The following is a 56,025-nucleotide window of genomic DNA, read 5'->3' on the forward strand; positions in this document are numbered from 1 at the left end:
CGCATCAGGCCGAGTTTATGACGGATCAGCGGATGGCGGATCTCGAGGATGGGCATGGGAAAGGCTCCGGCGGCGGGCAAAAAAACCGGCCTAGATTAATCTATCCGAGGGTGATGTCCTATAGGACATTCTGTACGTTAGTCCATAAGAGCTTGATTCGACCTCGCGGGATGCGTACCTTTGCCCGCTTTTCCAATTCCGCCAACCCCTGGAGAGCGCCATGTCCGCTGATCTCGAGCATATCCGTCAAATCATGCGAGAGGCTGACTGCCTGTACACCGAGTCTGAAGTCGAGGCGGCCATCGCCCGCGTCGGTGCACAAATCAACGAGCAACTGGCTGACAGCAACCCGGTGGTGTTCTGCGTGATGAACGGCGGCCTGATCTTCTCCGGCAAACTGCTGACGCATCTGCAATTCCCGCTGGAAGCGTCCTACCTGCACGCGACCCGTTATCGCAACGAAACCAGCGGCGGCGACCTGTTCTGGAAAGCCAAGCCGGAAGTCTCGTTCATCGACCGCGACGTGCTGATCATCGACGACATCCTCGATGAAGGTCATACCCTGGGCGCGATCATCGACTTCTGCAAACACGCCGGCGCACGCAAAGTGCACACCGCCGTGCTGATCGACAAGGACCACGACCGCAAGGCACGTCCTGACCTGAAAGCCGATTTCGTCGGCCTGCCGTGCATCGACCGCTACATCTTCGGTTATGGCATGGACTACAAAGGCTACTGGCGCAATGCCAACGGGATTTACGCCGTTAAAGGCATGTAAGAACCTGCATTGCCCCCTGTGGGAGCGAGCCCGCTCGCGAAGGCGTCGTGTCAGTCAGCATCATTGAAAACTGACACACCGCTTTCGCGAGCAGGCTCGCTCCCACAGTTGTTTTTGTGTGTGCTGATCCTTGCGCGACAGCCATGCTAGAGTGCTCGGCCCCGCCCCCGGAGCCTGTCATGCGCCTCTTGATCCGCAGTCTCGCCGCCCTGTTGCTGTCTCTCAGCCTGCCGCTGTCCGCCGCGCCGATGCACAGCCAGTTCCTGCCGCCGGACGATCTGACCCTGCGCGACGCTGAACCCGAGCAACAGCAACTGCTGCAGGTCAGCGAGTATTCGGTGGTGGTCGGTGCGCAGCGCCAGTCCAATCAGCAGCCGATTCCGGTCACCTCATCCTTGTTGATCCGCCTCAAAGGCAAATCGCTGAACAAGGGCGCGAGCATTTCTCAGGTGCTGGTGAGTTTCGACGGCGAGAGCAAAAGCCTGAAAAAGCCGGCCTACGATGACAAAAGCAAAACCCTGACGCTGTTCTATCCGCTCGCTCAGTACCGCGTGGTGATGGATCTGCTGCGCAACGACACGGTGTATGTACAGTTCCTCAGTTATGCCAATGGCCATATCTGGGCCGATTTGCACACCGGGGCGATTCGTCCGCGTTGAGCCGGGCGGTCGGGCAGGGGTAAACTGCCCGCCCCGTGTCATGTCTGCGAGCTGGAGTCGGCAATGCGTAAAGATAAGAAACAAGTGATTGGTGACGAGATCGGCGATGAGCAGATCAAGCTGTTCCTCGATTTTGAGCCGGTCGACGCCACTTCGCCGTCGCTGCACAAACTGATCAAGGCCTACCGCGGTTTGCGCATCGATGACTTCGAGCGCTTTCTGGGCTTCTTTGTTGCGGCGGGTTATGACGTCGATGGCGAGGATGAGCAGGGCAACACTTTCGTCAAATTGATCAAGGATCATCGCAACGCTGGCGACTACATCGAATTGATCAAGAAGGCTCGCACCTGAGGCCACCTCACTACAAAGGTTTGTAAGCCAGGATTATTGGTTCTTGCCTGGCCATAAAAAACGCCCCGCACTCAAGGAGTACGGGGCGTTTTTTATGCCGCAAGATCAAGCGAAGCTTGGTGTCTCGCTGCTTTCTTCAACCAGTTCCAGGGCGATGTTGTTCTGCGTGTTGATCTTGCGATACAGCGCAGCATCGGTTTCCAGAACCTTTTCACGGGCCGGGAAGATCTCCGCCAGTTTGCTTGCCCACTCGCCGGACGCCTTGGCCGGGAAGCATTTTTCGATCAGTTCGAGCATGATCGAAACGGTCACCGACGCGCCTGGCGAAGCGCCGAGCAGGGCAGCGAGGGAGCCGTCTTTCGCGGCGACCAGTTCGGTACCGAACTGCAGGATGCCGCCCTTTTTCGGATCCTTCTTGATGATCTGCACCCGTTGGCCGGCCACTTCCAGGCGCCAGTCTTCGGCTTTCGCCTGCGGGTAGAAACGGCGCAGGGATTCCAGACGCTGTTCCATCGACTGCATCACTTCGCTGACCAGGTACTTGGTCAGGTCCATGTTGTTTTTCGCCACCGCCAGCATCGGCCCGATGTTGCCAGCGCGCACCGACATCGGCAGGTCCATGAAGGAGCCATGCTTGAGGAACTTGGTGGTGAAACCGGCGTATGGCCCGAACAGCAGGGATTTCTTGCCGTCGACGACGCGAGTGTCGAGGTGCGGCACCGACATCGGTGGCGAACCCACGGCCGCTTGGCTGTAGACCTTGGCCTGGTGGTGCTTGACCACTTCCGGGTTGTCGCAACGCAGCCACTGGCCACTGATCGGGAAGCCGCCGAAGCCTTTGCTTTCTTCGATACCCGAAGCCTGCAGCAACGGCAGGGCCGCGCCACCGGCACCGAGGAAGACAAACTTTGCGTCGACTTCGCGGGTGTTGCCGTTGTTGACGTCCTTGATGCTGACGGTCCAGCCGGCGCCGTTACGCTTGAGGCCGGTCACGCGCTTGCAGTATTTGACCTGGGTGTCCGGAGCACTGCTCAAATGCTTGAGCAACTGATTGGTCAGGGCGCCGAAGTTGACGTCGGTGCCGTTCATCACGCGGGTGGCGGCGAGGACTTCGTCGGGCGAGCGGCCCGGCATCATCAGCGGCATCCACTCGGCCATCTTGCCTTTGTCTTCGGTGTACTCCATGTCGGCAAACGCGTGGTGCTTGCTCAGGACATTGAAGCGCTCCTTGAGGAACGACACACCGCTTTCGCCCTGAACGAAACTCAGGTGCGGAACCGGGCTGATGAAGGATTTGCACGAGCCGAACGTGCCTTTTTTGGTCAGGTACGACCAGAACTGCTTCGACACCTCGAACTGGGTGTTGATGTGCACGGCTTTCTTGATGTCGACGCTGCCATCGGCAGCCTGCGGAGTGTAGTTCAGCTCGCACAGGCCGGCGTGACCGGTACCGGCGTTGTTCCACGGATTGGAACTCTCGGCGGCGCCGGAATCCATCAGCTCGACGACTTCCAGCTTGATCGCGGGGTCGAGCTCTTTGAGCAGTACGGCCAGGGTGGCACTCATGATGCCGGCCCCTACCAGAACTACGTCGACTGCTTCGTTATGCGCCATTTAACGCGTCTCCCAAATCTGCAGCACCAAATTGTCGGCATGGCTGCCAGGCGTTCCAGGGCAGGTCAGTGGGCCCGGGCTATCCGTGGTCAGGTGGGCCATGTCCGAATCTTCGCAATTTTTCGCAACTTCGACGGATGCGTGCGGCCTGGTTTCAAGCGTTCCATGAACGCATTTTGACGCAGGGCTGGCAATTCGACTTATGGTCGAGTCATCCGTTTTCGTGCAACCAAATCCGTAGCGGACAGGCTTCAGGCTCCGATGTTCGAGGTATACCCGGTCCTGTGTCGTTGGGCTGTTTCAGACGCTAATGGTGCATGTTCAGACGCAAAACTATTCATTTGCTCGCCACACTCTTGTGAAGTTGTGAAAACCCGTTTTTTTCACGCTCTTTTGAAGACGTGAACCTCAAAAAAGGGCTGCCTTGGCCTGGCACCTGCCCGCTAGGGCAAAACAACGCGGTGGCCGAGCGAATGACAGCTCTGCAGATTCGCGAAAAGCGGGTTTTTGCCGGAAGAACAGGCAAGCGCGCCAACTTCACTCGATCTGTGTGGGCGGCTCTCTGTGGGCGATTTTGATGTCGATGCATGCGCATTGACGCTGTTGCGGGGCCCGATCAGGAGACGTCCTTATAATCGGGGGGAGATTGTAGCGAAGAAATGCGCGTAGTTGCTCGTGTTTAATGACTTTTATTAGGCATCCGGTCAGATGCTCAACTGCACCTGACCCCGTGCGCGCATTTGTCGCGGTACGACCCGGGCGCTGGCGGGCAGCGGCTGGTTCAACCAGGTCAGGCGGATTTCTTCAATTTCCACCCAGCCGTCGCCCATCGGTTGCAGGCTGCACTGCTTGAAGGCTTGGCAACGGCCGTTGCGGTCAAGAAGGGCAAAGCTGCGATGCAGCGGGCGTGGGGCGAACAGCGAGATCAGATAACGCATGGCAGAGTTCCTTGAAAGAGGACTGCTTTGAAGCTTGTCGGCAAGCCATGACGCCGCGGTGTATGGACGGTGAAGAATGTGTGACAGGAACCGCTTTCGGCGGGGCGTGTCAGACATTGCAGTATTCACTGTGCGGCGCTGGTTACGCGCAGTGGCCCACCGCTATACTGCCGGCCTGTTTGTGCCTGATTCTGGAGAGAAGAGCATGTTGCAACGCCTGTTGTTCGGTTTGATCACTGTCGCCGGTTTGACCCTCGCCGGCTGCGCCCACAGCCCGCAACAACTGAATCCGGAGCCGAAGCTGACCACGCAACTGCCAGCGGTCGGTCGCGGCCAGCCTGTCATCGTGCGTGTGGTCGACGGTCGTCCGTCGCCAACCCTCGGCACCCGTGGCGGTCTGTACCCGGAAACCAGCGCCATCACCGTACAGCGCGAGCAGATCCTGCCCAAGCTGCAGGCCCAGGCCGAAGCCGCCGTGCGTCTGCTCGGCTTCACCCCGACCACTAACGCACCCAACGCGCCGCAGCTGACCGTGACCCTGGCCGAGCTGAAATACCAGTCGCCGAAAGAAGGCATGTACGTGACCGAAGCGACCATCGGCGCGACCTTCCGCTCCGACGTGCAGAACGCCAACCGCCGTTACAGCGGCCGTTACGGTGCGTCGCTGGACCAGCGCTTCGGCATGGCGCCGAATCAGGAAACCAACACCAAACTGGTCAGCGATGTATTGAGCGATGCACTGACGCGTCTGTTCAAGGACCCGACCGTGGGGCAGGTGCTCGCTGAGTAAGTTTGCAGCGAATCTGAAAAAGCCCGGGGCCAGTGATGGTTCCGGGCTTTTTTGTGGATCTGAGATTTGTGTCGTATGGGAAATCGATTCCCCTCACCCCAGCCCTCTCCCGAGGGAGAGGGAGCCGATCGCGTGTGCTTCAAAACCTGAATTCGGCGCGGTATCTCATGTCGGCGTATCTACCGCAAACACCTCGGTCAGTCCCCTCTCCCGAGGAAGAGGGAGCCGATCGCGTGTGCTTCAAAACCTGAATTCGGCGCGGTATCTCAAGTCGGCGTATCTACCGCAAACACCTCGGTCAGTCCCCTCTCCCTCTGGGAGAGGGCTAGGGTGAGGGTGCTTTTGACGTTCAGGCAGCCTGAGAATAAAAATCGAGCACGCTCACGCCAGTCAGCAAATCGGTCTCGGGCAAGTCCGCATGTTGATGCCCGCCCAGCGCGCAATACACCAGCCAGTGCCGATCCTGCACGTTGAAGGCAAGGCTGCCGATCAGGCTTTGCTGGTCGTCGTAAGGAGTGATGAGGTACAGGCGATCCTGGTTTTCCGCGTGCAGCATGTCGCATTCCATTCGGGTTTCGAGGCGCGCAGGGTGAAGCATCCACGTGACGATGCCATGACACAGGACAGCCATCGGTCGATTGTCAGGTTATTTGTCGCAAAGGCTGGGGCAGGGCGTCAGGGTTTGGGTAGAATCCGCGCCGCGGTCGTCGGTCTGGCGTCTGCCACACCGGTTAAGTTCGAGGTCTGTGATGTCGCTGCACTTGATGACGCTGTTTACCGCCCATCCCGCCAAGTTGATCAACCTGCTGGCCTTGCTGCTGGCCTTTCCGGGCAGTTGGCTGCTGCACGCGACCCGCCGACGAGAGCAACGCGCCCAGGCCAGCCTCGCCGCCCAGCGCCAGGCGCAGCCGAATGCCGAGCCGATGCTCGATTGGGCGACGTTGCGCATCAACCGGTTTTTCTATCGTTTTGGTTTTGCTTGCCTGGGGCTTGCTTTGATCGTCTCCTGGATCAGCACCCGCTTCTGAAGCAATAGCAAACCTGTGGCGAGGGGATTTATCCCCGTTGGAGTGCGCAGCGCTCCCAGGTTTTTACCTGAGAAAAACAGGGCCTGCTGCGCAGTCCAGCGGGGATAAATCCCCTCGCCACAGCTGTTGCCTACAGCGGCAATCCAGCCTTGACCCGATACTGGTTGCGCACCGGCGTCGCATATTGCAGCACCAGGTACGGCCGATGCTCAGTGGGGCAGGCGTCCAGACGGCTTTGCCATTCATCCTGCGCCTTGGCCAGTTCGTCAGCCGGGAACACCTCGGCCGCGGTTGGCACATTCAGTTGCGGATCGGCATCCGCCCACTGCGCGTACGCCAGGTAATGCACCGGGAACAACCGGTAGCCGCCGAGAATCTGCTTGTCCATTTCGATCGCCAATTGCTTGGTGTCTTCGAACACCTCGGTGATCGGCGCGGCAAAGTTCACGTGGACCCGGCCCTTGTAGCCGGTGATGCCCTTGGCAATGCTCACGTCATCCTCGCCCGGCGCCTTGGCGTAGGTGCCGGTGGTGGCGCGGATGTAGAGTTCGCGGGCCTTGGCCTGATCGCACGGGTCGTACTCATAGCTGATCGACACCGGCGTCACGTTGAGCGAGCGGATCACTTCGCCGAACGGCTCGTCCTTGCGGCTCATGTGGAACATCTTGAGGATCGCCGACTCGGTGCGGTCGTCGCCGTCCTTCGCCCGACCTTCAGCCTGAGCAATCCAGATCGACGCGCAATCGTTGCGGATCGAGTGATTGATGTACGCCGACAGCAATTGATACGCAGCCATTTTCTCGCGACGGCCGGTGATCGAACGGTGGACGATAAAGCTCTTGTTCAAGCGCATCAGGTCACTGACAAACGGCTTCTGCAGCAGGTTGTCGCCAATCGCGATGCGCGGCGTCGGCAGGCCGGCGTGGTACACGGCGTAGTTGACGAAGGCCGGGTCCATGACGATATCGCGGTGGTTGGCGATGAACAGGTAGGCGCTGCCGGACTTGAATTGCTCGACACCGGTATACGTCACGCCGTCGGTGGCGCGCTCGATGGTGTGGTCGACGTAGAACTCGACTTTGTCCTGTAAGGTAGCCACGGAATTCACGTCGGCAAACTCACGACGCAGCCGATGGGCTATAAGAGGTTTGAGCATCCAGCCGAAGGCACCGGCAAAACGCGGGAAGCGGAAGTGGGTGAGGATATCTAGAAACGCCTTGTCGCCGAGCAGCCTTGCCAGTACCGCAGGTACTTCGCTGTCGTCGTAAGGTCGGATGGCATCGAATTCGCCCATCATGCTCTCTTGTTGGAAACGGCTAGGGTAAGTAAAGGGTTTGATCGAAAACCCGCGGGGCACGGTCTGAAAAGTAGCCAGACAAAAATAGCCCTGCAAATAGACCGGCGATTATACGCACAAGTCACTGGGGAGACCGCGATGCTGGAAAATGCACTGTATGAATGTCCGTATTGCGGTGAGGAAGTCGAGACCACTCTGGATTTGTCCGCTGGGGATCAGACGTATATCGAAGACTGCCAGGTGTGCTGTCGTCCGATCACCTTTGTCCTGCAGGTACATGAAGAAGAGTGGCATCTGGAAGTCTTCAGCGAAAAAGAGTGAGGGCCGCGTATGCAGCGCATCTACGAACCGGCGAACCTGATGGAGGGCGAAATGCTCAAGGGCATGCTTGCCACTGAGGGGATCGAAGCGCATCTGATCGGTCGTGATCTGGTGGGCGGTGCGGGTGAATTGCCGATCTTCGGCCTGCTCTGGCTGTCGGTGGATAACGATCAGGCCGAATACGCCCGCGAGTTGATCACCGCGTACAATGCCGCGCTGCCGTTGCCCGGCGACGAACCGGAAAGCTTTCCCGGCACGCTGGTCTGTTAGGCTGGCCTTCGTTTTATTCAGAGTCGTGTTGCCCCATGTGTGGACGTTATGCCCTGTTTCGCTGGAACCGCGAGTTCGCGGCCCTGCCAGGTTTTCCCGCCGATCAGCAGGCGCAGTGGAACATTTCCCCCAATGATTCGGTGTTGATGCTGCGTGCCGAAGAAGATGGCCAGCGCACGTTGGCCCGTGCGCGCTGGGGCCTGACGCCGCCGTGGCTGACCGATCTGTCGAAAACCCCTGCACACGCCCGCGCTGAAACTGTCGCAGAACAGCCGATGTTTCGTGAGGCCTTGCGCTTGCGTCGCTGCCTGCTGCCGGCCAACGGCTTCTACGAATGGCGTGGCACCCAGCGCAAGCGCCCTTACTGGTTGACGCCGGGGGAGGGCTCGTCGTTGTTTTTCGCCGCGATCTGGGAAGCGTATCCGGTGCAGGAACAGGTCTGGCTGAGCACGGCGGTGATTACTCAGTCGGCGGCGAGTCAGCGCCGGCCGTTGATTCTTGATGAAGCGGGGCAGGCTGCCTGGCTTGATCCCGAAACGCCGCTGCATGTGTTGCAGGGTTTGCTCGCCAGTGAACCGGCGGCGCTGCGCGAGCGGGTGCTGGCGAATCTGGTAAATGATCCGAAGTTGAATGGGCCGGAGTGTTTGACCCCGGCTTGATTTGCGTGGATCAAAGCCCCTCACCCCAGCCCTCTCCCGGAGGGAGAGGGAGCCGAATGGGGGATGCTTCAGAGGTACACCGACCTGAACGATCTGTTGTGAATCCATAATCGACTGTTTTTTTCAGGTCGATGTATAGCGCAAGACATCGCGGTCGGTCCCTCTCCCTCCGGGAGAGGGCTAGGGTGAGGGGCTCTTGATCTTTCAGACCTTGAACTGATTGATCAACCGCCGCTGCTGTTCCGCCAGTTTGGTCAACCCGGCGCTCGCCGAGCTCGATTCATCCGCACCGCCGGCCACTTCATTCGCCACCTGACCGATGTTGATCACATTGCGGTTGATGTCGTCGGCCACTGCACTTTGCTCTTCTGCCGCACTGGCGATCTGGGTGTTCATATCGTTGATCACCGACACGGCCTGAGTAATGGTCTCCAGCGCTTCGGCCGCTTTCGCCGCGTGTTGCACGCTTTCGTCGGTGCGGTTCTGGCTGTCTTCCATGACGCGCACGACATCGCGCGTGCCCTGTTGCAACTGCTGGATCATGCTCTGGATTTCTTCGGTGGCCTTCTGGGTTTTCTGCGCCAGATTGCGCACCTCATCCGCGACCACGGCAAAACCGCGACCCTGCTCGCCGGCCCGGGCGGCCTCGATTGCCGCGTTCAGTGCCAGCAGATTGGTCTGTTCAGCGATGCCGCGAATGGCGGTGAGGATGGCGTTGATGTTTTCGCTGTCCTTGGCCAGCGTCTGCACCACCTCGACAGCCTTGCCGATTTCCACCGCCAGTACGCCAATCGAATTCGAGGTGTCGCGCACGATCTGCATGCCCTGGCTGGCGGCCTGGTCGGCGTGGCTTGCCGCTTGTGCGGCCTGGGTGGCGTTGCGCGCCACGTCCTGGGCGGTGGCGGTCATTTCCTGCACCGCAGTCGCCACCTGATCGATTTCGGCCATTTGTTTCTGCACGCCGATGTTGGTGCGAATGGCGATGTCGGCGGTGTGTTCCGAGGAATCGCTGACGCTCTGCACCGAGGTCACCACTTGCGTAATCATCGCCTGCAACTTGGCGAGGAAGGTGTTGAAGCCTTTGGCAATCGAGCCCAGTTCATCGCTGCGGTCGCTGCTCAAGCGACGGGTCAGATCGCCTTCGCCCTGAGCGATGTCATCAAGCATGGCGACCATTTGCTTGAGTGGCCGCGCAATGCCGTGACCCACCAGCCAGATCACCAGCAGGCCGATGCCGGCGATGATCAGGCCGACCATGGCCATGCCGAAGGTGTCGGATTTGCGCTGGGCATCAAGATCAGCCTGGAGGTTTTGCAGATCGGCCATGACCGCGTTGAGCGGCAATTGCAGCATCAGTGTCCAGCGTGCGTCGGTCTGGCCGATGCCGAACGGCAGGTACAGTTCGATGCGGCCCTTGGCCTGATTCACCGAATAGGTGACCTCGTCGCGCTTGAGATTGGCGAGACTGCTGGCCTGTTCGGCGTCGAGGATGTCGCTGACTTTTTCACCAAATTTGCTCGAGTCCTTGGTGTAGGCAACGATCCGCCCGTTGCCGCCGACCAGAGCCATTTCACCGGCGCCGCTGTAAAGCTTCTGGTTGGCGGCGAGCAGCATGTCCTGAATGAAGTTCACCGAGAGGTCGGCGCCGACGATGCCCTGGAACGCGCCGTTGACCATGATCGGTTCAATGAACGAGGCGAGCATGACAATCTTGTCACCGACCTTGTACGGTGCCGGGTCGATCACGCAGGCTTTCTTCGTCTCTTTCGAGCACAGGTAGTACTCGCTGGCGCGCACCCCGGTGGACAGGGTTTTCTGATCGTCGACATCGGCCAGTTTGTCCACGCCCAGGCTGCCGTCGGTATTGCGGAACCACCACGGCAAAAAGCGCCCGGTGGCGGGGTCGATACCGACCACGGCGCTGCCGATGTAGGCCGCGTCATTGTGGTCCAGTGCGTTTTTTTCCCAGCCGATGTAGGTGCCGAGAACCTTCGGGTTCTTTTCGACGTTTTCCTTGATCAGGCTGATCAGTTGTTCGCGGCTGACGCTCAGGCGCGGCTGGCCATCGGTGCCGGTTGTGCCGAGCAGGGCGTTGACGCGCACCAGGCCGCCGGCAATCAGCAGCGGCGCTTCGAGTTCGCGCTGGATCTGGCTGACCTGGGTCTGCGCCAGCGAGGTCAGGCGCTGTTCGATGACTTGCTCGAACTGCGCCTGGGTGCGCTGTTGCACCATTTCTTGAGTGCGAGCGCCGGAGAACAGCGCGTACAGCACCAGCGCCGCGACCACGCTCAGAACGATGGCGCCGGCCAGGGCGGCGACGGAAAACTGGATCGACTTGAACTTCATGGGAGCTCCGCACGCAAGAGGACAATCTGCGAGGGATTTATCGGCGGGGTGTGGAGGGCCATGAGAGACGTTGGTCGGAATCGGCCCGCGATGTCGCTGATGGATCGGTGCACGGCGGATTCAATGCGCGTTGAGGAATTTCCAGCCAGACTTGCGGCCTTAGGTGGATGTACGCGCAATGTGTCCGTTGTATCTGGCGCCGATACAATTAGCCGCCTAGGATACGCCTCAGGTTTTCAGGGAGCTTTTGAATGAACAAGACATTAGTGGTAAGTGCTTTGAGCGCAGCGCTGTTGCTGGCCGGTTGTCAGTCGGTCAACACCACCAGCGGCGGTGCCGTGGGCGTGGAGCGCAAGCAGTACATGTTCAGCATGCTGTCCTCGCAAGAGGTCGATCAGATGTACGCGCAGTCGTATCAGAAGACTGTCGGCGAGGCGTCGAGCAAAGGTGTGCTGGACAAGACCAGCCCTGAAGCCAAGCGCGTGCAGACCATCGCCAACCGCTTGATCGCCCAGGCGCCGACCTTCCGCCCGGACGCGGCGCAGTGGCAATGGGAAGTCAATCTGATCAAGAGCGATGAGCTCAATGCCAACTGCGGTCCCGGCGGCAAGATCATTTTCTACACCGGGCTGATCGACAGCCTGAAACTCACCGACGATGAAATCGCTGCGGTCATGGGCCATGAAATCGCCCACGCCCTGCGCGAGCACGGTCGTGAAGCGATGTCCAAGGCTTACGGAATGGAGATGGCCAAGCAGGGCGCCGGTGCCTTGTTCGGTCTGGGCCAGGACAGCCTGGCGCTGGCCGACACCGTGGCCAACTACGGCATGACCTTGCCCAACAGTCGCGCCAACGAAAACGAAGCCGACCTGATCGGCCTGGAACTGGCCGCCCGCGCCGGCTACAACCCGAACGCGGCGATCACCCTGTGGGACAAGATGAGCAAGGCTTCCGAAGGCGCGCCACCGGAATTCATGAGCACTCACCCGGCATCGAGCAGCCGCATTGCTGCGTTGCAGGCAGCGATTCCGAAGGTGATGCCGCTGTACGAAAAAGCCCCGAAGTCCTGAGCCAATGATCGTTCCCACGCTCTGCGTGGGAATGCAGCCCGGGACGCTCTGCGTCCCATTGGAACGCGGAGCGTCCCTTGAGGCATTCCCACGCAGAGCGTGGGAACGATCCTTCAAATCCCCTCACCACAGGTTTTGGGTAGTTCAGTAGACGGGGTTAAACCCAGCCGCTGCTCTGCATCGCTTTATAAACCGCAACAATCGCCAGAATCATGAACGCCGAAGCCGCGAGGCGGCGGATCAGGGTCAGCGGCAGTTTCTCTGCAGCAAAGTTACCCGCCAGGACCACCGGCACGTTGGCAATCAGCATGCCCACGGTGGTGCCGATAATCACCAGCCACAGTTCCGGATATTGCGCGGCGAGCATCACCGTGGCGATCTGCGTCTTGTCGCCGATTTCCGCGAGGAAGAACGCGATCAGCGTGGTCAGGAAAGGCCCGAACTTGCGCGCCGTGCTGGCTTCGTCGTCATCCATTTTGTCCGGGACCAGGGTCCACAGCGCCGTGGCGGCGAAGCTGGCGGCGAGGATCCAGTGCAGGACGGCGTCGGAGAAGAAACTGCCGACCCAGGCACCTACCGCACCGGCTGCTGCGTGGTTGGCCAAAGTCGCGGCGACAATCCCGGCAATGATCGGCCAGGGTTTGCGAAAGCGAGCGGCGAGAATCAGCGCGAGCAGTTGCGTCTTGTCGCCGATTTCGGCCAAGGCAACGATTGCGGTGGGAACGAGTAGCGAGTCCAGCATCAGGGATTTCCTAAGGGGCGGGTCGACACGGCTATGACACGTACAGCCTTCCCGCCCCGGGTAAGGTGTGCGTGTCATAGGTCTTGTCAAACCCTGCGATCCGTCTGATGCGGACGCTTGGGTCGCATACGCCATGATCTGAGGATCAAGTATGTTGACGTATGCCGGACGAGCTTGGCGCTCGTGGGAGACTACTCCCCTAGGACGGAGCGGATTCTGCCTAGGCAAATCCGATTGGGCAAGAACAAATTTTCAGCCGCGCTTGGCCCGGTAGATCCGGAAACCATTGCCTTCAGCCTTGATCGCACACACGCCCAGGTGCTCCTCGATCAACGGCTGATACTTGAGGAAGCTGTTCGCCACAAGGCGCAGTTCGCCACCGTTTTTCAGATGTTTCGCCGCTTTTCGCAGCAGGTTCTCCGTTGCGAAATAATCGGTGTGCACGCCGACATGGAATGGTGGATTGCTCAGAATCGCGCTCAAACCCATCGGCGCGGCGTCGATGCCGTCGCCGGTCAGCACTTCGGCTTCCAGGCCATTGGCAGCCAGGGTCAGACGGCTGCTGGCGGCGGCGAATGCGTCAACATCCAGCAACGTCACCTGATTGTGCGGATAGCGACGTTTCACCGCAGCCCCGAGCACGCCGGCGCCGCAACCGAAATCGAGCAGATGGCCGCTCGGCAGTTTGTCCAGATGCTCCAGCAGCAGGGCGCTGCCGCGATCCAGGCGCCCATGGCTGAACACGCCCGGCAGGCTGATGACTTTCAACGGCCCTTCGGCCAGCGGCAGTTCGTAGGTCTGCGCCAGGCTTTCCAGCGGTTTCGCTTCAGGCGCATTGGCCACGGTGACTTGCCAGAGCTGGCAGTGACGGGCGCTGTCGAGTTTGCGCGGCTTGCCAAACGGATTGAGCTGCTTGGACGCGCCTTCGATGCCGCTGCGTTTTTCCCCGACCAGAAACACCTCACGCCCCGCCAGACGCGACGCCACGGCGTAGAGGATGTAGTCGGTCAGGTCCTTGGACTTGGGCAGGAACACCACAGCGCTGTCGAACTCGCGCTCCGGGACATTCACGCCGAACTGGCTGCGGCCCTCGAAACGCGCGTCCAGTGCGGCTTGGTCGCCAGCGTGCCAGCACCAGCCGAACGCATTCGGCAGACGCCCGAGCAAGTCGTCGGCAGGCAGGCCGGCCAACAGCAGCGAACCCTGGAATAACTCGGCCTGACGAAGCAGTACTTCACTGCGCGGATCCATAACTGCTCCTTGAAAAAAAAGTGCCGCAGTTTATCAACTGACGACCCGCAGCGCCTCACCGCTGAAGAACGCCTGGGCGTTTTCGCTCAGTTGCCCGACGATACGCTGGCGCGCCTCGCGACTGCCCCAAGCGTTATGCGGGGTGACGATCAGGCGCGGGATATCGGCGGCGAGCAGCGGATTGCCCTGGGTCGGTGGCTCGACACTCAACACATCGGTCGCCGCACCGCCGAGGTGGCCGCTACGCAAAGCGTCGGCCAGCGCTTGCTCGTCGATCAAACCGCCACGAGCGGTATTGACCACAAATGCGCCGGGCTTCATCGCGGCCAGCTCGCCGGCGCCGATGAAGTTCCGGGTGTGCTCGTTGAGCGGGCAGTGCAGGGTCAGGGCGTCGATCTGCGGCAGCATTTCTTCCAGCGGCAAGCGATCCGGCCGAGCCGGGCGCCCCGGAATCTGCCCGAGCAACACGCGCATGCCGAACGCTTCGGCCAGTCGCGCCACGGCACCACCGAGCTCGCCATGGCCGAGCAGGCCGAGGGTTTTGCCTTGCAGTTCGACGATCGGGTAGTCGAGCAGACAGAACTGCTTCGCCTGCTGCCAGCGGCCTGCGCCCACAGCTTTCTGGTAATCGGCCAGGCGCGTGGCGAGGTTGAGCAACAGCATGATCGTGTGTTGCGCCACCGACGGCGTGCCGTAAGCCTGGCAATTGCACACGGTGATGCCGTGGGCGCGGGCGGCAGTGAGGTCAACATTGTTGGTGCCGGTGGCGCTGATCAGGATCAGTTTCAGTTGCGGGTTGGCAGCCATCGCGGTCGCGTCGATCACGACTTTGTTGGTGATCGCCACACTGGCGCCGTGCAGGCGTTCGCTGACCTGTTCCGGCAGAGTCTGGGCGAACAGCTGCAAGTCGCTGAAGCATTCGCGCAACGGACCGAGGTCCAGATCGCCGAGGTCCAGCGAAGGGTGATCAAGGAATACCGCGCGGCGCGTGTTCGTCATCAACTGTACCTTTTGTGCTGTGAGCGGAGGGCGTACTCTGCCGAGCCTACCAGATGAAACAAATCGTTACGCTGACCCCGCAGCGGACACATAACCCCGTGGCGAGGGGATTTATCCCCGTTGGGTTGCGAAGCAGCCCCAAAAACTTCTGTCTGGACCGCAGGCAATGATTTTGTAACTGCTGCGCAACCCAACGGGGATAAATCCCCTCGCCACAGGACTGTGCTCTTTACAGATTTTTTATTGACCAAGCTGCCCCAAAGGAGCCCCCATGTACTGGACCGAGTTCTTGACCGTTGCCCTGATCCACTTGCTGGCCGTGGCCAGCCCCGGACCGGACTTTGCCGTGGTCGTGCGCGAGAGCGTGACCCATGGGCGTCGCGCCGGCACCTGGACCGCGCTGGGCGTGGGCTCGGCGATTTTCCTGCATGTCGGCTATTCGTTGCTCGGCATCGGTCTGATCGTGTCGCAGTCGATCGTGCTGTTCAACGCGCTGAAGTGGGCGGCGGCGGCTTACCTGCTGTACATCGGCTTCAAGGCCTTGCGCGCGCAACCGGCGAAAACCGTCACCGATGACTTGCACCGGGAAACCGGCGTACGCACCGCGCGGGGCGCGTTCACCTCAGGCTTCGTCACCAACGGCCTGAACCCGAAAGCCACGCTGTTTTTCCTCTCGCTGTTCACCGTGGTGATCAACCCGCACACGCCGCTGGCGGTGCAGGCCGGCTATGGCGTTTACCTGGCGGTGGCGACGGCGATCTGGTTCTGTCTGGTGGCGATGCTGTTCAGCCAGCAACGCGTGCGCGCCGGCTTCGCCCGCATGGGCCATTGGTTCGACCGCACCATGGGTGCCGTGCTGATTGCTCTCGGCGTGAAAATCGCGTTCACCGAGATGCATTGAGAACTGGAACACATCAATCCCTGTGGGAGCGAGCCTGCTCGCGAAAGCGCCAGTACAGTCACCAAAAATGTCACTGACCCTACGCCTTCGCGAGCAGGCTCGCGCCCACCGGTCGTGGTTTCTTCTAATTCGGCCCGAAATGCTGGCGCAAAGCTAGCATTTGTACGGCTCTGCAAATCATTCCTTTGGCTGATTTGACTGTCATGCAGGCGCACTAGAGTACGAATCTCTCCGCCAACACCGTGCAGTCAGAAAAGGGATTCTTATGTTGCAGACTCGGGTCATTCCGCCGGCCGATGGGGCCTACCAGTATCCATTGCTGATCAAACGGCTGCTGATGTCCGGCGCCCGTTACGAGAAAACCCGCGAAATCATCTACCGCGACCAGTTGCGCTACAGCTATCCGACCCTGATCGAGCGGGTTGCGCGGCTGGCCAACGTGCTGACGGCTGCCGGCGTCAAGGCTGGTGACACCGTGGCGGTGATGGACTGGGACAGCCACCGTTATCTGGAATGCATGTTCGCCATTCCGATGATCGGCGCGGTGATCCACACCATCAACGTGCGTCTGTCGCCAGAACAGATCCTCTACACCATGAACCACGCCGAAGACCGCTTCGTGCTGGTCAACAGCGAGTTCGTCGGGCTGTATCAGGCCATCGCGCCGCAGCTGACCACGGTGGAGAAAACCCTGCTGCTGAGCGATCTGCCGGAGAAAACCGCAGAGCTGCCGAACCTCGTCGGCGAATATGAGCAACTGCTGGCCGCTGCGAGTGCGCAATACGATTTTCAGGACTTCGACGAAAACTCGGTCGCCACCACGTTCTACACCACCGGTACCACGGGCAATCCGAAAGGCGTGTATTTCACCCATCGGCAACTGGTGCTGCACACCATCGGCGTGGCGACGATCATGGGTTCGATCGACAGCGTACGCCTGCTCGGCACCAACGATGTGTACATGCCGATCACGCCGATGTTCCACGTTCACGCCTGGGGTTTGCCGTACGTGGCGACCATGCTCGGGCTCAAGCAGGTTTATCCGGGGCGCTACGACCCTGAGTATCTGGTGGAGTTGTGGCGCAAGGAGAAGGTCACCTTTTCCCATTGCGTGCCGACCATCCTGCAGATGCTGCTCAACGCCAAGGCCGCGCAGGGTGCCGACTTTGGCGGCTGGAAAATCGTCATCGGCGGCAGCGCGCTCAATCGCAGCCTCTATGAAAACGCCAAGGCCCGAGGCATTCAACTGACGGCCGCGTACGGCATGTCGGAAACCGGGCCGCTGGTGTCCTGCGCGCACCTCAACGACGAACTGATGGCCGGCAGCGAAGACGAGCGCACCACTTACCGGATCAAGGCCGGCGTGCCGGGGCCACTGGTCGAAGCGGCGATTGTCGACGGCGAGGGCAATTTCCTTCCGGCCGACGGCGAAACCCAGGGCGAACTGGTGCTGCGCGCGCCATGGCTGACCGAAGGTTATTTCAACGAGCCGCAGAAGGGCGCCGAGCTCTGGGCCGGTGGCTGGTTGCACACCGGTGACGTCGCCACGCTCGACAGCATGGGCGTGATCGATATTCGTGATCGCATCAAGGACGTGATCAAGACCGGCGGCGAGTGGATCTCCTCCCTCGACCTCGAAGACCTCATCAGCAGGCATGCGGCGGTACGCGAAGTAGCAGTGGTGGGCATCGCCGATCCGCAGTGGGGCGAGCGCCCGTTTGCCTTGCTGGTGGTCCGTGAAGGGCAGGTGATCGGTGCACGGGAACTGAAGGAACACCTCAAGCCGTTCGTCGAGCTGGGGCACCTGAGCAAGTGGGCGATTCCCAGTCAGATCGCCCTTGTTACCGAAATTCCCAAGACCAGTGTCGGCAAGCTCGACAAGAAGCGCATCCGCCTCGACATCACCGAATGGCAGGCCAACAACAGCACCTTCCTTTCGACACTTTAAGTGCCTGCTGGCGCGCCGAAACCGGCGCGCCAGACCCACCAAGCAAGCGCTTGGCTTGTGAAATCGAAAAAATCAGCCATCCTTGCCGTGCCGACGTGTGTCGGACTGGCGAAAGGACTGTTCCAGAGTGGTTGGCGGCTGCAAATCACACTTTAGAGGGATCAAGCACTACCACCCGCTGGCTATAGTCCGCTCAAGGACTTTTTGAAAACGGAGCACACGCACTGAACGGGGCGAGCAACTCTGGAACGATTTCGGGCAGCCCTGGCGCCCGGTCCTCCACAGCGTTTTTAAAAGTACTCACTGCCATAACAATAATGCACATGGAGTAGCGTCGATGACCTCAGTAAACCAGTTCTGGCGCCGGGCGAAACTGCCTCTGGCGGTCAGTCTTGCCTCCTCGCTCGCCGGGCCTGCATTCGGCGTCAGTTTCAACGTCGGTGAAATCGAAGGCCAGTTCGACTCGTCCCTGTCGATCGGTGCCAGTTGGTCTACTCAGAGCCCGAACAAGAATCTTATTGGCGTCAACAACGGCGGCCGTGGCCTGTCGCAGACTTCCGATGATGGGCACGCCAACTTCAAGAGCGGCGAAACCTTCTCGAAGATCTTCAAGGGCATCCATGACCTCGAACTGAAATACGGCGACACCGGCGTGTTCGTCCGTGGCAAGTACTGGTACGACTTCGAACTGAAGGACGAGAGCCGCGAGTTCAAGGACATCAGCGACAGCAACCGCAAAGAGGGCGCCAAGTCCTCCGGCGGGCAGATCCTCGACGCCTTCGTCTACCACAACTACGCGATTGCCGATCAGCCGGGCTCCGTGCGTCTGGGCAAGCAGGTAGTGAGCTGGGGTGAAAGTACCTTCATCGGCGGCGGCATCAACTCGATCAACCCGATCGACGTCTCCGCGTTCCGTCGTCCGGGCGCCGAGATCAAGGAAGGCCTGATTCCGGTCAACATGTTCTACGTGTCGCAGAGCCTCACCGATAACCTCTCGGCCGAAGCGTTCTACCAACTGGAATGGGACCAGACCGTCGTCGACAACTGCGGCACCTTCTTCTCCCAGCCGGACATCGTTGCCGACGGTTGCGACAACAATCTGCGCGTACTGAACAAGCGTTCGCAGATTCCGGCGATCGCTTTGGGGCCGTTGGCCGCCAACGGTGTGAACGTCGACCAAGAAGGCGTGCTGGTGCGCCGTGGGCCGGACCGTGACGCGCGCGACAGCGGTCAGTGGGGCGCGTCCCTCAAATACATGTTTGAGCCACTCGACACCGAGTTCGGCGCCTACTTCATGAACTACCACAGCCGTGCGCCGATCTTCAGTGCAACCGGCGCACCGCAGTCGGTCTACAACACTGCCGCCGCGCTGCCGGGGCCGTTCGCCGCACTCGCACCGCTGCTGGTCGCGGGCAATTCGAATTACTTCATCGAATACCCGGAAGACATTCGTCTCTACGGCCTGAGTTTCTCCACCACCCTGCCTACCGGTACGGCGTGGAGCGGTGAGATCAGCTACCGTCCGAACGCGCCGGTACAACTCAACTCCACCGACATCCTGTTTGCCGGCGTGCGTCCATTGGGCGGTGCACTGACCAACGCTTCGCTGCTGACCGGCGTGCCGGGTCAGGATCTGCATGGCTATGAGCGCAAGGAAATCACCCAGATCCAGACGACCTTCACGCACTTCTTCGATCAGGTCATGGGCGCCAGCCGTCTGACCCTCGTCGGTGAAGTCGGCGCGACCTACGTCGGTGGCCTGGAAAGCCGTTCCGACAAGCGCTATGGCCGTGACCCGGTCTACGGTCCGGGCGAATTGCCGGCCACTGGCGGTATCGATACCTGCGCTAACATCCTCAACAACAGCACGATCAACGGTGCAGGTCCCGGTTCGCCGCAGAACAACCGCAGCCGCAATTGCGAAAACGACGGTTTCACCACGTCGATGTCGTGGGGCTACCGTGGTCGGGCGATCTGGGAATACAACGACGTGTTTGCCGGTGTGAACCTGAAGCCGAACGTGGCCTGGTCCCACGACGTCAGCGGTTACTCGCCAGGCCCTGGCGGCAACTTCGAGGAAGGTCGCAAAGCGGTCAGCCTGGGCGTCGATGCCGAGTACCAGAACACCTACACCGCGAGCCTGGCCTACACCAATTTCTTCGACGGCAAGTACACCACCGTGGATGACCGCGACTTCGTGGCGCTCAGCTTCGGCGTGAACTTCTAAGCACTGCATTTCAGGACGAACGAATTTATGAAAATAACAAAGAGTCTGTTCCACGCCGGTGTTCTGGGCCTGTCGCTGCTGGCGACCAGTGTCATGGCGGCGGTGCCTGCTGCCGAAGCGGATAAACTGGGCAAGAGCCTGACGCCGATGGGCGCGGAAATGGCCGGTAATGCCGACGGTTCGATCCCGGCCTGGAAACCGCTGCCGAAAAATGCCGGCAGCGTCGACAGCAAAGGCTTCCTGTCCAACCCTTACGCCAGTGAGCAACCGCTGTTCACCATCACTGCCAAGGATGTCGACAAGTACAAGGACAAGCTCGCCCCGGGCCAGTACGCGATGTTCAAGCGCTACCCGGAAACCTTCAAGATGCCGGTCTATCCGTCCCATCGCGGCGCCACCGTGCCGGATGACGTGTTTGCCGCGATCAAGAAGAACGCCACCAGCACCAACCTGGTGTCCGGCGGCAACGGTCTGGAAAACTTCGATACCGCCGTGCCGTTCCCGATTCCTAAAACCGGCGTGGAAGTGATCTGGAACCACATCACCCGCTATCGCGGCGGCAGCGTGACCCGTCTGGTGACCCAGGCCACGCCGCAACCGAACGGCTCGTACAGCCTGGTGTACTTCCAGGATCAGTTCGTATTCCGCGACAAGATGAAGGACTACGATCCGGCGAACCCGGGCAACATCCTGTTCTACTTCAAGCAGAAAGTGACCGCGCCGGCGCGTCTGGCCGGTGGCGTACTGCTGGTGCACGAGACGCTCGATCAGGTCAAGGAGCCGCGTTCGGCGTGGGTCTACAACGCCGGTCAGCGTCGTGTGCGCCGTGCACCGCAAGTGTCGTATGACGGCCCGGGGACTGCCGCCGACGGCCTGCGTACCTCCGACAACCTCGACATGTACAACGGTGCGCCGGATCGTTACGACTGGAAGCTCGAAGGCAAGAAAGAGATGTACATCGCCTCCGACAGCTACAAGCTCGACGATCCGAAACTGAAGTACTCGGACATCATCAAGGCCGGCCACATCAACCAGGACCTGGCTCGCTACGAGCTGCGCCGCGTCTGGCACGTGGTCGCGACCCTGAAGGAAGGCCAGCGCCACATCTACGCCAAGCGTGACTTCTACATCGACGAGGACACCTGGCAGGCAGCGGTCATCGACCACTATGACGGTCGTGGCCAACTGTGGCGTGTAGCCGAGGCGCATGCCGAGAACTACTACGACAAGCAAGTGCCGTGGTACGCCCTCGAAACCCTCTACGACCTGCAGTCCGGCCGTTATCTGGCACTGGGCATGAAGAACGAAGAGAAGCAGGCGTATGACTTCGGCTTCACCGCCACCACCAGCGACTTCACCCCGGCCGCTCTGCGTCAGGATGGTGTTCGCTAAACCTGCGTAAACCCGAGGCCGCATCCTCGTGAAAACGCCCCGACCGGTTCGGGGCGTTTTTGTGTCTGTAGCCTTTTTGTAGCCATTTGTAGCAGTGACCTTCATTACCTCTTCGTTTAAGGCTAGGCTGCGGACATCTGCAACGCCGCCAATCGCCTTCGAACAAGAGCCGGCCATGACTGATCTGTCCCCACTTCCGGGTCCCGCAAGCATCACCGTCGCAGCACTGGACGGGCGTTTTTTCCGCCCGCCGCTGCCTGATGGCTATGTCTTGCGGCCGCGCCTTTGCCAGCGTCTGCAGGCCGGGCTCGGAGGTCGGTTGCTGCTGGTCAGCGCCCCGGCCGGGTTCGGCAAAAGCTCGCTGGCGGTGGAGTTCTGTCAAAGCCTGCCGGCGCATTGGCAAAGTCTCTGGCTGGGCTTGAGCCCACGAGACAGTGATCCCGGGCGTTTTCTCGAGCGCTTGCTCGAAGGTCTGCAGGACTATTTTCCGGCCTTGGGCGCTGGCGCTCTCGGTCTGTTGAAAATGCGTCAGCGCCATCAGCCGTTTGCGTTCGAAGAGTGGCTCGACGGTCTGCTCGATGAGCTGGCGCTGCATCTCGATCCTGCTGCACCGCTGCTGCTGGTGCTCGACGACTACCACCTCGCCCAGGGGCCGGTGCTGGATCGTTGCCTGCAATTTTTCCTCAATCATCTGCCCGATGGCTTGCTGGTGATGGTCACCAGCCGTCAGCGTCCGGACTGGCATCTGGCGCGTCTGCGCCTGTCGCGGCAGTTGCTTGAGCTGCACGAACAGGACTTGCGCCTGACCCACGACGAAGCCCTGACCTTGCTCGACCGCCACAGCAGCTCACTGCGCGGCGAAGCACTGGAAAGCCTGATCCAGCGCAGCGAAGGCTGGGTCGCCGGTCTGCGCTTCTGGCTGCTGGCGGTGGCCGAGGCGGGCAACGATGCCGCGCTGCCGCAAGCACTGAACGGCGGCGAAGGGCTGATACGCGATTATCTGCTCGAAGAAGTCATCGATTGCCTGCCGGCCGAAGTGCAATCGTTTCTCTACGAAACCGCTCCGCAGGAACGCTTTTGCAGCGAGCTGTGCGACGCGGTCCGCGAAGCCCATGACAGCGCCGAGATCCTGCGCTTTCTCCTCGCTCACCAAGTGTTTCTGGTGCCGCTGGACGAGCACGGTCATTGGTATCGCTATCACCATCTGTTCTCCGACTTGTTGCGCAGCCGGCCGATCGCCCAGGCAATGGTGCCCAACGCCACCCTGCATTTGCGCGCCTGCCGCTGGTTCAATGCGCAAGGCTTGCTCGACGAGGCGGTGGAACAGGCGTTGCGTGCCGGGCATCTCGATGTCGCGGCAAATCTCGTACAGAACCTGTCCGAAGAACAGCTGCTCGCCGAGCAGAACGTCGGCATGCTGCTGCGCTGGAAAATGGACTTGCCCGACAGTCTGCTGATCAGCACGCCACGGCTGATTGTGCTCTACAGCTGGGCGCTGGGGCTGGCCTGTCAGCTCGATGCCGCTGAAGAGCTGGCCAGCCATTTGAGCCGTTTCCTGCCGGCGCCTTCGGCCACTGCGCAGAAATCCATGCTGGCGCAATGGCTGGCGCTGAGCGGGATCATCGCTCGCGGACGCGGCCATCGCGAACTGACCCTGCGCTATTGCAGTGAAGCGCTGGAGAGCCTGCCGGCCAAGCGTTATGGCCAGCGGCTGATGTGCCTGTCGACCCTGTCCAATCTGGCGATCGCCGACGGCGATCTGTGGCGCGCCCGTGGCCTGAACCGCGAATCCCTCGAGCTGGCACAGCGGGTTGGCAATCCATTATTCGAAGCACTCGCGCATTACGACAGGGCGCGGGTTCTGCAATCGCGGGGCGAGATTCTGCGCGCGCTGGATGAAGTGCATCAGGGCCTGGAACGCTTGCGCGGTCTGTCGCCGCAACGACTGTACGCCGTGCGCGCGCGGCTGACGTTGTATGAAGGTTTCCTGCTGGCGATGCGTTTGCAGCCGCAAGCCGCACGTGTGCGTCTGCTGGCCGGGATTGGCGAGGCGCGCGCCTGTCGCGACATCAGCGTGCTGATCGGCCACTGCGTGATTGCCCGCCTCGACGGCGCCAGCGGCGAGTTCGCCAAGGCCTTCGCCGAACTCGCCGAAGCCGAACGTCTGATGCACATCTGGGACGTACCGCCGATTTACTATCTGGCGATGATCACTCTGGTCAAATGCGAGCTGTGGCTGGCTCAGGGCCGGATTGATCTTGCCGAGGCTTGGCTTGCACGATTGGGCCAGACCTACACCGGCGAAAACGCTGCGGCGCCACCGGAGTTTCATCCACAGCTGCCGCTGCATGTGGAACTGCAACAGGCGCTGCTCGATGTGATTCAGGGGCAACCGATGCTTGCCGAAGGGCGCTTGAACGTGTTGCATGAAAACGGCCAGCAGACCGGGCGGCAGTTGCTAAGCGTGATGGCGTTGACGCAGAAGGTAGCGCTGTTGCTGTCCGGTGGGCGCGAGCCCGAGGCGCGCAAAGTGTTGAGTCAGGCCCTGGAAGCAGCGGCCGGCGGCGTCTTCCAGCCCTTCGATGCGCTGCTGAAAAGTCATGCCGACTGGATGCGCGGGCAATTGCAGGCGCTTTCCTGCAACGCCGTCAGCCAGCAATTGCTCACACATTTCCCAACAGCCGCGCCGCGCCCGACCGTGGAAAGCTCCGCTACCGAACAACTCAGCAGCCGTGAACTGGCGGTGCTGCGTCTGATCGCTCAGGGCTGTTCCAATCAGGAAATCAGCGAGCAGTTGTTCATTTCCCTTCACACCGTGAAAACCCACGCCAGCCATATCAACAGCAAGCTCGGGGTTGAGCGGCGTACGCAGGCCGTGGCGCGGGCGAAGGCATTGGGGTTATTGCTCTAGCGACGGTAAAATTCGCCATCGGCCGTTGCCAACGGCGTTGACCCTGTCCAGGATTTTTCCATGACCACGCCCAGCCCTGCGCTTATCCGCGAAACCTTCCCCGTCGGCCCGCTCCAGTGCAACTGCACTATCATCGGCGACCCGATCACGAAAAAAGCCATCGTCGTCGACCCCGGTGGCAACCCTGACTTGATCATGGCGCGTCTCGATGCCCATGGCCTGAAAGTCGTCAGCATCATCCACACCCACGCCCATCTCGATCACTTTCTCGCTTCAGGGCAGATGAAGGAAAAAACCGGTGCGACCCTGCATCTGCACAAGGAAGACCAGTTCCTCTGGGACAACCTGGAAATGCAATGCCAGATGTTCGGCGTGCCTTACACCCCGGTGCCGTCGCCGGATCGCTGGTTGAGCGATGACGAAGAACTCGCCTGCGGTTGTGGCGTGGCACTGCACACACCGGGACATACACCAGGTTCCATGAGCTTCTGGTTTTCCGAGGCTAAGCTGTTGATAGCCGGCGACACGCTATTTCGTCGCGGGGTAGGGCGCACGGATTTGTGGGGTGGCGATCAGGCGACCATCGTGCGTTCGATCAAGCAGCGGCTGTATACGCTGGACGAGGATGCAACGGTTGTCACCGGGCACGGCCCGGATACGCGTCTGGGTGATGAGATGCGTGAGAACCCGTTTGTGCGTGCCTGAATTTTTTGTCACGGGCAGCGGGCGGAATTTTTAGGCATTGTCATGATCCAACGCCCGCGCAGGTCCATTGATTGATCAGTGGCCGCTGCACCACAGAATGCAAAAAACCAGGAGCTCTCCATGTTCACCACGCGTCGTTTGATTATTGTCGCTACTGCCGTGGCCGTGCTGTCCGGCTGCGCCTCGCCCAATCCGTATGACAATCAGGGTCAGGCCGACGGTGGCTCGCAAGGCATGAGCAAAACCGCCAAATACGGTGGCCTCGGTGCACTGGCCGGTGCACTTGCCGGTGCCGCCATCGGCCACGACAACCGTGGCAAGGGCGCCTTGATCGGCGCTGCCGTCGTCGGTGCCTCCGCAGCAGGCTACGGCTACTACGCCGACCAGCAGGAAAAGAAACTGCGCGCGAGCATGGCCAACACTGGCGTTGAAGTGCAGCGTCAGGGCGATCAGATCAAGCTGATCATGCCGGGCAACATCACCTTCGCCACCGATTCGGCGAACATCGCACCGAGCTTCTACCAGCCTCTGAACAACCTGGCCAACTCGTTGAAAGAGTTCAGCCAGAACCAGATCGAAATCGTCGGCTACACCGACAGCACCGGCAGCCGCCAGCACAACATGGACCTGTCCCAGCGTCGTGCGCAGAGCGTGGCGACCTACCTGACCTCGCAAGGTGTCAGCGGTGCCAACCTGTCGGCCCGTGGCGCCGGCCCGGATAACCCGATTGCCAGCAATGGTGACGCCAATGGCCGCGCGCAGAACCGCCGGGTCGAAGTCAACCTGAAGGCGATTCCGGGCCAGCAGTATGGTGGTCAGCAGCAACAGCCGGGTACGGTGCAGCAGTATCCATAAGCGATTGCCTGGATGAAGAAATGCCCGGTCCTGTGATCGGGCATTTTTTTGTGTCATCGGTGCGACCCCTTACGGGAGCAGGCTCGTTCCCACATTTGAAATGCATTCCCCCTGTGGGAGCGAGCCTGCTCGCGAAGAGGCCGGCAAGCGCAGCGAAGATTGCAGATACAAAAAAGCCCCCGGACACATCACTGTCCGGGGGCTTTTTGTTGGGCGCGAAACCCGATTACTTCTTCAAACCATAATGCTCATCAAGCATGCCAGGGGAATTTGGCGATTTCGGTGCATAGTCACGCGGTGGTTCCTGATCGCGCGGTGGCGTCAGGCGTTCGCGTGGTGCCTGCGCTGCGTCGGCGTGCAGGGCGGCGATCAGGCGCTGGCGGGTCTGCTCGTCCAGGGCCAGACGATTGGCGCCCTCGGCGAGGTGATCCTGCACCTCCTGATAGCTCTGGGTCAGCTTCTTGACCAGCATCGCGGTACTGTTGAAGTGGGTGACCACTTCGTTCTGATAACTGTCGAAACGCTCCTGGATATCATCCAGTTGACGCTGCGTGCGGCTCGGTGCGGCGTTCGGCGCAACGCGCGCGATCAGGAATCCAATGGCGACACCCACAACCAGGGCAAGAGTCGGTAACAACCAAACTAAGAGCGAGTGTTCCACGAGTCCTTCCTCTATAAACGGCTTTGCTTTACGTTAACGGCTCGAACCTGCGCTGTATACCGCGATTCACTCGCAATAGATTGGCACAGACAATTTGCTAGACGAGTCGACCCGATTCGAGGTCACGGAGTTCCTCCCTTGCTGATGCGTGAAACCCCTGTAGTGATTGACGGCCCTGTCGGCCAAATTGAAGCTTTGTATCTGGATAACGAGCAGCCGCGCGGCATCGCGCTGATCTGCCATCCGAACCCGGTACAGGGCGGCACCATGCTCAACAAGGTCGTCTCGACCCTGCAGCGCACCGCGCGTGACGCAGGCCTGATCACCTTGCGTTTCAACTATCGCGGCGTCGGCGCCAGCCAGGGCACGCACGACATGGGCACCGGCGAAGTTGACGACGCCCAGGCCGCCGCCACATGGCTGCGGGAAAAACACCCGGATCTGCCGCTGACCCTGTTCGGTTTCTCCTTCGGCGGATTTGTTGCAGCAAGTCTCGGCGGCCGTCTCGAAGCCCAGGGCGTCCAGCTTGCACACCTGTTCATGGTTGCCCCGGCGGTGATGCGTCTGGGCGAGCAGGATCAACTGCCGCAGCACGGCGGGTTGACCGTGATCCAGCCGGAAACCGATGAAGTCATCGATCCGCAACTGGTCTACCAGTGGTCGGCACAACTCCGGCGCCCCCATGAGCTGCTGAAAGTGGCAGAATGCGGACACTTTTTTCACGGCAAGCTGACCGATCTCAAAGATCTGCTGCTGCCGCGTCTCTCGAATTGATTGCAGTCTGACAAGCGATTACCCATGACCAACCGTACCCGCATTCTCACCGGCATCACCACCACCGGCACGCCGCACCTGGGCAACTACGCCGGCGCGATTCGCCCGGCAATCCTCGCCAGCCGCGACAGCCAGGCCGATTCGTTCTATTTCCTGGCCGACTACCACGCCCTGATCAAATGCGATGACCCGCTGCGCATCCAGCGCTCGCGTCTGGAAATCGCCGCGACCTGGCTGGCCGGTGGCCTCGATGTCGATCGGGTGACCTTCTACCGCCAGTCCGACATCCCGGAAATCCCCGAGCTGACCTGGCTGCTGACTTGCGTCGCTGCCAAGGGCCTGCTCAACCGCGCGCACGCCTACAAGGCCTCGGTGGACAAGAACGTTGAGACGGGTGAAGACCCGGACGCCGGTATCACCATGGGCCTGTACAGCTACCCGGTGCTGATGGCCGCGGACATCCTGATGTTCAACGCGCACAAGGTGCCGGTCGGTCGCGATCAGATTCAGCACGTGGAAATGGCTCGCGATATCGGCCAGCGTTTCAACCATCTGTTCGGCCAGGGCAAAGAGTTCTTCACCATGCCCGAAGCGCTGATCGAAGAAAGCGTGGCCACCTTGCCGGGCCTCGACGGTCGCAAGATGTCGAAGAGCTACGACAACACCATTCCGCTGTTCTCCAGCGCCAAAGAGATGAAGGACGGGATCTCGCGGATCGTCACCGACTCCAAGGCCCCGGGCGAAGCGAAAGATCCGGACAACTCGCACCTGTTCACCCTGTTCCAGGCCTTCGCCACTCCGGCGCAGGCTGACGAGTTCCGCAGCGAACTGCTCGGTGGTCTGGGCTGGGGTGAGGCGAAGAATCGCCTGTTCCAGTTGCTCGACGACGAGCTGGGCGAGGCGCGCGAGAAGTATCACCAGTTGATCGAGCGTCCTGCGGATCTGGAAGACATTCTGCAGATCGGTGCGAAGAAGGCCCGCGCCGTGGCCACGCCGTTCCTCAATGAATTGCGCGAAGCCGTTGGCCTGCGTTCTTTCGTCAATCAGGTTCAGGTCGCCGCGACCACCAAAAAGAAAGCTGCGAAAACCGCACGTTTCGTCAGCTTCCGCGAGGACGACGGCAGCTTCCGTTTCCGTCTGCTGGCGGCCGATGGCGAGCAATTGCTGCTGTCGCGCAACTTCGCCGACGGCAAAACCGCCGGCCAGGTGACCAAACAGTTGCAATCCGGCGAGCCGCTGGACGTGCGTACTGAAGAATTGAGCTTCAGCGTCTGGCTGGCCGGTGAGTGCGTGGGCGACAGCCCGGCGTTTGCCAACATCGGTGCGCGGGACGCCGCCATCGAGGCGTTGCGCGTCGCACTGACTCCAGCTCAAGACTGATCGGCGGCACGACCCGACCAAGGGCCGATTGCCATTCCCACAGGCCGTCGCTACAGTGACGGCCCGTTTTTGTTGCCTTGCTAACGAATTATGACGCCCCTAGAACGATATCAAGCTGATCTGAAACGCCCGGACTTCTTCCATGACGCCGCACAGGAAACTGCTGTGCGTCACTTGCAGCGTCTGTACGACGACTTGATCGCCGCCGACCAGAACAAGCCGGGTTTGCTCGGCAAGCTGTTTGGCAAAAAGGATCAGGCACCGGTCAAGGGCCTGTATTTCTGGGGCGGCGTCGGTCGCGGCAAGACATACCTGGTCGACACCTTCTTCGAAGCGCTGCCGTTCAAGGAAAAGACCCGCACGCACTTCCACCGCTTCATGAAGCGTGTGCACGAAGAAATGAAGACCCTGGGCGGCGAGAAGAACCCGCTGACCATCATCGCCAAGCGCTTCGCGGCCGAGTCGCGGGTGATCTGCTTCGATGAATTCTTCGTCTCCGACATCACCGACGCGATGATCCTCGGCACGCTGATGGAAGAACTGTTCAAGAACGGCGTGACCCTGGTCGCGACGTCTAACATCGTTCCGGACGGTCTGTACAAGGATGGCCTGCAACGTGCGCGCTTCCTCCCGGCCATCGCGCTGATCAAGCAGAACACCGAGATCGTCAACGTCGACAGCGGCGTCGATTATCGTCTGCGTCACCTCGAGCAAGCCGAGCTGTTCCACTATCCGCTCGACGAAGCCGCCCACGAAAGCCTGCGCAGGAGCTTCAAGGCACTGACGCCGGAGTGCACGGCAGCGGTGGAAAACGATGTGCTGATCATCGAGAACCGCGAAATCCGCGCTCTGCGCACCTGCGACGACGTGGCCTGGTTCGACTTCCGCGAACTGTGCGACGGCCCGCGCAGCCAGAACGACTACATCGAACTGGGCAAGATTTTCCACGCCGTGCTGCTCAGCGGCGTCGAGCAGATGAGCGTCACCACCGACGACATCGCCCGGCGCTTCATCAACATGGTCGACGAATTCTACGACCGCAACGTCAAACTGATCATTTCTGCCGAAGTCGAGCTGAAGGATCTGTACACCGGCGGACGCCTGACCTTCGAGTTCCAGCGCACCCTGAGCCGATTGCTGGAAATGCAATCCCACGAATTCCTGTCGCGGGCGCACAAGCCTTAAACGGAGTTTCGGCAACGAAAAAGGCCTGCGATTGCAGGCCTTTTTTATGCGCTGAAGTTTTTCCCTGTGGGAGCGAGCCTGCTCGCGAAAGCGCAGTAACTGATCGTTCCCACGCTCCGCGTGGGAATGCATCCCGTGACGCTCCGCGTCACTTGCGAGCCGGACGCAGAGCGTCCAGTGGCGGCATTCCCACGCAGAGCGTGGGAACGATCATCAGGTCGGATTACGCAGCCTGCTGAAACTGCTGCCGATACTGATTCGGCGACAGCTCGGTGTGCTGGCGGAACAGTCGCGCGAAGAAGCTCGCATCGTCGTAACCGACCTCATAACTGATGGTCTTGATGCTCTTGCGCGTGCCCGAAAGCAGGCCCTTGGCCGTCTCGATGCGCAGGCGCTGCAAGTAGTGCAGCGGTTTGTCGCCGGTGGCGGTCTGGAAGCGGCGCATGAAGTTGCGGATGCTCATGCCGTGCTCGCGGGCGACGTCTTCGAAGCGGAACTTGTCGGCGAAATGTTCTTCGAGCCACTGCTGGATCTGCAGGATGATCACGTCCTGATGCAGCTTCTGCCCGCCGAAACCGATACGTCCCGGCGAATAGCTGCGCTGCACTTCGTAGAGAATGTCGCGGGCCACGGCTTGTGCCACGTTTGCGCCGCAGAAGCGTTCGATCAGATAGATGTACAGATCGCAGGCCGAGGTCGTGCCGCCGGCGCAATAGAGATTGTCGGCGTCGGTCAGGTGCTTGTCCTGATTCAGATAGACCTTTGGAAAGCGCTCGGCGAAGGCATTGAAGAAGCGCCAGTAAGTGGTCGCTTCCTTGCCGTTGAGCAGCCCTGCTTCGGCGAGCCAGAACACTCCGGTGGCTTCGCCGCATAACACCGCGCCGCGCGCATGCTGTTCGCGCAGCCACGGCAGGATTTGCGGGTAACGGCTGCACAGCGTGTCGAAATCGTCCCAGAACGCCGGGAGGATGATCACGTCGGCGTTTTCCAGGCCGCCGTCGACCGGCATCACTACGTCGCTGAAGCTTTTTACCGGTTTGCCATCGGGGCTGACCAGGCGCGTTTCGAACGCCGGTGTCAGGCCGTGGCCCAGTTGTTTGCCGTAACGCAGGCTGGCCACATGGAAAAAATCCTTGGCCTGCATGAGGGTGTAAGCGAAAACCCGGTCGATGGCCAGGATGCTGACGCGCCGCAAGGGCGGGGAGACGTGCTTAGACATAATTCAACTTTTGTTTTGTTTTTATAAGGGAAAGTGGTCACCAGACGGCTGGATCGTCTTATTTTTTGTCGGATGTGTCCAGTGTCCCGTAGCAGGAGTCGGGCTTAGTCTCTGAGAGCCGTATCCCTCCAACAACAAAGAAAGGTGCCGCATGATCCCCAGAACCCTGTTCAGCTCCGAGCACGAATTGTTCCGCGACAGCGTGCGAACTTTCCTCGAAAAAGAGGCCGTGCCGTATCACGCGCAGTGGGAGAAGCAGGGACACATTGATCGCGCGCTGTGGAACAAGGCGGGGGAGGCGGGGATGCTCTGTTCGCATCTGCCGGAAGAGTACGGCGGGCTCGGCGCGGATTTCCTCTACAGCACCGTGGTCATCGAGGAAGTCGGGCGTCTGGGTCTGACCGGTATCGGTTTCTCGCTGCACTCGGACATCGTCGCACCGTACATCCTGCATTACGGCAGCGAGGCGCTGAAACACAAATACCTGCCGAAACTGGTCTCGGGGGAAATGGTCACGGCGATTGCCATGACCGAGCCTGGCGCCGGTTCCGACCTGCAAGGGGTGAAAACCACGGCGGTGCTCGATGGTGACGAATATGTGATCAACGGTTCGAAAACCTTTATCACCAACGGCTTTCTGGCTGACCTGGTGATCGTGGTGGCCAAGACCGATCCCAAGGCTGGCGCCAAGGGCACCAGTCTGTTTTTGGTGGAGGCGAATACGCCGGGCTTCGAGAAGGGCAAGCGCCTGGAGAAGGTCGGCATGAAGGCGCAGGACACCTCGGAACTGTTCTTCCAGGACGTGCGCGTGCCGAAGGAAAACCTTCTCGGCCAGGCGGGTGCCGGGTTTGCCTATCTGATGCAGGAGTTACCGCAGGAACGTCTGACCGTGGCTATCGGCGGCCTGGCCTCGGCCGAGGCAGCGCTGCAATGGACGCTGGATTACACCCGCGATCGCAAGGCGTTCGGCAAGGCGATTGCCGATTTTCAGAACACCCGCTTCAAACTGGCCGAAATGGCTACAGAGATCCAGATCGGCCGGGTTTTTGTCGACCGCTGCCTGGAGCTGCATCTGCAAGGCAAACTCGATGTGCCGACGGCGGCAATGGCCAAATATTGGGGCACCGACCTGCAATGCAAAGTGCTCGACGAGTGCGTGCAACTGCATGGCGGCTACGGCTTCATGTGGGAATACCCGGTGGCCCGGGCGTGGGCGGATGCGCGGGTGCAGCGGATTTATGCCGGCACCAATGAAATCATGAAGGAGATTATTGCGCGGTCGCTTTGATGATCGTTCCCACGCTCTGCGTGGGAACGCCGCCGGGGACGCTCCGCGTTCCGCTGTTGAGGTAATCCGACTGGCCTCTTCGCGAGCAGGCTCGCTCCCACAGGGGATCACCGTACCTGTGGGAGCGAGCCTGCTCGCGAAGCTTTTGGCGGTCAGTTACGGCGCGGGATTCGGATGATCCTTGTGAATCGCCTCGATTCCGGCCAGCACTTCATCGGACAGTTTCAGATCAAAACTGGCAATGTTGCTGTCCAGTTGCTCAAGCGTCGTCGCGCCAATGATGTTGCTGGTGACGAACGGTTGCTGGGTCACGAAGGCCAGGGCCATTTGCGCCGGGTCCAGACCGTGTTCACGGGCCAGGGCTACGTAACGGCTGCACGCCGCCTCCGATTGCGGGTTGAAATAGCGGCTGAAGCGGCTGTAGAGGCTCAGGCGTCCTTTCGCTGGACGGGCGCCACCCTCATATTTGCCGGAGAGGAAACCGAACGCCAGCGGCGAATAGGCGAGCAGGCCGCACTGTTCGCGGATGGCGATCTCGGCCAAGCCGACTTCGAAGCTGCGGTTGAGCAGGTTGTACGGGTTCTGGATCGACACTGCACGCGGCCAGCCGCGGGCTTCAGCCAGAGCCAGAAAGCGCATGGTCCCCCACGGCGTCTCGTTGGACAGACCGATGTGGCGAATCTTGCCGGCCTTCACCTGCTCGTCGAGGGCTTCGAGGGTGTCTTCCAGTGGCGTCAGATTCGCTTCGATCTTGTGCTTGTAGCCCAGCTGTCCGAAAAAGTTGGTGCTGCGTTCCGGCCAGTGCAGTTGATACAGATCGATGTAATCGGTCTGCAGGCGCTTGAGGCTGCCGTCCAGCGCCTCGGTGATATGCTGGCGGTTGTGGCGCAGGTTCTTGTCGCGGATGTAGTCGATGGTGTTGCCGGGGCCGGCGATCTTGCTGGCGAGGATCCAGTCGGAACGGTCACCGCGACTCTTGAAGTAATTGCCGATGTAGCGCTCGGTGGTGGCGTAGGTTTCGGCTTTTGGCGGCACCGGATACATTTCGGCGGTGTCGAGGAAATTGATCCCCGCTTCTTTGGCCCGCTCGATCTGGGCGAAGGCTTCAGCCTCAGTGTTTTGCTCGCCCCAGGTCATGGTGCCGAGGCAGATTGCACTCACGTTCAGGTCGGTACGGCCTAGCTGGCGATAGTCCATCGGGTGCTCCTTGGGCAAAACAATCATAAAAGCAGGTTGAAAAATTTTTCGCAATCTGCATAATTGCCGACCTCTTTCTGCAGTGGAAGTGATGCGCCGCCGCCGAAGAATCTTGCCGTTGAACGGACGCGCCGACCCGAGCCCCCGAAAGCGTCTGTATCCGGCTGCCTTTGACTTGTCAAAGTACGCACTATTCAGTAAGATCCGCCGTCTTATTTACAGGCGGCCCCTGAGGCTATAAAGAATGAAAACTTTTACTGCTAAACCGGAAACAGTAAAGCGCGACTGGTTTGTCGTCGACGCTGCTGGTCAGACCCTGGGTCGTCTGGCCACCGAAATCGCGAGCCGTCTGCGTGGCAAGCACAAGCCTGAGTACACTCCTCACGTTGACACCGGCGACTACATCGTCGTCATCAACGCCGAGCAGATCCGTGTTACCGGCGCTAAAACCACTGACAAAATGTACTACTCCCACTCCGGTTTCCCGGGCGGCATCAAGTCGATCAACTTTGAAAAGCTGATCGCCAAAGCCCCTGAGCGCGTGATCGAGACCGCGGTTAAAGGCATGCTGCCTAAAAACCCACTGGGTCGCGACATGTACCGTAAGCTGAAAGTCTATGCGGGCGCTGCACACCCTCATACTGCTCAGCAGCCCCAAGAACTGAAGATTTAACGGAATAGTTCATTATGTCGGCGACTCAAAATTACGGCACTGGCCGTCGCAAGACCGCAACCGCACGCGTTTTCCTGCGTCCGGGTACTGGTAACATCTCCATCAACAACCGTTCGCTGGATAACTTCTTCGGCCGCGAAACTGCCCGCATGGTAGTTCGTCAGCCGCTGGAGCTGACCGAGACTGTCGAGAAGTTCGACATCTACGTCACCGTGATCGGCGGTGGTGTAAGTGGTCAGGCTGGCGCAATCCGCCACGGCATCACTCGCGCTCTGATGGACTACGACGAAACCCTGCGTAGCGCTCTGCGCAAAGCTGGCTTCGTTACCCGCGACGCCCGTGAAGTTGAACGTAAGAAAGTTGGTCTGCGTAAAGCGCGTAAGCGTCCGCAGTACTCGAAGCGTTAATTCCGCTTCCACGTTCAAAAAAGAACGCCCGCCTCCTCACGGAAGCGGGCGTTTTTTTATGCCTGCGATTTATCAAAGAATTGCGTTGTGACAACTTGCCACAGCCGTAGACCCCCTATACTCCAAGGCTTAAGGGGCTGAGCCCCGGGGAATTAACCTTGTCAGAATTGGGGGTTTTCATTACCATTCGGGCAAAATTTTTATAAGTAACATTTGATTTATTTAGTAGACGCCTGATTTAACAGGCCAAAAAAGCTGATGGGAGAGGACTGAATGAGCAATGACGGCGTGAATGCAGGCCGGCGTCGCTTCCTGGTGGCAGCCACATCCGTGGTGGGTGCTGCAGGAGCGGTGGGGGCTGCGGTCCCGTTCGTGGGGTCATGGTTTCCCAGTGCCAAGGCGAAAGCTGCCGGTGCACCGGTGAAAGTGAATGTCAGCAAAATCGAGCCAGGCCAGCAGATGATTGCTGAATGGCGCGGCCAGCCGGTGTTCATTGTCCGCCGTACCGAGGAAATCCTGGGGAATCTCAAGAAGATCGAGGGTCAGCTCTCCGATCCGACCTCCAAAAACTCCACGCAACCCACTTATGTCGACCCTGAAGTACGCTCGATCAAGCCGGAGATTCTCCTGCTGATCGGGATCTGTACGCACCTGGGTTGCTCACCGACCTTCCGTCCCGAAGTGGCACCTGCGGATCTGGGCAAAGACTGGGTAGGTGGCTATTTCTGCCCGTGCCACGGTTCCCACTACGATCTGGCTGGCCGCGTCTACAAGTCGCAACCTGCGCCTTTGAACCTGCCAGTTCCCCCGCATTCCTATGAGACCGATGACCTGATTGTCATTGGCGTCGATACGGAGAAAGCGTGATGAGCAAGTTCATGGATTGGGTTGATGCGCGCTTTCCCGCGACCAAGATGTGGGAAGACCATCTCAGCAAATATTACGCACCAAAAAACTTCAACTTCTTCTATTTCTTCGGCTCGCTGGCGCTGCTGGTGCTGGTCAACCAGATCGTCACCGGCGTCTGGCTGACGATGAGTTACACGCCGTCGGCAGAAGAGGCCTTTGCTTCCGTTGAATACATCATGCGCGACGTCGAGTACGGCTCGATCCTGCGTCTGCTGCACTCGACCGGCGCCTCGGCGTTTTTCATCGTCGTCTATCTGCACATGTTCCGCGGTCTGCTCTACGGTTCGTACCAGAAACCGCGCGAGCTGGTCTGGGTGTTCGGCATGCTGATCTACCTGGCGCTGATGGCCGAAGCGTTCATGGGTTACCTGCTGCCGTGGGGCCAGATGTCGTACTGGGGCGCCCAGGTGATCATCTCGCTGTTCGGTGCGATTCCGCTGATCGGCGATGACCTGACCCAGTGGATTCGTGGTGACTACCTGATCTCCGGAATTACCCTGAACCGCTTCTTCGCCTTGCACGTGGTCGCGCTGCCGATCGTGATTCTCGGTCTGGTGGTCTTGCACATTCTGGCGCTGCACGAAGTCGGTTCGAACAACCCTGACGGCGTCGATATCAAGAAGCACAAAGACGAAAACGGCATCCCTCTGGATGGCATCGCGTTCCACCCGTACTACACGGTGAAGGACATTGTCGGTGTGGTGGTGTTCCTGTTCATCTTCTGCTTCATTGTGTTCTTCTTCCCGGAAATGGGCGGCTACTTCCTCGAAAAACCGAACTTCGAGCCGGCCAATCCATTCAAGACGCCTGAGCATATTGCCCCGGTCTGGTACTTCACTCCGTTCTACGCAATCCTGCGTGCGGTGCCGGACAAACTCCTGGGCGTTATCGCCATGGGTGCGGCGATTGCGGTGCTGTTCGTGCTGCCATGGCTGGATCGCAGTCCGGTGAGATCGATGCGCTACAAGGGCTGGCTGAGCAAAATCTGGCTGGTGGTGTTCTGCATCTCCTTCGTGATTCTCGGCATTCTTGGCGTTCTGGCGCCGACGCCAGGGCGCACGTTGCTGTCGCAGGTCTGCACCTTCCTTTATTTCGCCTACTTCATTCTGATGCCGTTCTACACCCGGCTCGAGAAGACCAAACCGGTTCCGGAAAGGGTGACTGGCTGATGAAAAAATTATTTCTTGCTCTGATTTTTGCTGCGCTGCCTTCCCTGGTTTTTGCTGCCGAGGGTCATGGTCCGGAACTGGAAAGTGTCGATATCGACGTCTCCGACAAAGCCGCCCTGCAGGATGGTGCGCGGACCTTTGCCAACTATTGCATGGGTTGCCACAGTGCCAAGTTCCAGCGTTACGAGCGCGTCGCCGATGACCTCGGCATCCCGCACGAGTTGATGCTGGAGAAGCTGGTGTTCACCGGTGCCAAGATTGGCGACCACATGAACATCGGCATGCAGCCTGCCGACGCCAAGACCTGGTTCGGCGCAGCGCCGCCGGACCTGACTCTGGTAGCGCGAGTACGCGGCACCGACTGGCTCTACGGTTACCTGAAGTCGTTTTACGAAGATCCGGCGCGTCCATGGGGCGTGAACAACAAGGTCTTCCCGAACGTCGGCATGCCTAACGTGCTGGTCGGCCTGCAAGGTCGTCAGGTCGTCGGCTGCAAACAGGTGCAGATCGTCGAGGACGGCAAGAAGCAATACGATCCGCTGACCGGCACGCCGCTGACCCATGAAGCGTGCGATCAGTTGACCATCGTGCCGAAGTCCGGTGCTCTGAACGAAGAGCAGTTCGATGAGAAGGTCAAGAATCTGGTAACCTTCCTGGCTTACTCGGCTAACCCGGTTAAGCTGCAACATCAGCGCATCGGTACTTATGTCTTGCTGTACCTGGCGTTCTTCTTTGTGTTCGCCTACCTGCTCAAGCGTGAATACTGGAAAGACGTGCACTGATACGCTTCAAGCATTGCTGTTAATCGCGCGCGCCCAAGGGCGCCTCCGCTAAAGCAGGATCTGCTCAGTCAGACCCTGCGGGAGGTGCCCTCTGGGCGCGCGCGTTTTTCCGGTTCCGACAAATTCAACAAGCGAGGAGGATCGCCATGGGCGTGACCAATCGGTTGGCCTGTTACTCCGACCCCGCCGACCACTATTCCCACCGAGTGCGCATCGTGCTTGCAGAGAAGGGTGTCAGCGCCGAAATCATTTACGTGGAAGCGGGCCGCCAGCCGCCTAAACTGATTGAGGTGAACCCTTACGGCAGTCTGCCGACGCTGGTCGATCGTGACCTAGCGTTGTGGGAGTCGACCGTGGTGATGGAGTATCTGGATGAGCGTTACCCGCACCCGCCGCTGATGCCGGTTTATCCGGTGGCGCGGGCCAACAGCCGTCTGCTGATCCACAGGATTCAGCGTGACTGGTGCGGGCTGGTGGATCTGATTCTGGATCCCAAGAGCAAAGAGGCAGCACGGGTCGTGGCGCGCAAGGAATTGCGCGAAAGCCTGACCGGCGTTTCGCCGCTGTTCGCCGACAAGCCGTTCTTCCTCAGTGAGGAACAAAGTCTGGTGGATTGCTGCCTATTACCCATACTCTGGCGTTTGCCGATTCTGGGTATTGAACTGCCGCGGCCGGCCAAGCCGCTGCTTGATTATATGGAGCGCCAGTTTGCGCGTGAGGCTTTCCAGGCGAGTCTGTCTGGTGTCGAACGCGATATGCGCTAAGGCTTAAGGAGCCGCTATGAACTCCAGTCGACCTTATCTGGTCCGCGCGCTCTACGAGTGGATTGTGGATAACGATTGCACCCCGCACATGCTGGTCAACTCCGAGTACCCGGCGGTGCAGGTGCCACAGGGTTTTGCCAGTGACGGCCAGATCGTCCTGAACATCTCGCCGAGTGCCGTGCGTCATCTGCACATGGATAACGACGTGGTGACGTTCGAAGGCCGCTTCGGCGGTGTTCCGCACAGTCTCTACGTGCCAATCAGCGCGATCCTGGGCATTTATGCGCGTGAGAACGGCCAGGGCATGGTGTTTGACCTCGAGTTGCCGATGGACGACGAGGAAGACATCGATCCGGATGACGACTCGCCGCCACCGGGCAGCGAGCCGCCACGCCCGAGTGGCCGGCCAAGTTTGAAGGTTGTGAAATAAAAAAAGGCGATCCGGATGGATCGCCTTTTTTGTGTCTGCCTTTTACGGTCAGTCGATGTATTCGAACAGCTTCACAATCTTCTGCACACCAGACACACCCTGAACCAGATTGGTTGCCTGGGTGGCTTCCTGTTTGGTCAGCAGACCCAGCAGGTAGACGATGCCGTTCTCGGTCACGACTTTGATGCGCGAGCCAGGAATGCTGGCGTCGGTGAGCATCTGGGTCTTGATCTTGGTGGTCAGCCACGCGTCGTTCTGGCGCGCGAGCAGGGAGGACGGTTGCAGCACTTGCAGCTCGTTGTGCACCTTCTTCACGCGCTGGACGTTGGCGGCGGCCTGTTCGGCTTTGGCCTTGAGGTCTTCGCGCGGAGTCTGGCCGGCGAGCAGGACGACGCCGTTGAAGCTGGTGATGACAATGTGCGAGTCGTTGTCCAGTGCCGGATCGGCCTTGGCGATGTTCACGCCTGCTTTGGTTTCGATCAGCGAGTCGTCGATCTTGCTGCCGAAGGTACGCGTGCCGCGGTCGTCTTCGATCGGCGCCTCACGGCTGGCGTTCACCACCGAGGTGCAGCCGCTGATGCCGAGGCACAGGGTCAAGGCCAGAAGGCCAAGGCGATTAGGGGTCATTCTTCACTCCCGAACAGTTGGCTGTCGATCAGATCGCAAAGGCAATGGATCGCCAGCAAGTGGACTTCCTGAATACGTGCAGTGACGTTGGCCGGTACGCGAATCTCGACGTCCTCGGGCAACAGCAGCGACGCCATGCCGCCGCCATCGCGTCCGGTCAAAGCTACGACAATCATTTCGCGATCATGTGCGGCCTGGATCGCTTGAATAATGTTCGCCGAGTTGCCGCTGGTCGAAATCGCCAGCAACACATCGCCCGGCTGGCCGAGCGCGCGGATCTGCTTGGAGAACACTTCGTTGTAGCTGTAATCGTTGGCGATCGAGGTGATCGTCGAAGTGTCGGTAGTCAGCGCAATCGCCGGCAGGCTCGGACGCTCGCGCTCGAAGCGGTTGAGCAGCTCCGAAGAAAAATGCTGGGCATCGCCGGCCGAACCACCGTTGCCGCACGAGAGCATTTTGCCTTCGTTGAGCAGGGCGTTGACCATGATCTGGCTGGCTTGCTCGATGTGCGGTGCAAGTACGTCCATCGCCTGTTGCTTGGTGTCGATACTGGCCTGGAAAAGCTGGCGAATTCGGGATTGCATGTCCATCTGTGTGACCTTAAGTGGCGCGGCTGTTCGGCACGTGAATGTGCAGCCGGCAAAACAAAGAGCAAAATGTGTCGGACGAAAACAGGGCAGGGTGCAGGCGATCAACTGTCGAAAGCATTCTGCAACCAGTTCAGCTGATTCGGGTGGCTGTCGATCGCCACCACATCGAAGCGGCAGGGGGAATTGGCCCAACGCGACTCGCGCTGAAGAAAATACTGTGCTGCAAAGATCAGTTTCTGCTGCTTGCGCTCGTCGATACTGGCGAGCGCGCCACCCCATTGAGTGTTTTTTCTGTAGCGAACTTCAACGAATACTACTGTATCGCCATCAAGCATGACCAGATCAAGCTCGCCGCGTTTGCATAACCAGTTCTGCGCCAGCAGGCGCAGCCCTTGTTGTTGCAGATGTTCGAGCGCCTGGCGCTCGGCATCCTTGCCGCTTTGCGAGCGTGACCTGTCGGGCATCAGCGCGGGGTGTCCGGCAGGCGCTGCACCTGACCGCTGACGAACTGTGCCCACGGCAACTGGCGCACAACGCGCTGGGTCTGGGTCATGCCGAGGCTGCCCGACTGACCTTCGATGCGGCTGTCCGGCAGGGCCTTGAGTTGGCCAAGGCGCGGTGCCAGGCGATAGGCGTCGGCGCCCATGGCGTACAGGCGACCGAGGCTGCCATTGGCTTGCGGCCATTGCGCAGCTACTTGCTGGCGCAGCGGATCGCTGGTTTCCAGCAGCCATGGGGTTTCGCAGAAGCGAATGCCGTTCATGTCGTTGTACTGATTGACGTCGCCGCTGGCGCTGTAGACGTGGGAGGTCGCGTAGACCGGCACGTCACCGGCGTACTGGAAATTCAGGGTCGGCTTGATCTGCTGGGCCTGTTGCGGCGTGGCGGCCAAGAAGATGAATTCGATGTCCTGGCGACGCGAAGGCTGGGCGGCGACATTGGTGCCGGCAACATTCTGCAGGCTCTTGGCACGGGCTTCACTCTGGCGCAGCTGGAACATGTCGGCGATCTGCTGGGCCAGTTGCACCGGCTGATCGACACGTTCGGTGGCAACGATGCTGCCGCCATTGGCTTGCCAGTCCTGGCTGAAGGCGCGCAGGACGCGATCGCCCCATTCGCCCTTCGGCACCATGATCGCGGCGCGATGCAGGCCATCGGCGCGGGCGCGACGGGAGACTTCGCGAGCTTCGTCTTCAGCTGCCAGACCGAACTGGAACAACTGCGCCGGACCTTGTTCGCCTTCGCTGTAGTTCAGCGCCAGGGTGGTGATCGGCAGTTGCGGGCGAGTGCTCAGTTGCTTGACCAGTGGTTTTTCCAGCGGGCCGACTACCAGTTGCACGCCGTCAGCCTGGGCCTTGCGATAGAACTCGTCCATCGAGGTCAGCTTCGAGCTGTCGTAGAACTCGATGGCAGGTGGGTTCTGGCCGGCCTGTTGCGCCTGATAATGCGCGGCCATGAAGCCTTCACGCAGCGCTTTGCCGACCGACGCCAACTGGCCGTCCTGTGGCAGCAGCAGGGCGATTTTGCTCAGTGGCTGGCTGGCCAGTTCCTTGAGCTTGGTCAGCGGCAGCGGCAGGTTGATCGCCGCCGGGTGCTTTGGATTCTGCGCACGCCAGTTGTCGATTGCGGCTTGTTGCTGTTCCAGCGTGCCTGCGGTTTTCACCGCTTGCGCCAGCGCCATCCAGCCGCCGAGATCGTCGGTGTTATTCGGTTGCAATTGATCGGTTGGCAGCGAAGCGATCAGGTTCCAGATCGCTTCGTGGTTCTTGCTCGCCGCTTCGCCTTCCAGCATCGGTGCGATGAACACACGTTCGCGGGCAGCGGCCAGTGTCTGGCCGTCGGCTTCAAGGGCGCGGGCGTGAACAGTGCCAGTGCGCACTTGCTGCTCTTCCGGCATTTCCCCGAGCTTCTGGAAGCTTGGATGGCTCAGGGCGGTCAGCGCAGCTTTCGGCTGATTGCGCGTCATGGCCAGTTCGGCGGACAGCGTATTGGCGAAAATCTGCTGGCCTGGCTTGAGTTGTTCCACCGGCACTTGTTGCAGGATTTGCGCGGACTGGCCGGCATTGCCTTGGCGGTAAGCCTGGTCCGCCGCGCTCAGGCGCAGCAGGGCGGCTTGTTCCGGGGTTTTAGCCTGGGCGGCCTGTTCGAGCAGTTGCTCGATGCTGGCGTCCGGAGTCCGTGGAAGTTCGCCAAGGCTGGAGGAAGGGGAGCTGGCACACGCGGCCAACAAGGCAGCGAGGCAGAGGGCAGTGAACAGCCGCAGGCAAGCGATCATGTAAGTGTTCCTGATACTCGATCAAATTAGCGTGGAATTGTACCCAAGCACTGGCCGGGGCGCGATGTTACTGGCGTGAATCGGTCAATTTAGCTGGAGTAAATGTTGCGGCAGCGCACAACCGCGCGAAAAACCGTACTCGGCCGGAGCGCATCGCAAGCCTCATGACGCGCTACAATGGCCGCTTTTACCGATCACGAGGTGTGCGCTTTGACTGCTCCAGGTCCTTTGAATTCCGCTGCTGGCTCGCTTTATGTGGTGGCGACGCCCATCGGCAACCTGGACGACATCAGCGCCCGGGCCTTGAAGATCCTTCGTGAAGTGGCCCTGATTGCAGCGGAAGACACGCGGCATTCGGCGCGCCTGATGCAGCACTTCGGCATCGGCACGCCGCTGGCCGCATGTCACGAACACAACGAACGGGATGAGGGTAGCCGCTTTATTACCCGGTTGCTGGCGGGCGACGACGTCGCGCTGATCTCCGATGCCGGCACGCCGCTGATTTCCGATCCGGGCTATCACCTGGTGCGTCAGGCCCGTGCGGCCGGGATCAACGTGGTGCCGGTGCCGGGTGCCTGTGCGTTGATCGCAGCGCTGTCGGCGGCGGGCTTGCCGTCCGACCGTTTTATCTTCGAAGGCTTTCTGCCGGCCAAGTCGGTCGGACGCAAGGCGCGTCTGGAAGCGGTTAAAGAAGAGCCGCGCACATTGATTTTCTATGAAGCGCCGCATCGCATTCTCGAATGCCTGCAGGATATGGAAGCAGTGTTTGGCGGCGAGCGTCAGGCTCTGCTGGCGCGGGAAATCACCAAAACCTTCGAAACCCTCAAAGGCCTGCCGCTCGGCGAACTGCGTGCGTTCGTCGAGTCCGACAGCAATCAGCAGCGCGGCGAGTGCGTAGTGCTGGTGGCCGGCTGGACCGCGCCGGAGTCGGAAGACGCGGTCAGCAGTGAAGCCATGCGCATCCTCGATCTGCTTCTGGAGGAAATGCCGCTCAAGCGCGCCGCCGCACTGGCAGCGCAAATCACCGGCGAGCGCAAAAACGTGCTGTATCAGGTGGCGCTGGATAAACAGAAAGGCGTGTAAGCCGTCGCCCGTGGCGGTCCGGAGGGTTTTAGCGCTTGTTCTTCCGGCGCTCTGCCGTTAACCTTCGCGGCGGAGAGTCGATCGGACAGTCGCTGCCCTCTATGAAAATTAGGGGGGGGAGGAAAGTCCGGGCTCCATAGGGCGAAGTGCCAGGTAATGCCTGGGAGGCGTGAGCCTACGGAAAGTGCCACAGAAAATAACCGCCTAAGCGCGCAAGCGCCGGTAAGGGTGAAAAGGTGCGGTAAGAGCGCACCGCACGTCTGGCAACAGTTCGTGGCTAGGTAAACCCCACTTGGAGCAAGACCAAATAGGGTCCCAAGGCGTGGCCCGCGCTGGGACCGGGTAGGTTGCTAAAGATGTCCAGTGATGGCCATCGTAGACGAATGACTGTTCAAGACAGAACCCGGCTTACAGATCGACTCTCCACCTTTTTCTTTCCCTGCTTGAAACAAAGAAGACGCGGCTGTGTAATATCAGTCGGCCTGGTCTGAAACTCCGGCAGCGGCAAACGCGGTAATAGCCTTTTCCCACCCTGCTTCAATCAACAGCCGAAGCGCCTTTGTAATACCGAAAAAATCTTACTCTTAACAAACTACTTTAACTTTCGAGCGCAGCTTTCAGTGCTGCATCAAGTTATTGGTCGAAACTTCACGTCAGATTCTCGTTGCGCCTCCTTTTACGTCGCTAAATCTCCGTCCTGTAAGGCTTTTCCTTTAATCCGCGCCTTGACGGTGTGGTGGGCGCATTCCTATAGTGTGCGCAAGTGGCGGAAAGTGGCATGAAGTGGGTTTTTTGAGCTCAAAACGATAAAAATTGGAGAAACGCTGACGTGTTTCGCGGAGCTAACGCTATCAGTCTCGATGCAAAGGGCCGTCTCGCCATGCCGAGCCGGTACCGTGACGAGCTCGATTCGCGCAGTTCCGGTCAATTGATCGTGACCATTGATGCCGTTGATCCGTGCCTGTGTGTCTATCCACTCGATGAGTGGGAAATTATTGAAACCAAGTTGCGCGCACTCCCTTCGCTTCGCGAAGAGAACCGTCGCCTGCAACGTTTATTGATTGGTAATGCCGTCGACCTCGAACTCGATGGCAGTGGTCGTTTCCTGGTTCCGCCGCGTTTGCGCGAATACGCCAAGCTCGATAAGCGCGCGATGCTGGTCGGCCAACTGAACAAGTTCCAATTGTGGGACGAGGATGCATGGAACGCGGTGTCTGCCGCTGACCTTGCTGCTATTCAACAACCGGGCGCGATGCCTGATGAACTGCGTGATTTGATCCTGTGACTATTGATAGCGGCTTTAACCACATCACCGTACTGCTTGACGAAGCCGTCGAGGCTCTCGCCGTACGTCCTGATGGCTGCTATCTGGACGGCACGTTCGGGCGCGGCGGGCACAGTCGGTTGATCCTCAGCCAGCTCGGGCCGGACGGTCGGCTCATCGGATTCGACAAGGATCCTCAAGCGATTGCCACCGGGCAAACGCTAGCGGCCGAAGACGGCCGCTTTGTCGTTGTGCAGCGTAGCTTTGCCGAGCTCGGTTCGGTGGTTGCCGAGCAAGGCCTGACCGGCAAGGTCAGCGGCATTCTGCTCGACCTCGGCGTGTCGTCGCCGCAGCTCGATGACGCCGAGCGCGGCTTCAGTTTCCTCAATGACGGGCCCCTGGACATGCGCATGGACCCGTCCCGTGGCATCAGCGCTGCCGAATTCGTCAACACCGCGCCGGTGGAAGAAATCGCCCGGGTGTTCAAGGAATACGGCGAAGAACGTTTCTCCGGGCGTATGGCCCGTGCCGTTGCCGAGCGCCGTGACATCAAGCCGTTCGAGCGCACCGCCGATCTGGCCGAAGTGCTGAAAGTCGCCAACCCGGCGTGGGAAAAGGGCAAGAACCCGGCCACCCGCGCATTCCAGGGTTTGCGCATTCACGTCAATAACGAACTCGGCGATCTGGAAGCCGGCCTCGACGCCGCGCTGGAAGCGCTGGAAGTTGGCGGCCGTCTGGTGGTCATCAGCTTCCACTCGCTGGAAGACCGCATCGTCAAACTGTTCATGCGCAAGCTGGTGAAAGGCGAGGCCGACAACCTGCCGCGCAACCTGCCGGTTCGCCACGTCGCCTTCGAACCGAAAATCAAAATCCACGGCAAAGCGCAGACGGCCTCCGACGCCGAACTCAAAGCCAACCCACGTTCCCGTAGCGCCGTCATGCGTGTCGCGGAGAAGTTGCGGTGAGCAAGCTTTTCGCCAAACCACTGCCCGGCGGCAGCTTTCTGATGCTGCTGCTGTTTATCGGCGTGCTGTTTTCGGCCATTGCCGTGTCGTACAGCGCGCACTGGAACCGGCAGTTGCTCAACACCCTTTATAACGAACTCAGCGTGCGCGACAAGGCGCAGGCCGAGTGGGGGCGGCTGATTCTCGAGCAGAGCACCTGGACCGCGCACAGTCGCATCGAAGTGCTGGCCACTGAACAACTGAAAATGCACATCCCTGGCGCGGCTGACGTGAAGATGGTGGCGCCATGATGAAACTCGAAGGCGCACTGTTCCCATGGCGCTTCCGCCTGATGGTGGCGCTGCTCGGTCTGATGGTCGCGGCGATCTGCTGGCGCATCATCGACCTGCAAGTGGTCGACCGTGACTTCCTCAAGGGCCAGGGCGACGCGCGCAGTCTGCGCCACATTCCGATTCCGGCGCACCGTGGCCTGATCACCGACCGTAACGGCGAGCCTCTGGCGGTCAGTACGCCGGTGACCACGCTGTGGGCCAACGCCAAGGAAATGCAGTCGGCCAAAGAGAAGTGGCCGGCACTTGCCGCCGCGTTGGGCCAGAACCCGAAAGCGCTGAGCGAGCGCCTCGAAGCCCAGGCCAACAAAGAATTCATTTACCTGGTGCGCGGGCTGACCCCCGAGCAGGGCCAGGCTGTGCTCGATCTGAAAGTGCCCGGCGTCTATGGCATCGAAGAGTTCCGCCGCTTCTACCCGGCCGGTGAAGTCACCGCGCACATGGTCGGCTTTACCGACATCGACGATCACGGTCGCGAAGGCGTTGAGCTGGCCTATGACGAATGGCTGGCCGGGGTGCCGGGCAAACGACAAGTCATCAAGGATCGCCGTGGCCGGCTGATCAAAGATGTTCAGGTCACCAAAAACGCCAAGGCCGGCAAGCCCTTGGCGTTGTCGATTGATCTGCGTCTGCAATACCTGGCCAACCGCGAACTGCGCAACGCGATCATCGAGAACGGCGCCAAGGCCGGCAGTCTGGTGATCATGGACGTGAAGACCGGCGAGATCCTGGCCATGGTCAACCAGCCGACCTACAACCCGAACAACCGTCGTAACCTGCAACCGGCGATGATGCGCAACCGCGCGATGATCGACGTGTTCGAGCCGGGTTCGACCATGAAAGCCATTTCCATGAGCGCGGCGATCGAAACCGGCCGCTGGAAACCGAGCGACACCGTCGAGGTGTATCCCGGCTCGTTGCAGATCGGCAAATACACCATCAAAGACGTGTCGAAGACCGAAGGGCCGGTGCTCGATCTGACCGGCATCCTGATCAATTCCAGTAACGTCGGCATGAGTAAAGTCGCCTTCGATATCGGCGGCGAAACGATTTTCCGTCTGGCGCAGAAAGTCGGCCTCGGTCAGGACACCGGCCTGGGCTTCCCCGGCGAACGTGTTGGCAATCTGCCCAACTACCGCGAATGGCGCAAGGCTGAAACTGCAACCTTGTCTTACGGCTACGGTATTTCCGTGACCGCGATCCAGTTGGTGCACGCGTTCTCGGCGCTGGCCAACAACGGCCGCCTCGCGCCGCTGACCCTGATCAAAACCGACAAGATGCCGCAGACCACCCAAGTGCTGCCGGAAGCCGTGGCGAAAACCATGCAGGGCATGTTGCAGCAAGTGATCGAAGCGCCGCGCGGAGTGTTCCGTGCGCAGGTGCCGGCTTATCACGTCGGCGGCAAGTCGGGTACCGCGCGCAAGACCTCGGTCGGCACCAAGGGCTACGCGGAAAACTCCTACCGTTCGCTGTTCGCCGGCTTCGGCCCGATGAGCGATCCGCGTTACGCGATTGTTGTGGTGATTGATGAACCGACCAAGGCCGGTTACTTCGGTGGCCTGGTGTCGGCGCCGGTGTTCAGCCGTGTGATGTCCGGCACCCTGCGCCTGATGAACGTGACCCCGGACAACCTGCCGACCACCCAACAGGCCAATGCCACCCCGGTCGTTCCGCTGAAAGCCAATGGAGGGCGCGGCTGATGTCATTAAGTCTGAACAAGATATTCCCCCACGCCGGCCACGATCTGTTGATCCGTGAACTGGCGCTGGACAGCCGCAACGTGCGCGCCGGCGATCTGTTTCTCGCCGTGCCCGGTGGCCGCTTCGATGGCCGTGCGCACATCGCCGATGCCTTGCAACGCGGCGCGGCTGCCGTGGCTTATGAAGTCGAAGGCGCCACCGTGCTGCCGATCACTGACGTGCCGCTGATTCCGGTCAAGGGGCTGGCGGCGCAGCTGTCGGACATTGCCGGGCGTTTTTACGGTGAACCGAGTCACCACCTGAACCTGATCGGCGTCACCGGCACCAATGGCAAGACCAGCGTGACCCAACTGGTCGCGCAGGCGCTGGATCTGCTCGGCCAGCATTGCGGCATCGTCGGTACGCTGGGTTCCGGTTTCTACGGCGCGCTGGAAAGCGGCCTGCACACCACGCCGAATCCGATTGCCGTGCAAGCGACCCTGGGTGACCTGAAAAAGGCCGGCGCGAAAGCCGTGGCCATGGAAGTGTCGTCCCACGGTCTGGATCAGGGCCGGGTCACCGCGCTGGCCTTCGACGTGGCGGTGATGACCAACCTGTCCCGCGATCACCTGGATTATCACGGCACCATGCAGGCGTACGCCGAGGCCAAGGCCCGGCTGTTCGCCTGGAATGACCTGAAGTGCCGCGTGGTCAACCTCGACGACGATTTCGGCCGGCAACTGGCGGCGGAAAAGCGCGAGTCGCGTTTGATCACCTACAGCCTGCTCGACAGCAGCGCCTACCTGTTTTGCCGCGAAGCGCAGTTCGACGACCACGGCGTACGCGCCACGCTGGTAACGCCGCAAGGCGAGCACCACCTGCGCAGCACGCTGCTCGGGCGTTTCAACCTGAGCAACGTGCTGGCGGCAGTCGGCGCCTTGCTCGGTCTGGATTACGCCCTCGACGAAATTCTCAAAGTGCTGCCGAAGCTCGAAGGCCCGGCCGGTCGCATGCAGCGTCTGGGTGGCGGCACGCAGCCGCTGGTGGTGGTCGATTACGCCCACACGCCCGATGCGCTGGAAAAGGTTCTCACCGCACTGCGCCCGCACGTCAAAGGCCAACTGCTGTGCCTGTTCGGCTGCGGCGGTGATCGCGATCGTGGCAAACGTCCGTTGATGGCCGAAGTGGTAGAGCGCCTCGCCGACCAGGTGCTGGTCACCGATGACAACCCGCGCACCGAAGATCCTGCGGTGATTTTCGACGACATCCGCGCCGGTTTCACCGCTGTGGATAAAGTCACCTTCGTCGCCGGTCGCGGTCAGGCCATTGCGCAATTGATTGCCGGCGCAACCGCTGACGACGTGATTGTGCTGGCCGGCAAAGGTCACGAGGACTATCAGGAAATCAACGGCGTGCGCCATGCGTTTTCCGATCTGGTCGAGGCCGATCATGCCCTGACCGCGTGGGAGGTGGCCCATGCTTAAGGCCCTGACACTCAGCGCACTGACCAACGCACTCGAGGCCCGTTTGATCGGCGCTGACGTGAGTTTCGACGGCGTCAGTATCGACAGCCGTGCGATCCAGCCCGGCCAGTTGTTCATCGCCCTGACCGGCCCGCGTTTCGACGGTCATGATTATCTGAACGACGTTGCCGGCAAAGGCGCCGTGGCGGCACTGGTCGAGCGCGAAGTCGCCGACAGCGCGCTGCCGCAATTACTGGTCAAGGACACCCGTCAGGCGCTGGGCCAACTCGGCGCGTTGAACCGTGCCGCGTTCACCCAGCCCGTGGCAGCGGTGACCGGTTCCAGCGGCAAGACCACGGTCAAGGAAATGCTCGCGAGCATCCTGCGTACCCGCGGTCCGGTGCTGGCGACCCGTGGCAATCTGAACAACGACCTCGGCGTACCGCTGACCCTGATCGAACTGGCGCCGGAGCACACCTCCGCCGTAATCGAACTGGGCGCCTCGCGTCTCGGTGAAATCGCCTACACCGTCGGGCTGACCAAGCCGCATGTGGCGATCCTGAACAACGCCGGCACCGCTCACGTCGGTGAGTTCGGCGGTCCGGAAAAAATCGTCGAAGCCAAAGGTGAAATCATCGAAGGCCTGGCCGCCGATGGCATCGCCGTGCTCAACCTCGATGACAAGGCTTTCGGTATCTGGAAGACCCGCGCTGCCGGTCGTCAGGTGCTGACCTTCGCTCTCAGCAACAGCGAGGCGAATTTCCACGCCAGCGATCTGGCCACTGATGCCCGTGGTTGCCCGGCGTTCAACCTGCACACGCCAGAAGGTAGCGAGCGCGTGCAACTGAACCTGCTCGGTACTCATAACGTCGCCAATGCCCTGGCTGCCGCCGCTGCTGCCCACGCCTTGGGTGTTTCGCTGTTCGGCATCGCCACCGGCCTCGGCGCGGTGCAACCGGTCAAGGGGCGCACCGTCGCGCAACTGGCGAAAAACGGCATGCGCGTCATCGATGATACCTACAACGCAAACCCCACCTCGATGTGTGCGGCCGTTGATATACTCGCCGGCTTTTCCGGCCGCACCGTCCTGGTGCTCGGCGATATCGGCGAGTTGGGCGACTGGGCGGAGCAGGGGCACCGCGACGTGGGCGAGTACGCCCGAGGCAAGGTTTCCGCGCTTTACGCGGTCGGGCCGAACATGGTCCACGCGGTAAACGCTTTCGGTGAGCAGGCGCAGCACTTCGGCACCCAGGCCGAGCTGATCCAGGCCCTCGCCGCCGAGCAGGACACAAACACCACCATTTTGATCAAGGGTTCGCGCAGCGCAGCGATGGAAAACATCGTTGCGGCTCTGTGCGGGTCCAGTCTGGAGAAACATTAATGCTGCTGCTGCTAGCGGAGTATCTGCAACAGTTCTACAAAGGCTTCGCGGTCTTCCAGTACCTGACCCTGCGCGGGATTCTCGGTGTACTGACCGCGCTGGTCTTGTCGCTGTGCTATGGCCCGTGGATGATCCGTACTCTGCAGAACCGTCAGATCGGCCAATCGGTACGTAACGACGGCCCGCAATCGCATCTGTCCAAATCCGGCACGCCGACCATGGGTGGCGCGCTGATTCTGTCGTCGATCGGCGTCAGCACTCTGCTCTGGGCTGACCTGAGCAACCGCTACGTCTGGGTGGTGCTGCTGGTGACCCTGCTGTTCGGCGCTATCGGCTGGGTCGACGATTACCGCAAAGTCATCGAGAAAAACTCCCGTGGCCTGCCGAGCCGCTGGAAGTATTTCTGGCAGTCGGTGTTCGGCCTCGGTGCAGCGATCTTCCTTTATATGACTGCCGCGACGCCGGTGGAAACCACCTTGATCCTTCCGATGCTCAAGGACTACAGCATTCCGCTGGGCGCCGGGTTCATCGTGCTGACCTACTTCGTGATTGTCGGTTCGAGCAACGCGGTCAACCTGACTGACGGCCTCGACGGCCTGGCGATCATGCCAACCGTGATGGTCGGCGGCGGCCTGGGGATTTTCTGTTACCTGTCGGGTAACGTGAAATTCGCCGAGTACCTGCTGATCCCTTACGTGCCCGGCGCAGGCGAATTGATCGTGTTCTGCGGTGCGCTGATCGGTGCCGGTCTCGGTTTCCTCTGGTTCAACACCTATCCGGCGCAAGTGTTCATGGGCGACGTCGGTGCCCTGGCACTCGGCGCGGCACTGGGCACCATCGCGGTGATCGTCCGTCAGGAAATCGTCCTGTTCATCATGGGCGGCGTGTTCGTGATGGAAACCCTGTCAGTGGTCATTCAGGTTGCCTCCTTTAAGCTGACCGGTCGCCGTGTGTTCCGCATGGCGCCGATTCACCACCACTTTGAACTCAAGGGCTGGCCCGAGCCGCGCGTGATCGTCCGTTTCTGGATCATCACCGTGATTCTTGTCCTGGTCGGCCTTGCCACCCTGAAGCTGAGGTAGAACGAGTGTCTCTGATCGCTTCTGACCACTTCCGCATCGTTGTCGGCCTCGGCAAGAGCGGCATGTCCCTGGTTCGCTTCCTGGCGAACCGGGGCACGTCGTTTGCTGTGGCCGACACGCGGGAAAATCCACCGGAACTGGCCACGCTCAAGCGTGACTATCCGCACGTGGAAGTGCGTTGTGGCGAGCTGGACGTCGAATTCCTCTGCCGTGCCGACGAGCTCTACGTGAGCCCCGGCCTGGCGCTGGCGACCCCGGCCCTGCAAGCCGCCGCTGCCCGTGGCGTGAAAATGTCCGGCGACATCGAACTGTTCGCGCGTAATGCGCAGGCGCCGATCGTCGCGATCACTGGTTCCAACGCGAAAAGCACCGTCACTACTCTGGTCGGCGAGATGGCGGCTGCTGCCGGCAAGCGCGTCGCCGTTGGCGGCAACCTCGGCACGCCGGCGCTGGATCTGCTCAGCGATGACGTCGAGCTGTACGTCATGGAGTTGTCGAGTTTCCAGCTGGAAACCACCGACCAGCTCAACGCCGAAGTCGCCACCGTACTGAACATCAGCGAAGACCACATGGATCGCTACAGCGGTCTGCCGGCCTATCACCTGGCCAAGCACCGGATCTTCCGGGGCGCGAAGCAGTTTGTGGTCAACCGTCAGGACGCCCTGAGCCGTCCATTGATCGGCGAAGGCCAGCCATGCTGGACCTTTGGCCTGAGCAAACCGGATTTCAAAGCGTTCGGCATTCGCGAAGAAGACGGCGAGAAGTATCTGGCCTTCGAATTCCAGAACTTGATGCCGGTGCGTGAACTGAAGATTCGCGGCGCGCACAACCAGTCCAACGCTCTCGCCGCATTGGCACTGGGTCACGCGGTGGGCCTGCCGTTCGACGCCATGCTCTCTGCATTGCGTACGTTTGCCGGCCTCGAGCATCGTTGCCAGTGGGTGCGCGATCTCGACGGCGTGGCCTATTACAACGATTCCAAAGCCACCAACGTTGGCGCCGCTCTGGCCGCCATCGAAGGTTTGGGCGCAGACATCGACGGCAAGGTCATTCTGATCGCCGGCGGTGACGGCAAAGGCGCCGAATTCAATGATCTGCGTGATCCGGTGGCGGCCAACTGCCGCGCTGTGGTGCTGATGGGCCGCGACTCCGACAAGATCGGCGCAGCCATTGGCGACGCCGTACCGCTGATTCGCGCGAGCTCGCTGATCGACGCTGTTGCGCAATGCCGCGCCGCTGCCCAACCGGGCGATGTGGTGCTGCTGTCGCCGGCCTGCGCCAGTTTCGACATGTTCAAGAATTACGAAGACCGTGGTCACCAGTTCGTCCGCGCTGTGGAGGAACTGGCATGAACCTGAGAAACATCATCAAGCCGTACCCGTCGCCGCTGATCACCGGGCGTGGCATCGACCTCGACTTCCCGATGCTCGCCGGTTGCCTGGCGCTGCTTGGTCTCGGCCTGATCATGATCGCTTCGGCGTCCACCGAAGTGGCGGCGGCGCAGTCGGGCAGTCCGCTGTATTACATGATTCGCCACCTTATCTATGTGGTGCTGGGTCTGGGCGCGTGCATTGTCACCATGATGATCCCGATCGCCACTTGGCAGCGCCTCGGCTGGATGATGCTGATCGGTGCGTTCGGCCTGCTGGTGATGGTGATCATTCCCGGCATCGGTCGCGAAGTGAACGGTTCGATGCGCTGGATCGGTTTCAGCTTCTTCAACGTGCAGCCGTCGGAAATCGCCAAGGTGTTCGTGGTGATCTACCTCGCCGGTTATCTGGTGCGCCGGCAGAAAGAAGTACGCGAAAGCTGGATGGGCTTCTTCAAGCCGTTCATCGTCCTGCTGCCGATGGCCGGTCTGTTGCTGATGGAACCGGACTTCGGTGCCACCGTAGTCATGATGGGCGCGGCGGCGGCGATGCTGTTTCTTGGCGGGGTCGGGCTGTTCCGTTTCTCGCTGATGGTGGTGCTGGCGGTTGGCGCGGTGGTTTTGCTGATCCAGATGCAGCCCTATCGAATGGCGCGTCTGACCAACTTCGCCGACCCGTGGGCCGACCAGTTCGGCGCCGGTTATCAGTTGTCGCAGGCCTTGATCGCGTTTGGTCGCGGCGAGTGGCTGGGCGTCGGCTTGGGCAACAGCGTGCAGAAGCAGTTCTACCTGCCGGAAGCGCATACCGACTTCGTGTTCTCGGTACTCGCCGAAGAACTCGGTGCGGTCGGTTCGCTGTGCACCGTCGCGCTGTTCGTGTTCGTGTGTATTCGCGGCATGTACATCGGCCTGTGGGCGGAGAAGGCCAAGCAGTTCTTTGCCGCTTACGTGGCTTACGGCTTGTCGTTCCTGTGGATTGGTCAGTTCCTGATCAACATCGGTGTGAACGTCGGCCTGCTGCCAACCAAGGGGCTGACCTTGCCGTTCCTCAGTTACGGCGGCAGCTCGCTGGTGATCTGCTGCGCCTGTCTGGGTCTGTTGCTGCGCATCGAGTGGGAGAGTCGGACCCACCTGGGCAGCGAAGAGATGGAATTCCAGGAGAGCGACTTCGCCGAGGAGCCGACTCATGGGCGCTAACGTATTGATCATGGCCGGCGGTACCGGCGGTCACGTGTTCCCGGCGCTGGCCTGTGCCCGCGAGTTTCAGGCGCGCGGCTACACCGTGCACTGGCTCGGCACGCCACGCGGGATCGAAAACGAACTGGTTCCGGCGGCAGGACTTGAACTGCACCGCATCAACGCCAGCGGTCTGCGCGGCAAGGGCAAGCTGTCGCTGCTCAAGGCGCCGCTGATGCTGCTGAAATCGGTGTGGCAGGCGCGGGCGATCATGCGCCGTCTGAAGCCGGTGTGCGTGGTCGGCTTCGGCGGTTATGTGACTGGCCCTGGTGGTCTTGCTGCGAAACTGGCCGGCGTGCCGGTGATCGTTCACGAGCAGAACGCTGTCGCCGGCACCGCCAATCGGTTGCTGGTGCCGTTCGCCGCCCGAGTGTGTGAAGCGTTCCCCGACACCTTTACTCTGTCGGACAGCCGCCGTACCACCGGTAATCCGGTGCGCAGCGAGCTGTTCCTCGAAACATCGCGACCGGCGCTGGCCGGGCGCAAAGCGCGTTTGCTGATCCTTGGCGGCAGCCTGGGCGCAGAACCGTTGAACAAATTGCTGCCTGAAGCCCTGGCCCAAGTCGCTGCCGACCTGCGCCCGGAAGTGTTTCATCAGGCCGGCAAAAATCACGATGAAGTGACTGCCGAGCGTTACCGCGCCGTGGGTGTGGAAGCGCAGGTGCAGCCGTTCATCAAAGACATGGCCCAGGCCTATGGCTGGGCTGACCTGGTGGTGTGCCGCGCTGGCGCGTTGACCATCAGTGAGCTGGCGGCCGCCGGTCTGCCCTCGATGCTGGTGCCTTTGCCCCACGCGATCGACGATCACCAGACCCGCAACGCCGATTATTTGGCCCGCGAAGGCGCTGCCTTCCTGATGCCGCAAAGAACGACTGGTGCCGCGGATCTTGCCGCGCGCCTGACAGAGGTCTTGATGCAACCGCAACGACTCGAAGCAATGGCCCAAGCGGCCCGCCGACTGGCCAAACCCGATGCCACCCGTAGCGTGGTCGATACCTGTCTGGAGGTGGCCCATGGTTGAGAATCAGAAAGCCATGCCACAACCGGAAATGCGCCGCATCCGTCGCATCCACTTCGTCGGCATCGGCGGCGTGGGCATGTGCGGTATCGCTGAAGTGTTGTTGAACCTGGGCTATCAAGTCTCCGGTTCCGACCTGAAAGCGTCCCCGGTCACCGAACGCCTGGAGTCGTTTGGCGCGCAGATCTTCATCGGTCACCGTGCCGAGAACGCCGCTACCGCCGACGTGCTGGTGGTGTCGAGCGCAGTGAACACGTCCAACCCGGAAGTGGCGACTGCCCTTGAACGTCGTATTCCGGTAGTGCCGCGCGCAGAAATGCTCGCCGAGCTGATGCGCTATCGCCACGGTATCGCCGTCGCCGGTACCCATGGCAAAACCACCACCACCAGCCTGATCGCTTCGGTGTTCGCGGCCGGTGGTCTGGACCCGACGTTCGTTATCGGTGGCCGCCTCAATGCAGCGGGCACCAATGCCCAGCTCGGCACCAGCCGTTACCTGATTGCCGAAGCCGACGAAAGCGATGCGAGCTTCCTGCATCTGCAGCCGCTGGTGGCCGTGGTCACCAACATCGACGCCGACCACATGGCGACCTACGACGGTGACTTCAACAAACTGAAGAAAACCTTCGTCGAATTCCTGCACAACCTGCCGTTCTACGGTTTGGCGGTGATGTGCCTGGACGATCCGGTGGTGCGCGAAATCCTGCCGCTGGTGAAACGTCCGACCGTGACCTACGGCTTCAGCGAAGACGCCGACGTACGCGCAATCAATGT

At 60.6% G+C, this 56,025-nt stretch carries 55 protein-coding genes, 1 other RNA gene, 1 pseudogene and 1 riboswitch (2 of these 58 cut by a window edge); of the genes and pseudogenes, 40 read left to right on the forward strand and 17 right to left on the reverse strand.

The annotated features are described in order from the left end of the window. A protein-coding gene (upp, locus tag V8J63_RS20940; RefSeq protein WP_336464580.1) for a uracil phosphoribosyltransferase crosses the window boundary here: on the reverse strand, positions 1–56 show its 5' portion. Its footprint begins 583 nt before the window's first position; only the first 56 of its 639 coding nucleotides appear in the window; it begins with the start codon at positions 54–56; the stop codon falls past the left edge of the window. Between the two features lie 164 nt (positions 57–220). On the opposite strand from upp, the gene V8J63_RS20945 reads away from it, so the two are divergent. The 3 genes from V8J63_RS20945 to V8J63_RS20955 all read left to right on the forward strand — a co-directional run bounded on the left by V8J63_RS20945 (position 221) and on the right by V8J63_RS20955 (position 1,788). Continuing rightward, entirely contained in the window at positions 221–778 is a 558-nt protein-coding gene (locus V8J63_RS20945; RefSeq protein WP_016773231.1) for a hypoxanthine-guanine phosphoribosyltransferase, read from the forward strand. A gap of 179 nt (positions 779–957) precedes the next feature. Further along, positions 958–1,437, forward strand: a complete 480-nt coding sequence (locus V8J63_RS20950) for a hypothetical protein (RefSeq protein ID WP_071173567.1) — start codon at positions 958–960, stop codon at positions 1,435–1,437. 63 nt (positions 1,438–1,500) lie between these two features. Continuing rightward, positions 1,501–1,788 (forward strand): PA4642 family protein, encoded by a 288-nt coding sequence (locus V8J63_RS20955; protein WP_123444169.1) that lies wholly within the window; start codon positions 1,501–1,503, stop codon positions 1,786–1,788. Between the two features lie 105 nt (positions 1,789–1,893). Here V8J63_RS20955 and mqo read toward each other — a convergent pair whose 3' ends face one another. Together mqo and V8J63_RS20965 are read right to left on the reverse strand one after the other, a co-directional pair. Further along, positions 1,894–3,402, reverse strand: coding sequence for a malate dehydrogenase (quinone) (mqo, locus tag V8J63_RS20960; RefSeq protein ID WP_024014277.1), 1,509 nt, complete (start codon positions 3,400–3,402; stop codon positions 1,894–1,896). A 704-nt stretch (positions 3,403–4,106) separates the two neighbouring features. Next, positions 4,107–4,340 (reverse strand): hypothetical protein, encoded by a 234-nt coding sequence (locus V8J63_RS20965; RefSeq protein WP_016773235.1) that lies wholly within the window; start codon positions 4,338–4,340, stop codon positions 4,107–4,109. A gap of 205 nt (positions 4,341–4,545) precedes the next feature. Between V8J63_RS20965 and V8J63_RS20970 the strand changes: the two genes are divergently transcribed. Further along, the gene (locus V8J63_RS20970) at positions 4,546–5,130 is read left to right on the forward strand and encodes a YajG family lipoprotein (protein WP_024014276.1); all 585 of its coding nucleotides are present in this window, start codon (positions 4,546–4,548) and stop codon (positions 5,128–5,130) included. Positions 5,131–5,479: 349 nt separating this feature from the next. Here the strand turns inward: V8J63_RS20970 and V8J63_RS20975 are convergent, their stop codons facing one another. Beyond that, on the reverse strand, positions 5,480–5,686 hold the full coding sequence (locus V8J63_RS20975) for a hypothetical protein (protein WP_095181665.1): 207 nt from the start codon (positions 5,684–5,686) through the stop codon (positions 5,480–5,482). A 193-nt stretch (positions 5,687–5,879) separates the two neighbouring features. Here V8J63_RS20975 and V8J63_RS20980 point away from each other — a divergent pair, with 193 nt between their 5' ends. Continuing rightward, a complete protein-coding gene (locus tag V8J63_RS20980; protein ID WP_336464581.1) occupies positions 5,880–6,158 on the forward strand; it encodes a hypothetical protein in 279 nt (92 codons plus the stop codon). Between the two features lie 130 nt (positions 6,159–6,288). On the opposite strand, the gene V8J63_RS20985 is transcribed toward V8J63_RS20980, so the two are convergent. Then, on the reverse strand, positions 6,289–7,452 hold the full coding sequence (locus V8J63_RS20985) for a 1-acyl-sn-glycerol-3-phosphate acyltransferase (protein ID WP_336464582.1): 1,164 nt from the start codon (positions 7,450–7,452) through the stop codon (positions 6,289–6,291). A gap of 141 nt (positions 7,453–7,593) precedes the next feature. On the opposite strand from V8J63_RS20985, the gene V8J63_RS20990 reads away from it, so the two are divergent. Genes V8J63_RS20990 through V8J63_RS21000 form a run of 3 tightly spaced genes read left to right on the forward strand, consistent with a single transcriptional unit; the run spans position 7,594 to position 8,705 of the window. After that, entirely contained in the window at positions 7,594–7,776 is a 183-nt protein-coding gene (locus V8J63_RS20990) for a CPXCG motif-containing cysteine-rich protein (RefSeq protein ID WP_336464583.1), read from the forward strand. Between the two features lie 9 nt (positions 7,777–7,785). After that, positions 7,786–8,046 carry a putative signal transducing protein gene (locus V8J63_RS20995; protein ID WP_016773239.1) on the forward strand — a complete coding sequence of 87 codons (261 nt, stop codon included), beginning with the start codon at positions 7,786–7,788 and terminating at the stop codon, positions 8,044–8,046. A gap of 35 nt (positions 8,047–8,081) precedes the next feature. Further along, on the forward strand, positions 8,082–8,705 hold the full coding sequence (locus V8J63_RS21000) for an SOS response-associated peptidase (protein ID WP_024014271.1): 624 nt from the start codon (positions 8,082–8,084) through the stop codon (positions 8,703–8,705). 204 nt (positions 8,706–8,909) lie between these two features. Here V8J63_RS21000 and V8J63_RS27875 read toward each other — a convergent pair whose 3' ends face one another. Together V8J63_RS27875 and V8J63_RS27880 are read right to left on the reverse strand one after the other, a co-directional pair. Beyond that, complete coding sequence (locus V8J63_RS27875) at positions 8,910–9,752, reverse strand: methyl-accepting chemotaxis protein (protein ID WP_370593580.1); 843 nt, start codon at positions 9,750–9,752, stop codon at positions 8,910–8,912. Positions 9,753–9,764: 12 nt separating this feature from the next. Continuing rightward, positions 9,765–11,051 (reverse strand): annotated as a pseudogene (locus tag V8J63_RS27880) (HAMP domain-containing protein); the annotation flags it as partial. Positions 11,052–11,302: 251 nt separating this feature from the next. Between V8J63_RS27880 and V8J63_RS21010 the strand changes: the two are divergent. Continuing rightward, a complete protein-coding gene (locus V8J63_RS21010; protein WP_016773242.1) occupies positions 11,303–12,121 on the forward strand; it encodes a M48 family metallopeptidase in 819 nt (272 codons plus the stop codon). Positions 12,122–12,278: 157 nt separating this feature from the next. On the opposite strand, the gene V8J63_RS21015 is transcribed toward V8J63_RS21010, so the two are convergent. From V8J63_RS21015 to V8J63_RS21025, 3 genes are all read right to left on the reverse strand, one after another. Then, on the reverse strand, positions 12,279–12,863 hold the full coding sequence (locus V8J63_RS21015; RefSeq protein WP_041479980.1) for a TMEM165/GDT1 family protein: 585 nt from the start codon (positions 12,861–12,863) through the stop codon (positions 12,279–12,281). A gap of 88 nt (positions 12,864–12,951) precedes the next feature. Further along, positions 12,952–13,076: riboswitch (yybP-ykoY riboswitch) on the reverse strand. Positions 13,077–13,115: 39 nt separating this feature from the next. Continuing rightward, entirely contained in the window at positions 13,116–14,114 is a 999-nt protein-coding gene (locus V8J63_RS21020; protein ID WP_336464585.1) for a class I SAM-dependent methyltransferase, read from the reverse strand. 33 nt (positions 14,115–14,147) lie between these two features. Next, the gene (locus tag V8J63_RS21025) at positions 14,148–15,113 is read right to left on the reverse strand and encodes a 2-hydroxyacid dehydrogenase (protein ID WP_197891171.1); all 966 of its coding nucleotides are present in this window, start codon (positions 15,111–15,113) and stop codon (positions 14,148–14,150) included. Between the two features lie 271 nt (positions 15,114–15,384). On the opposite strand from V8J63_RS21025, the gene V8J63_RS21030 reads away from it, so the two are divergent. The 7 genes from V8J63_RS21030 to V8J63_RS21060 all read left to right on the forward strand — a co-directional run bounded on the left by V8J63_RS21030 (position 15,385) and on the right by V8J63_RS21060 (position 26,052). Beyond that, on the forward strand, positions 15,385–16,014 hold the full coding sequence (locus V8J63_RS21030) for a LysE family translocator (protein WP_016773245.1): 630 nt from the start codon (positions 15,385–15,387) through the stop codon (positions 16,012–16,014). A 265-nt stretch (positions 16,015–16,279) separates the two neighbouring features. Then, positions 16,280–17,962, forward strand: coding sequence for a fatty acid--CoA ligase (locus tag V8J63_RS21035; protein WP_076564087.1), 1,683 nt, complete (start codon positions 16,280–16,282; stop codon positions 17,960–17,962). A 337-nt stretch (positions 17,963–18,299) separates the two neighbouring features. Continuing rightward, positions 18,300–20,189, forward strand: coding sequence for a DUF1302 domain-containing protein (locus V8J63_RS21040; protein ID WP_110603014.1), 1,890 nt, complete (start codon positions 18,300–18,302; stop codon positions 20,187–20,189). Positions 20,190–20,216: 27 nt separating this feature from the next. Continuing rightward, the gene (locus tag V8J63_RS21045; RefSeq protein ID WP_024014265.1) at positions 20,217–21,581 is read left to right on the forward strand and encodes a DUF1329 domain-containing protein; all 1,365 of its coding nucleotides are present in this window, start codon (positions 20,217–20,219) and stop codon (positions 21,579–21,581) included. A gap of 175 nt (positions 21,582–21,756) precedes the next feature. Beyond that, on the forward strand, positions 21,757–24,492 hold the full coding sequence (locus tag V8J63_RS21050) for a LuxR C-terminal-related transcriptional regulator (protein ID WP_125925712.1): 2,736 nt from the start codon (positions 21,757–21,759) through the stop codon (positions 24,490–24,492). 60 nt (positions 24,493–24,552) lie between these two features. After that, a complete protein-coding gene (locus V8J63_RS21055) occupies positions 24,553–25,197 on the forward strand; it encodes an MBL fold metallo-hydrolase (protein WP_024014263.1) in 645 nt (214 codons plus the stop codon). A 120-nt stretch (positions 25,198–25,317) separates the two neighbouring features. After that, positions 25,318–26,052 carry an OmpA family protein gene (locus V8J63_RS21060; RefSeq protein ID WP_110603044.1) on the forward strand — a complete coding sequence of 245 codons (735 nt, stop codon included), beginning with the start codon at positions 25,318–25,320 and terminating at the stop codon, positions 26,050–26,052. A 226-nt stretch (positions 26,053–26,278) separates the two neighbouring features. On the opposite strand, the gene V8J63_RS21065 is transcribed toward V8J63_RS21060, so the two are convergent. Then, a complete protein-coding gene (locus tag V8J63_RS21065; protein WP_016773251.1) occupies positions 26,279–26,713 on the reverse strand; it encodes a YhcB family protein in 435 nt (144 codons plus the stop codon). A 144-nt stretch (positions 26,714–26,857) separates the two neighbouring features. Between V8J63_RS21065 and V8J63_RS21070 the strand changes: the two genes are divergently transcribed. The 3 genes from V8J63_RS21070 (at position 26,858) to zapE (ending at position 30,052) form a co-directional block, all read left to right on the forward strand. Continuing rightward, on the forward strand, positions 26,858–27,487 hold the full coding sequence (locus V8J63_RS21070; protein WP_336464593.1) for an alpha/beta hydrolase: 630 nt from the start codon (positions 26,858–26,860) through the stop codon (positions 27,485–27,487). Positions 27,488–27,511: 24 nt separating this feature from the next. After that, positions 27,512–28,867 (forward strand): tryptophan--tRNA ligase, encoded by a 1,356-nt coding sequence (locus V8J63_RS21075; RefSeq protein ID WP_336464586.1) that lies wholly within the window; start codon positions 27,512–27,514, stop codon positions 28,865–28,867. 90 nt (positions 28,868–28,957) lie between these two features. Continuing rightward, complete coding sequence (zapE, locus tag V8J63_RS21080; protein WP_336464587.1) at positions 28,958–30,052, forward strand: cell division protein ZapE; 1,095 nt, start codon at positions 28,958–28,960, stop codon at positions 30,050–30,052. Between the two features lie 223 nt (positions 30,053–30,275). Here zapE and V8J63_RS21085 read toward each other — a convergent pair whose 3' ends face one another. Beyond that, positions 30,276–31,172 carry a GlxA family transcriptional regulator gene (locus V8J63_RS21085; protein ID WP_162999820.1) on the reverse strand — a complete coding sequence of 299 codons (897 nt, stop codon included), beginning with the start codon at positions 31,170–31,172 and terminating at the stop codon, positions 30,276–30,278. A gap of 250 nt (positions 31,173–31,422) precedes the next feature. Between V8J63_RS21085 and V8J63_RS21090 the strand changes: the two genes are divergently transcribed. Next, positions 31,423–32,559: an acyl-CoA dehydrogenase family protein gene (locus V8J63_RS21090; protein ID WP_024014254.1), complete on the forward strand. Its 1,137-nt coding sequence runs from the start codon at positions 31,423–31,425 to the stop codon at positions 32,557–32,559. Positions 32,560–32,715: 156 nt separating this feature from the next. On the opposite strand, the gene V8J63_RS21095 is transcribed toward V8J63_RS21090, so the two are convergent. Next, positions 32,716–33,756: an NADP(H)-dependent aldo-keto reductase gene (locus V8J63_RS21095; RefSeq protein WP_160768373.1), complete on the reverse strand. Its 1,041-nt coding sequence runs from the start codon at positions 33,754–33,756 to the stop codon at positions 32,716–32,718. A gap of 244 nt (positions 33,757–34,000) precedes the next feature. On the opposite strand from V8J63_RS21095, the gene rplM reads away from it, so the two are divergent. From rplM to V8J63_RS21130, 7 genes are all read left to right on the forward strand, one after another. Beyond that, complete coding sequence (gene rplM / locus V8J63_RS21100) at positions 34,001–34,429, forward strand: 50S ribosomal protein L13 (RefSeq protein ID WP_003228062.1); 429 nt, start codon at positions 34,001–34,003, stop codon at positions 34,427–34,429. Between the two features lie 14 nt (positions 34,430–34,443). Then, a complete protein-coding gene (gene rpsI / locus V8J63_RS21105; RefSeq protein WP_003228056.1) occupies positions 34,444–34,836 on the forward strand; it encodes a 30S ribosomal protein S9 in 393 nt (130 codons plus the stop codon). Positions 34,837–35,109: 273 nt separating this feature from the next. Then, positions 35,110–35,703: a ubiquinol-cytochrome c reductase iron-sulfur subunit gene (gene petA, locus V8J63_RS21110; protein WP_007917031.1), complete on the forward strand. Its 594-nt coding sequence runs from the start codon at positions 35,110–35,112 to the stop codon at positions 35,701–35,703. Next, the gene (locus V8J63_RS21115) at positions 35,703–36,914 is read left to right on the forward strand and encodes a cytochrome b (protein WP_024014252.1); all 1,212 of its coding nucleotides are present in this window, start codon (positions 35,703–35,705) and stop codon (positions 36,912–36,914) included. Before petA ends, V8J63_RS21115 begins: the two co-directional genes overlap by 1 nt. Continuing rightward, positions 36,914–37,696 carry a cytochrome c1 gene (locus V8J63_RS21120; RefSeq protein ID WP_024014251.1) on the forward strand — a complete coding sequence of 261 codons (783 nt, stop codon included), beginning with the start codon at positions 36,914–36,916 and terminating at the stop codon, positions 37,694–37,696. Before V8J63_RS21115 ends, V8J63_RS21120 begins: the two co-directional genes overlap by 1 nt. A gap of 146 nt (positions 37,697–37,842) precedes the next feature. Next, on the forward strand, positions 37,843–38,460 hold the full coding sequence (locus V8J63_RS21125; RefSeq protein WP_007961620.1) for a glutathione S-transferase N-terminal domain-containing protein: 618 nt from the start codon (positions 37,843–37,845) through the stop codon (positions 38,458–38,460). 16 nt (positions 38,461–38,476) lie between these two features. After that, positions 38,477–38,890, forward strand: a complete 414-nt coding sequence (locus V8J63_RS21130; RefSeq protein WP_016773263.1) for a ClpXP protease specificity-enhancing factor — start codon at positions 38,477–38,479, stop codon at positions 38,888–38,890. 48 nt (positions 38,891–38,938) lie between these two features. Here V8J63_RS21130 and V8J63_RS21135 read toward each other — a convergent pair whose 3' ends face one another. The 4 genes from V8J63_RS21135 to V8J63_RS21150 form a co-directional block, all read right to left on the reverse strand. Then, positions 38,939–39,517 carry a BON domain-containing protein gene (locus V8J63_RS21135; RefSeq protein ID WP_024014250.1) on the reverse strand — a complete coding sequence of 193 codons (579 nt, stop codon included), beginning with the start codon at positions 39,515–39,517 and terminating at the stop codon, positions 38,939–38,941. Continuing rightward, on the reverse strand, positions 39,514–40,107 hold the full coding sequence (locus V8J63_RS21140; RefSeq protein ID WP_008082788.1) for a phosphoheptose isomerase: 594 nt from the start codon (positions 40,105–40,107) through the stop codon (positions 39,514–39,516). Before V8J63_RS21140 ends, V8J63_RS21135 begins: the two co-directional genes overlap by 4 nt. A 101-nt stretch (positions 40,108–40,208) precedes the next feature. After that, positions 40,209–40,571: a YraN family protein gene (locus V8J63_RS21145; protein ID WP_016773265.1), complete on the reverse strand. Its 363-nt coding sequence runs from the start codon at positions 40,569–40,571 to the stop codon at positions 40,209–40,211. Then, entirely contained in the window at positions 40,571–42,382 is a 1,812-nt protein-coding gene (locus V8J63_RS21150) for a penicillin-binding protein activator (RefSeq protein WP_336464588.1), read from the reverse strand. The genes V8J63_RS21145 and V8J63_RS21150 overlap by 1 nt, the downstream gene beginning before the upstream one ends. Positions 42,383–42,559: 177 nt before the next feature. On the opposite strand from V8J63_RS21150, the gene rsmI reads away from it, so the two are divergent. The 13 genes from rsmI to murC all read left to right on the forward strand — a co-directional run. Beyond that, positions 42,560–43,465 (forward strand): 16S rRNA (cytidine(1402)-2'-O)-methyltransferase, encoded by a 906-nt coding sequence (gene rsmI, locus V8J63_RS21155; protein WP_130888195.1) that lies wholly within the window; start codon positions 42,560–42,562, stop codon positions 43,463–43,465. 73 nt (positions 43,466–43,538) lie between these two features. Further along, positions 43,539–43,892: RNase P RNA component class A (gene rnpB, locus V8J63_RS21160), an RNA gene on the forward strand. Positions 43,893–44,294: 402 nt separating this feature from the next. Beyond that, entirely contained in the window at positions 44,295–44,750 is a 456-nt protein-coding gene (mraZ, locus tag V8J63_RS21165; RefSeq protein ID WP_007917012.1) for a division/cell wall cluster transcriptional repressor MraZ, read from the forward strand. Further along, positions 44,747–45,694 carry a 16S rRNA (cytosine(1402)-N(4))-methyltransferase RsmH gene (gene rsmH, locus V8J63_RS21170; RefSeq protein WP_024014247.1) on the forward strand — a complete coding sequence of 316 codons (948 nt, stop codon included), beginning with the start codon at positions 44,747–44,749 and terminating at the stop codon, positions 45,692–45,694. Before mraZ ends, rsmH begins: the two co-directional genes overlap by 4 nt. Next, positions 45,691–45,984 (forward strand): cell division protein FtsL, encoded by a 294-nt coding sequence (ftsL, locus tag V8J63_RS21175; RefSeq protein WP_016773269.1) that lies wholly within the window; start codon positions 45,691–45,693, stop codon positions 45,982–45,984. Before rsmH ends, ftsL begins: the two co-directional genes overlap by 4 nt. Continuing rightward, entirely contained in the window at positions 45,984–47,723 is a 1,740-nt protein-coding gene (locus V8J63_RS21180) for a peptidoglycan D,D-transpeptidase FtsI family protein (RefSeq protein WP_174823877.1), read from the forward strand. Before ftsL ends, V8J63_RS21180 begins: the two co-directional genes overlap by 1 nt. After that, complete coding sequence (locus V8J63_RS21185; RefSeq protein ID WP_016773271.1) at positions 47,723–49,186, forward strand: UDP-N-acetylmuramoyl-L-alanyl-D-glutamate--2,6-diaminopimelate ligase; 1,464 nt, start codon at positions 47,723–47,725, stop codon at positions 49,184–49,186. The genes V8J63_RS21180 and V8J63_RS21185 overlap by 1 nt, the downstream gene beginning before the upstream one ends. Further along, positions 49,179–50,546, forward strand: a complete 1,368-nt coding sequence (locus V8J63_RS21190) for a UDP-N-acetylmuramoyl-tripeptide--D-alanyl-D-alanine ligase (RefSeq protein WP_130926407.1) — start codon at positions 49,179–49,181, stop codon at positions 50,544–50,546. Before V8J63_RS21185 ends, V8J63_RS21190 begins: the two co-directional genes overlap by 8 nt. Then, the gene (gene mraY / locus V8J63_RS21195; protein WP_016773275.1) at positions 50,546–51,628 is read left to right on the forward strand and encodes a phospho-N-acetylmuramoyl-pentapeptide-transferase; all 1,083 of its coding nucleotides are present in this window, start codon (positions 50,546–50,548) and stop codon (positions 51,626–51,628) included. The genes V8J63_RS21190 and mraY overlap by 1 nt, the downstream gene beginning before the upstream one ends. Positions 51,629–51,633: 5 nt before the next feature. After that, positions 51,634–52,980, forward strand: coding sequence for a UDP-N-acetylmuramoyl-L-alanine--D-glutamate ligase (murD, locus tag V8J63_RS21200; RefSeq protein WP_130902224.1), 1,347 nt, complete (start codon positions 51,634–51,636; stop codon positions 52,978–52,980). After that, the gene (gene ftsW / locus V8J63_RS21205; RefSeq protein ID WP_016773276.1) at positions 52,977–54,194 is read left to right on the forward strand and encodes a putative lipid II flippase FtsW; all 1,218 of its coding nucleotides are present in this window, start codon (positions 52,977–52,979) and stop codon (positions 54,192–54,194) included. Before murD ends, ftsW begins: the two co-directional genes overlap by 4 nt. Then, the gene (gene murG, locus V8J63_RS21210; RefSeq protein WP_122611820.1) at positions 54,184–55,254 is read left to right on the forward strand and encodes an undecaprenyldiphospho-muramoylpentapeptide beta-N-acetylglucosaminyltransferase; all 1,071 of its coding nucleotides are present in this window, start codon (positions 54,184–54,186) and stop codon (positions 55,252–55,254) included. Before ftsW ends, murG begins: the two co-directional genes overlap by 11 nt. Next, positions 55,247–56,025 carry the 5' portion of a UDP-N-acetylmuramate--L-alanine ligase gene (gene murC / locus V8J63_RS21215; protein ID WP_039761387.1) on the forward strand. Its footprint extends 682 nt past the window's final position, so the window shows 779 of its 1,461 coding nt (coding positions 1–779); it begins with the start codon at positions 55,247–55,249; its stop codon lies beyond the right edge, outside the window. Before murG ends, murC begins: the two co-directional genes overlap by 8 nt.

It is taken from the genome of Pseudomonas sp. CCNWLW23, from assembly GCF_037095675.1.
Taxonomy (GTDB): domain Bacteria; phylum Pseudomonadota; class Gammaproteobacteria; order Pseudomonadales; family Pseudomonadaceae; genus Aquipseudomonas; species Aquipseudomonas atacamensis.

Coding starts and splice junctions, on each gene's coding strand:
- V8J63_RS20945 (WP_016773231.1), top strand. CDS start 221: ATGTCCGCTGATCTCGAGCATATCCGTCAAATCATGCGAGAGGCTGAC.
- V8J63_RS20950 (WP_071173567.1), top strand. CDS start 958: ATGCGCCTCTTGATCCGCAGTCTCGCCGCCCTGTTGCTGTCTCTCAGC.
- V8J63_RS20955 (WP_123444169.1), top strand. CDS start 1,501: ATGCGTAAAGATAAGAAACAAGTGATTGGTGACGAGATCGGCGATGAG.
- mqo (WP_024014277.1), bottom strand. CDS start 3,402: ATGGCGCATAACGAAGCAGTCGACGTAGTTCTGGTAGGGGCCGGCATC.
- V8J63_RS20965 (WP_016773235.1), bottom strand. CDS start 4,340: ATGCGTTATCTGATCTCGCTGTTCGCCCCACGCCCGCTGCATCGCAGC.
- V8J63_RS20970 (WP_024014276.1), top strand. CDS start 4,546: ATGTTGCAACGCCTGTTGTTCGGTTTGATCACTGTCGCCGGTTTGACC.
- V8J63_RS20975 (WP_095181665.1), bottom strand. CDS start 5,686: ATGCTGCACGCGGAAAACCAGGATCGCCTGTACCTCATCACTCCTTAC.
- V8J63_RS20980 (WP_336464581.1), top strand. CDS start 5,880: ATGTCGCTGCACTTGATGACGCTGTTTACCGCCCATCCCGCCAAGTTG.
- V8J63_RS20985 (WP_336464582.1), bottom strand. CDS start 7,452: ATGGGCGAATTCGATGCCATCCGACCTTACGACGACAGCGAAGTACCT.
- V8J63_RS20990 (WP_336464583.1), top strand. CDS start 7,594: ATGCTGGAAAATGCACTGTATGAATGTCCGTATTGCGGTGAGGAAGTC.
- V8J63_RS20995 (WP_016773239.1), top strand. CDS start 7,786: ATGCAGCGCATCTACGAACCGGCGAACCTGATGGAGGGCGAAATGCTC.
- V8J63_RS21000 (WP_024014271.1), top strand. CDS start 8,082: ATGTGTGGACGTTATGCCCTGTTTCGCTGGAACCGCGAGTTCGCGGCC.
- V8J63_RS27875 (WP_370593580.1), bottom strand. CDS start 9,752: ATGATTACGCAAGTGGTGACCTCGGTGCAGAGCGTCAGCGATTCCTCG.
- V8J63_RS21010 (WP_016773242.1), top strand. CDS start 11,303: ATGAACAAGACATTAGTGGTAAGTGCTTTGAGCGCAGCGCTGTTGCTG.
- V8J63_RS21015 (WP_041479980.1), bottom strand. CDS start 12,863: ATGCTGGACTCGCTACTCGTTCCCACCGCAATCGTTGCCTTGGCCGAA.
- V8J63_RS21020 (WP_336464585.1), bottom strand. CDS start 14,114: ATGGATCCGCGCAGTGAAGTACTGCTTCGTCAGGCCGAGTTATTCCAG.
- V8J63_RS21025 (WP_197891171.1), bottom strand. CDS start 15,113: ATGACGAACACGCGCCGCGCGGTATTCCTTGATCACCCTTCGCTGGAC.
- V8J63_RS21030 (WP_016773245.1), top strand. CDS start 15,385: ATGTACTGGACCGAGTTCTTGACCGTTGCCCTGATCCACTTGCTGGCC.
- V8J63_RS21035 (WP_076564087.1), top strand. CDS start 16,280: ATGTTGCAGACTCGGGTCATTCCGCCGGCCGATGGGGCCTACCAGTAT.
- V8J63_RS21040 (WP_110603014.1), top strand. CDS start 18,300: ATGACCTCAGTAAACCAGTTCTGGCGCCGGGCGAAACTGCCTCTGGCG.
- V8J63_RS21045 (WP_024014265.1), top strand. CDS start 20,217: ATGAAAATAACAAAGAGTCTGTTCCACGCCGGTGTTCTGGGCCTGTCG.
- V8J63_RS21050 (WP_125925712.1), top strand. CDS start 21,757: ATGACTGATCTGTCCCCACTTCCGGGTCCCGCAAGCATCACCGTCGCA.
- V8J63_RS21055 (WP_024014263.1), top strand. CDS start 24,553: ATGACCACGCCCAGCCCTGCGCTTATCCGCGAAACCTTCCCCGTCGGC.
- V8J63_RS21060 (WP_110603044.1), top strand. CDS start 25,318: ATGTTCACCACGCGTCGTTTGATTATTGTCGCTACTGCCGTGGCCGTG.
- V8J63_RS21070 (WP_336464593.1), top strand. CDS start 26,858: ATGCGTGAAACCCCTGTAGTGATTGACGGCCCTGTCGGCCAAATTGAA.
- V8J63_RS21075 (WP_336464586.1), top strand. CDS start 27,512: ATGACCAACCGTACCCGCATTCTCACCGGCATCACCACCACCGGCACG.
- zapE (WP_336464587.1), top strand. CDS start 28,958: ATGACGCCCCTAGAACGATATCAAGCTGATCTGAAACGCCCGGACTTC.
- V8J63_RS21090 (WP_024014254.1), top strand. CDS start 31,423: ATGATCCCCAGAACCCTGTTCAGCTCCGAGCACGAATTGTTCCGCGAC.
- V8J63_RS21095 (WP_160768373.1), bottom strand. CDS start 33,756: ATGGACTATCGCCAGCTAGGCCGTACCGACCTGAACGTGAGTGCAATC.
- rplM (WP_003228062.1), top strand. CDS start 34,001: ATGAAAACTTTTACTGCTAAACCGGAAACAGTAAAGCGCGACTGGTTT.
- rpsI (WP_003228056.1), top strand. CDS start 34,444: ATGTCGGCGACTCAAAATTACGGCACTGGCCGTCGCAAGACCGCAACC.
- petA (WP_007917031.1), top strand. CDS start 35,110: ATGAGCAATGACGGCGTGAATGCAGGCCGGCGTCGCTTCCTGGTGGCA.
- V8J63_RS21115 (WP_024014252.1), top strand. CDS start 35,703: ATGAGCAAGTTCATGGATTGGGTTGATGCGCGCTTTCCCGCGACCAAG.
- V8J63_RS21120 (WP_024014251.1), top strand. CDS start 36,914: ATGAAAAAATTATTTCTTGCTCTGATTTTTGCTGCGCTGCCTTCCCTG.
- V8J63_RS21125 (WP_007961620.1), top strand. CDS start 37,843: ATGGGCGTGACCAATCGGTTGGCCTGTTACTCCGACCCCGCCGACCAC.
- V8J63_RS21130 (WP_016773263.1), top strand. CDS start 38,477: ATGAACTCCAGTCGACCTTATCTGGTCCGCGCGCTCTACGAGTGGATT.
- V8J63_RS21135 (WP_024014250.1), bottom strand. CDS start 39,517: ATGACCCCTAATCGCCTTGGCCTTCTGGCCTTGACCCTGTGCCTCGGC.
- V8J63_RS21140 (WP_008082788.1), bottom strand. CDS start 40,107: ATGGACATGCAATCCCGAATTCGCCAGCTTTTCCAGGCCAGTATCGAC.
- V8J63_RS21145 (WP_016773265.1), bottom strand. CDS start 40,571: ATGCCCGACAGGTCACGCTCGCAAAGCGGCAAGGATGCCGAGCGCCAG.
- V8J63_RS21150 (WP_336464588.1), bottom strand. CDS start 42,382: ATGATCGCTTGCCTGCGGCTGTTCACTGCCCTCTGCCTCGCTGCCTTG.
- rsmI (WP_130888195.1), top strand. CDS start 42,560: ATGGCCGCTTTTACCGATCACGAGGTGTGCGCTTTGACTGCTCCAGGT.
- V8J63_RS21180 (WP_174823877.1), top strand. CDS start 45,984: ATGAAACTCGAAGGCGCACTGTTCCCATGGCGCTTCCGCCTGATGGTG.
- V8J63_RS21185 (WP_016773271.1), top strand. CDS start 47,723: ATGTCATTAAGTCTGAACAAGATATTCCCCCACGCCGGCCACGATCTG.
- V8J63_RS21190 (WP_130926407.1), top strand. CDS start 49,179: ATGCTTAAGGCCCTGACACTCAGCGCACTGACCAACGCACTCGAGGCC.
- mraY (WP_016773275.1), top strand. CDS start 50,546: ATGCTGCTGCTGCTAGCGGAGTATCTGCAACAGTTCTACAAAGGCTTC.
- ftsW (WP_016773276.1), top strand. CDS start 52,977: ATGAACCTGAGAAACATCATCAAGCCGTACCCGTCGCCGCTGATCACC.
- murG (WP_122611820.1), top strand. CDS start 54,184: ATGGGCGCTAACGTATTGATCATGGCCGGCGGTACCGGCGGTCACGTG.